At 47.5% G+C, this 57671-nt stretch carries 49 protein-coding genes and 1 tRNA gene (1 of these 50 running past the window's edge); 19 read left to right on the top strand and 31 right to left on the bottom strand.

Annotation, left to right across the window (positions count from 1 at the left end; translation table 11 throughout):
* The 4 genes in view from rocD to NDK19_RS13950 are tightly spaced (at most 33 nt apart) and all read right to left on the bottom strand, a layout consistent with a single transcriptional unit that may run on beyond the window.
* On the bottom strand, positions 1 to 739 hold the 5' portion of the coding sequence (rocD, locus tag NDK19_RS13965; protein WP_250632518.1) for an ornithine--oxo-acid transaminase. Its footprint begins 494 nt before the window's first position; the window shows 739 of its 1233 coding nt (coding positions 1-739); the start codon lies at positions 737 to 739; its stop codon lies beyond the left edge, outside the window.
* Positions 740 to 772: 33 nt separating this feature from the next.
* Positions 773 to 3142: an efflux RND transporter permease subunit gene (locus tag NDK19_RS13960; protein WP_250632517.1), complete on the bottom strand. Its 2370-nt coding sequence runs from the start codon at positions 3140 to 3142 to the stop codon at positions 773 to 775.
* Positions 3143 to 3169: 27 nt separating this feature from the next.
* Positions 3170 to 3646, bottom strand: coding sequence for a 6,7-dimethyl-8-ribityllumazine synthase (gene ribH, locus NDK19_RS13955; RefSeq protein WP_250632516.1), 477 nt, complete (start codon positions 3644 to 3646; stop codon positions 3170 to 3172).
* 33 nt (positions 3647 to 3679) lie between these two features.
* Positions 3680 to 4231, bottom strand: coding sequence for a hypothetical protein (locus NDK19_RS13950; RefSeq protein WP_250632515.1), 552 nt, complete (start codon positions 4229 to 4231; stop codon positions 3680 to 3682).
* Positions 4232 to 4311: 80 nt separating this feature from the next.
* On the opposite strand from NDK19_RS13950, the gene NDK19_RS13945 reads away from it, so the two are divergent.
* Positions 4312 to 4938 (top strand): beta/alpha barrel domain-containing protein, encoded by a 627-nt coding sequence (locus NDK19_RS13945; protein ID WP_250632514.1) that lies wholly within the window; start codon positions 4312 to 4314, stop codon positions 4936 to 4938.
* 8 nt (positions 4939 to 4946) lie between these two features.
* Here NDK19_RS13945 and NDK19_RS13940 read toward each other — a convergent pair whose 3' ends face one another.
* The 6 genes from NDK19_RS13940 to NDK19_RS13915 form a co-directional block, all read right to left on the bottom strand.
* A complete protein-coding gene (locus NDK19_RS13940; RefSeq protein WP_250632513.1) occupies positions 4947 to 6377 on the bottom strand; it encodes a hypothetical protein in 1431 nt (476 codons plus the stop codon).
* Positions 6378 to 6388: 11 nt separating this feature from the next.
* A complete protein-coding gene (locus tag NDK19_RS13935) occupies positions 6389 to 7153 on the bottom strand; it encodes a HincII family type II restriction endonuclease (protein WP_250632512.1) in 765 nt (254 codons plus the stop codon).
* Positions 7150 to 8763, bottom strand: a complete 1614-nt coding sequence (locus NDK19_RS13930; RefSeq protein ID WP_250632511.1) for an Eco57I restriction-modification methylase domain-containing protein — start codon at positions 8761 to 8763, stop codon at positions 7150 to 7152. Before NDK19_RS13930 ends, NDK19_RS13935 begins: the two co-directional genes overlap by 4 nt.
* 18 nt (positions 8764 to 8781) lie before the next feature.
* On the bottom strand, positions 8782 to 9786 hold the full coding sequence (moaA, locus tag NDK19_RS13925) for a GTP 3',8-cyclase MoaA (protein WP_250632510.1): 1005 nt from the start codon (positions 9784 to 9786) through the stop codon (positions 8782 to 8784).
* Positions 9787 to 9789: 3 nt separating this feature from the next.
* Positions 9790 to 11004, bottom strand: a complete 1215-nt coding sequence (locus NDK19_RS13920) for a tetratricopeptide repeat protein (protein WP_250632509.1) — start codon at positions 11002 to 11004, stop codon at positions 9790 to 9792.
* A 144-nt stretch (positions 11005 to 11148) separates the two neighbouring features.
* Positions 11149 to 12729 carry an HsdM family class I SAM-dependent methyltransferase gene (locus NDK19_RS13915; protein ID WP_250632508.1) on the bottom strand — a complete coding sequence of 527 codons (1581 nt, stop codon included), beginning with the start codon at positions 12727 to 12729 and terminating at the stop codon, positions 11149 to 11151.
* Positions 12730 to 12787: 58 nt separating this feature from the next.
* Between NDK19_RS13915 and NDK19_RS13910 the strand changes: the two genes are divergently transcribed.
* Positions 12788 to 13066 (top strand): hypothetical protein, encoded by a 279-nt coding sequence (locus tag NDK19_RS13910; protein WP_250632507.1) that lies wholly within the window; start codon positions 12788 to 12790, stop codon positions 13064 to 13066.
* Here the strand turns inward: NDK19_RS13910 and NDK19_RS13905 are convergent.
* The 5 genes from NDK19_RS13905 to NDK19_RS13885 all read right to left on the bottom strand — a co-directional run bounded on the left by NDK19_RS13905 (position 13044) and on the right by NDK19_RS13885 (position 17670).
* Entirely contained in the window at positions 13044 to 13739 is a 696-nt protein-coding gene (locus NDK19_RS13905) for a hypothetical protein (protein WP_250632506.1), read from the bottom strand. The two genes, NDK19_RS13910 and NDK19_RS13905, sit on opposite strands and share 23 nt — an antisense overlap.
* A gap of 87 nt (positions 13740 to 13826) precedes the next feature.
* Entirely contained in the window at positions 13827 to 14678 is an 852-nt protein-coding gene (purU, locus tag NDK19_RS13900) for a formyltetrahydrofolate deformylase (RefSeq protein WP_250632505.1), read from the bottom strand.
* 63 nt (positions 14679 to 14741) lie between these two features.
* Positions 14742 to 15065 (bottom strand): cupin domain-containing protein, encoded by a 324-nt coding sequence (locus NDK19_RS13895; protein ID WP_250632504.1) that lies wholly within the window; start codon positions 15063 to 15065, stop codon positions 14742 to 14744.
* On the bottom strand, positions 15066 to 16007 hold the full coding sequence (locus tag NDK19_RS13890; RefSeq protein WP_250632503.1) for a UDP-glucuronic acid decarboxylase family protein: 942 nt from the start codon (positions 16005 to 16007) through the stop codon (positions 15066 to 15068).
* A gap of 76 nt (positions 16008 to 16083) precedes the next feature.
* Positions 16084 to 17670, bottom strand: a complete 1587-nt coding sequence (locus NDK19_RS13885; RefSeq protein ID WP_250632502.1) for a M28 family peptidase — start codon at positions 17668 to 17670, stop codon at positions 16084 to 16086.
* Between the two features lie 220 nt (positions 17671 to 17890).
* Between NDK19_RS13885 and NDK19_RS13880 the strand changes: the two genes are divergently transcribed.
* Positions 17891 to 19951, top strand: a complete 2061-nt coding sequence (locus NDK19_RS13880) for an alpha amylase C-terminal domain-containing protein (RefSeq protein WP_250632501.1) — start codon at positions 17891 to 17893, stop codon at positions 19949 to 19951.
* Between the two features lie 53 nt (positions 19952 to 20004).
* Positions 20005 to 22527 carry a magnesium-translocating P-type ATPase gene (gene mgtA / locus NDK19_RS13875; RefSeq protein WP_250632500.1) on the top strand — a complete coding sequence of 841 codons (2523 nt, stop codon included), beginning with the start codon at positions 20005 to 20007 and terminating at the stop codon, positions 22525 to 22527.
* A 160-nt stretch (positions 22528 to 22687) separates the two neighbouring features.
* Here the strand turns inward: mgtA and miaA are convergent, their stop codons facing one another.
* A complete protein-coding gene (miaA, locus tag NDK19_RS13870; protein WP_250632499.1) occupies positions 22688 to 23590 on the bottom strand; it encodes a tRNA (adenosine(37)-N6)-dimethylallyltransferase MiaA in 903 nt (300 codons plus the stop codon).
* Positions 23591 to 23754: 164 nt separating this feature from the next.
* Between miaA and NDK19_RS13865 the strand changes: the two genes are divergently transcribed.
* On the top strand, positions 23755 to 25086 hold the full coding sequence (locus tag NDK19_RS13865) for a dihydrolipoamide acetyltransferase family protein (RefSeq protein WP_250632498.1): 1332 nt from the start codon (positions 23755 to 23757) through the stop codon (positions 25084 to 25086).
* Positions 25087 to 25485: 399 nt separating this feature from the next.
* Here the strand turns inward: NDK19_RS13865 and NDK19_RS13860 are convergent, their stop codons facing one another.
* Together NDK19_RS13860 and NDK19_RS13855 are read right to left on the bottom strand one after the other, a co-directional pair.
* Positions 25486 to 26280, bottom strand: a complete 795-nt coding sequence (locus tag NDK19_RS13860) for a DUF3800 domain-containing protein (RefSeq protein ID WP_250632497.1) — start codon at positions 26278 to 26280, stop codon at positions 25486 to 25488.
* Positions 26281 to 26471: 191 nt separating this feature from the next.
* The gene (locus NDK19_RS13855) at positions 26472 to 27014 is read right to left on the bottom strand and encodes a GNAT family N-acetyltransferase (protein ID WP_250632496.1); all 543 of its coding nucleotides are present in this window, start codon (positions 27012 to 27014) and stop codon (positions 26472 to 26474) included.
* A 17-nt stretch (positions 27015 to 27031) separates the two neighbouring features.
* On the opposite strand from NDK19_RS13855, the gene NDK19_RS13850 reads away from it, so the two are divergent.
* The 5 genes from NDK19_RS13850 to NDK19_RS13830 all read left to right on the top strand — a co-directional run bounded on the left by NDK19_RS13850 (position 27032) and on the right by NDK19_RS13830 (position 30523).
* Positions 27032 to 28582: an oligosaccharide flippase family protein gene (locus NDK19_RS13850; RefSeq protein WP_250632495.1), complete on the top strand. Its 1551-nt coding sequence runs from the start codon at positions 27032 to 27034 to the stop codon at positions 28580 to 28582.
* A 66-nt stretch (positions 28583 to 28648) separates the two neighbouring features.
* Positions 28649 to 28722 (top strand) — tRNA-Asp (locus NDK19_RS13845).
* Positions 28723 to 28816: 94 nt separating this feature from the next.
* A complete protein-coding gene (locus NDK19_RS13840; RefSeq protein WP_250632494.1) occupies positions 28817 to 29311 on the top strand; it encodes an FKBP-type peptidyl-prolyl cis-trans isomerase in 495 nt (164 codons plus the stop codon).
* Positions 29308 to 29889, top strand: coding sequence for an RdgB/HAM1 family non-canonical purine NTP pyrophosphatase (gene rdgB, locus NDK19_RS13835; protein ID WP_250632493.1), 582 nt, complete (start codon positions 29308 to 29310; stop codon positions 29887 to 29889). Before NDK19_RS13840 ends, rdgB begins: the two co-directional genes overlap by 4 nt.
* Positions 29890 to 29950: 61 nt before the next feature.
* A complete protein-coding gene (locus NDK19_RS13830) occupies positions 29951 to 30523 on the top strand; it encodes a DUF2911 domain-containing protein (protein WP_250632492.1) in 573 nt (190 codons plus the stop codon).
* A gap of 2 nt (positions 30524 to 30525) precedes the next feature.
* On the opposite strand, the gene NDK19_RS13825 is transcribed toward NDK19_RS13830, so the two are convergent.
* The 6 genes from NDK19_RS13825 to kynU form a co-directional block, all read right to left on the bottom strand.
* The gene (locus NDK19_RS13825; protein ID WP_250632491.1) at positions 30526 to 32223 is read right to left on the bottom strand and encodes a capsule assembly Wzi family protein; all 1698 of its coding nucleotides are present in this window, start codon (positions 32221 to 32223) and stop codon (positions 30526 to 30528) included.
* Between the two features lie 70 nt (positions 32224 to 32293).
* Positions 32294 to 33337: a lysylphosphatidylglycerol synthase transmembrane domain-containing protein gene (locus tag NDK19_RS13820; protein WP_250632490.1), complete on the bottom strand. Its 1044-nt coding sequence runs from the start codon at positions 33335 to 33337 to the stop codon at positions 32294 to 32296.
* Between the two features lie 28 nt (positions 33338 to 33365).
* Entirely contained in the window at positions 33366 to 34133 is a 768-nt protein-coding gene (locus NDK19_RS13815) for a segregation and condensation protein A (RefSeq protein ID WP_250632489.1), read from the bottom strand.
* A 2-nt stretch (positions 34134 to 34135) separates the two neighbouring features.
* Entirely contained in the window at positions 34136 to 36340 is a 2205-nt protein-coding gene (gene recQ / locus NDK19_RS13810; protein WP_250632488.1) for a DNA helicase RecQ, read from the bottom strand.
* A gap of 90 nt (positions 36341 to 36430) precedes the next feature.
* Positions 36431 to 36667: a 4a-hydroxytetrahydrobiopterin dehydratase gene (locus NDK19_RS13805; RefSeq protein ID WP_250632487.1), complete on the bottom strand. Its 237-nt coding sequence runs from the start codon at positions 36665 to 36667 to the stop codon at positions 36431 to 36433.
* 73 nt (positions 36668 to 36740) lie between these two features.
* The gene (gene kynU / locus NDK19_RS13800) at positions 36741 to 38063 is read right to left on the bottom strand and encodes a kynureninase (protein ID WP_250632486.1); all 1323 of its coding nucleotides are present in this window, start codon (positions 38061 to 38063) and stop codon (positions 36741 to 36743) included.
* A 159-nt stretch (positions 38064 to 38222) separates the two neighbouring features.
* Between kynU and NDK19_RS13795 the strand changes: the two genes are divergently transcribed.
* Positions 38223 to 38876 carry a response regulator transcription factor gene (locus NDK19_RS13795; RefSeq protein WP_250632485.1) on the top strand — a complete coding sequence of 218 codons (654 nt, stop codon included), beginning with the start codon at positions 38223 to 38225 and terminating at the stop codon, positions 38874 to 38876.
* Positions 38877 to 38882: 6 nt separating this feature from the next.
* Here NDK19_RS13795 and NDK19_RS13790 read toward each other — a convergent pair whose 3' ends face one another.
* Positions 38883 to 40235, bottom strand: coding sequence for an MATE family efflux transporter (locus NDK19_RS13790; RefSeq protein ID WP_250632484.1), 1353 nt, complete (start codon positions 40233 to 40235; stop codon positions 38883 to 38885).
* A 48-nt stretch (positions 40236 to 40283) separates the two neighbouring features.
* On the opposite strand from NDK19_RS13790, the gene NDK19_RS13785 reads away from it, so the two are divergent.
* The 5 genes from NDK19_RS13785 to NDK19_RS13765 all read left to right on the top strand — a co-directional run bounded on the left by NDK19_RS13785 (position 40284) and on the right by NDK19_RS13765 (position 46372).
* On the top strand, positions 40284 to 42689 hold the full coding sequence (locus NDK19_RS13785) for a TonB-dependent receptor (protein ID WP_250632483.1): 2406 nt from the start codon (positions 40284 to 40286) through the stop codon (positions 42687 to 42689).
* A 411-nt stretch (positions 42690 to 43100) separates the two neighbouring features.
* Complete coding sequence (locus NDK19_RS13780) at positions 43101 to 43511, top strand: EVE domain-containing protein (RefSeq protein ID WP_250632482.1); 411 nt, start codon at positions 43101 to 43103, stop codon at positions 43509 to 43511.
* A 5-nt stretch (positions 43512 to 43516) separates the two neighbouring features.
* Positions 43517 to 44605, top strand: a complete 1089-nt coding sequence (locus tag NDK19_RS13775) for an endonuclease/exonuclease/phosphatase family protein (protein WP_250632481.1) — start codon at positions 43517 to 43519, stop codon at positions 44603 to 44605.
* A gap of 56 nt (positions 44606 to 44661) precedes the next feature.
* Complete coding sequence (locus tag NDK19_RS13770) at positions 44662 to 45081, top strand: YbjN domain-containing protein (RefSeq protein WP_250632480.1); 420 nt, start codon at positions 44662 to 44664, stop codon at positions 45079 to 45081.
* Positions 45082 to 45094: 13 nt separating this feature from the next.
* Complete coding sequence (locus tag NDK19_RS13765; RefSeq protein WP_250632479.1) at positions 45095 to 46372, top strand: Nramp family divalent metal transporter; 1278 nt, start codon at positions 45095 to 45097, stop codon at positions 46370 to 46372.
* Between the two features lie 199 nt (positions 46373 to 46571).
* Here NDK19_RS13765 and NDK19_RS13760 read toward each other — a convergent pair whose 3' ends face one another.
* On the bottom strand, positions 46572 to 46952 hold the full coding sequence (locus tag NDK19_RS13760) for a PH domain-containing protein (protein WP_250632549.1): 381 nt from the start codon (positions 46950 to 46952) through the stop codon (positions 46572 to 46574).
* Between the two features lie 82 nt (positions 46953 to 47034).
* Here NDK19_RS13760 and NDK19_RS13755 point away from each other — a divergent pair, with 82 nt between their 5' ends.
* Positions 47035 to 47484: a hypothetical protein gene (locus NDK19_RS13755; protein WP_250632478.1), complete on the top strand. Its 450-nt coding sequence runs from the start codon at positions 47035 to 47037 to the stop codon at positions 47482 to 47484.
* A 61-nt stretch (positions 47485 to 47545) separates the two neighbouring features.
* Positions 47546 to 48781 (top strand): M43 family zinc metalloprotease, encoded by a 1236-nt coding sequence (locus NDK19_RS13750; protein ID WP_250632477.1) that lies wholly within the window; start codon positions 47546 to 47548, stop codon positions 48779 to 48781.
* A 159-nt stretch (positions 48782 to 48940) separates the two neighbouring features.
* Here NDK19_RS13750 and purH read toward each other — a convergent pair whose 3' ends face one another.
* From purH to NDK19_RS13735, 3 genes are all read right to left on the bottom strand, one after another.
* Positions 48941 to 50464, bottom strand: coding sequence for a bifunctional phosphoribosylaminoimidazolecarboxamide formyltransferase/IMP cyclohydrolase (gene purH / locus NDK19_RS13745; RefSeq protein WP_250632476.1), 1524 nt, complete (start codon positions 50462 to 50464; stop codon positions 48941 to 48943).
* Positions 50465 to 50541: 77 nt separating this feature from the next.
* Positions 50542 to 52104 (bottom strand): SPOR domain-containing protein, encoded by a 1563-nt coding sequence (locus NDK19_RS13740; protein ID WP_250632475.1) that lies wholly within the window; start codon positions 52102 to 52104, stop codon positions 50542 to 50544.
* 117 nt (positions 52105 to 52221) lie between these two features.
* On the bottom strand, positions 52222 to 53319 hold the full coding sequence (locus NDK19_RS13735) for an alkaline phosphatase (protein WP_250632474.1): 1098 nt from the start codon (positions 53317 to 53319) through the stop codon (positions 52222 to 52224).
* A gap of 133 nt (positions 53320 to 53452) precedes the next feature.
* On the opposite strand from NDK19_RS13735, the gene NDK19_RS13730 reads away from it, so the two are divergent.
* A complete protein-coding gene (locus NDK19_RS13730; RefSeq protein WP_250632473.1) occupies positions 53453 to 53872 on the top strand; it encodes a nucleoside-diphosphate kinase in 420 nt (139 codons plus the stop codon).
* A 125-nt stretch (positions 53873 to 53997) separates the two neighbouring features.
* Here NDK19_RS13730 and NDK19_RS13725 read toward each other — a convergent pair whose 3' ends face one another.
* Entirely contained in the window at positions 53998 to 56619 is a 2622-nt protein-coding gene (locus tag NDK19_RS13725; RefSeq protein WP_250632472.1) for a carboxypeptidase-like regulatory domain-containing protein, read from the bottom strand.
* Positions 56620 to 56715: 96 nt separating this feature from the next.
* Positions 56716 to 57501, bottom strand: coding sequence for a GLPGLI family protein (locus tag NDK19_RS13720; RefSeq protein WP_250632471.1), 786 nt, complete (start codon positions 57499 to 57501; stop codon positions 56716 to 56718).
* Between the last annotated feature and the right edge of the window lie 170 nt (positions 57502 to 57671).

The raw sequence follows: 57671 nt of genomic DNA, 5'->3' as shown, positions 1-57671 counted from the left end.
GGTCGCAAGCCAACAGTTTACCTGTGCGGGCAATACCGGTTTGTACTTCATCGGCAATGAACAGTACGTTCTTGGCGCGGCACAGTTCACTGACTTTTTTCAGATAACCATCTTGCGGCACAACTACGCCTGCTTCGCCCTGAATAGGCTCGAGCATTACGCCTGCTACGTTCGGGTCTTCCAAGGCTGCTTCCAGTGCAGGGATATCGTCGTATGGAATTACTTCAAAGCCGGGCATGTAAGGGCCGAAGTTGGTATAGCTTTTCGGGTCGGTGGAGCTGGAAATAGCCGCCATTGTTCGCCCCCAGAAGTTGCGCTTGGCAAAAATGATTTTTGCCTGATTGGCAGGAATACCCTTCACTTCGTATCCCCACTTGCGGCAAATTTTAATGGCAGTTTCTCCGCCTTCCACGCCTGTGTTCATTGGCAGCACGCGGTCGTACCCAAAAAATTCGGTGATGAACTGCTCATAAGGGCCGAGTTTGTCGTTGTAGAAAGCACGCGAAGTGAGTGTGAGCGTTTGCGCTTGTTCAACTAATGCCTGAATGATGCGCGGATGGCAATGCCCTTGATTAACGGCACTGTACGCAGAAAGAAAATCAAAATAGCGACGGCCTTCAACATCCCACAGGTACACCCGTTCGCCGCGGGCAAGCACTACGGGAATCGGATGGTAGTTGTGAGCACCGTAACGGTCTTCTAATGCAATCAGCTCTGAACTGGAAAGTGTGGCAAGCATAAAAATGAGTTTGTTTTTTCCAAAGTTACGGAATTAACCTTTGTCGTCTATGTATGCGTCTATTTCTTCGGCTACTTCGTCTTGGTCGGCTTGGTCTTCTTTGCCTTTGCTGAATGTATGGAGCAGGCAAGGCAGTAGCACAAGGTTGGTAACCATGGCCACAATCAAGGTGGAAGACGTGAGCGCTCCCAGTGCCTGCGTAGCGCCAAAGTCTGACCATGTAAAGATGATGAAGCCTGCAAAAAGTACAATGGAGGTGTACATCATGCTGATACCTGTTTCCTGAATGGCTATGCGAACACTTTCGGCCACGTTAAACCCTGTCAGTTTAAGCGCCTGACGATAGCGGGAAAGGTAATGTACGGCATCATCTACGGCAATGCCAAAGGCAATACTGAAAATCAATGCGGTGCTTGGCTTCAATGCGATACCAAGGAAGCCCATCATGCCTGCCGTCATCAAAATAGGCAACAGGTTGCTGGCAATCGTAATCAGCATGATGCGGATGTTTTTAAACAACATCCCTATGATAACCCCGATAAGCCCGATGGCCATAAAAAGACTTTGGCGCATGTTGGCAATCAAGTAATCGTTTCCTTTCAGGAAAAGCAGGGTCGTGCCTGTTACGTGGGCTTTCATTTCCGTACCTGCCAAAACGCTGTCTATTCGCGGCAAAATGGCGGCTTTCATGAGCGAATCGGTACGCAGCGAACCGATGTCGGCCACTTTGAGCGAAATGCGCAAGCGTTGCCCTGTTGTATCGGCAAAACTTCTGGCAAGTTCTCCGGCTTGCCCTTTTTGCCCGCGCGTGTAGCGTTCAATGGTCAGCAGTTCGCCCGATTGGGTCGGCAGTGCATAGGTTTCTTCAATTTTGACCGTTCCCAATGCCTGATTGGCAGCTTTTACGAAAGTAACCATAGAAAGCGGCGGCGAAACGTAGGGCAAGGTACGCAGCGAATCTTCCAGCAATGCTATTTTGCGCAGGCGTTTCAGGTCGCGGTTGGCTTTGGGCTTACCCGTATCTATCACAATTTCCAGCGGCATAATACCGGCAAAGTTGGCTTCAAAAAATGCCAAGTCTTTTATTACCATGCTGTCTTCGGGCAAGTCGTCCACCATGTAGGAAACTGCGCGGATACGCAGCATACCAACCACGGAGAGCGCCACCAACACCAAGCAAACAGCATATACTTTGGCGCGGTGCTTATCGGCAATGAGAATAAACAGGTCTAAAATGCGCTGCATGTTGCGGCGCTCCAAATGGCGCGTGTTACGCAGCGAAGGCGGCGGCAGATAGGAAAACACCGCCGGAATGAAAATCAGGCTGATAACAAATGTGTTGGCGATGTTGATGGCGGCTACCGTTCCAAACTCGCGCAGGATGGAGATATCAACTGTCAGCAGTACCAAAAAGCCAATGGCTGTGGTAGTGTTGGTAATCAGTGCTACAATCCCAATTTTTTTGATGATGTTTTTAAGCGCCAACTGCTGATTGTGTGTGTGGATATATTCCTGATGGTACTTGGTGAGCAAATACACGCAATTGGGTATGCCGATAACGACCAAAATAGGGGGCAACAGCCCTGTCAGCATGGTAATTTTGTAGCCCAAAATTCCCAGCGTTCCAAGCGTCCACACAACGACAATCCCGATGAGTATAACGGAAAAAAGTACCGGTGCAACCGAACGGAAAAACAGGTACATGACCACTAATGTTACGATGAGCGAAAGTATCAGGAAAATATTCAGTTCCTGCTTTACACTTTTGGCCACCACGGTTCGGATGTAGGGAATACCGCTGTAATGGGTTTGAATACCTGTTTCGGCAGAAAACTCCCCTGCCAAGCGAATCATTTCCAGCACCAACTTTTCGCGCGCCGATGTGCCCAGAATCTCGCGCTTCAATGCGGCTACTATCATCGTAGCGCCGTTGTCGTGGTTCCAGATTTGCCCTTCGTAAAACTTAATAAGTTGCGCCTGCTTCAAAAGGCTGTCCAATTCTTCCTGATTGCGCGGGGCAGGGTCAAAAATGGGCTTTACTTCAAACCGCTTGGCGGCTTCATTCTTCTGAATATCCTGCAAAGTAGGCAACGAAATCACCTGATTGATACCTTCCAGCGCCTGAATTTTAGTGGCAAGTTCCTGAAAGCGGCGAAAGTTATCGTAGCGATACAAGGCGCTATCTTTTAGGCCAATAATGAAAAGGTTGCCGTCTTCGCCGAAAGTTTGCAGAAAATCCTTGAAAAAAAGCATTTCAGGGTCATCCTGTGGCACCACCTTGACAAAATCGTAGGACATTTCAACTTTGCGCGCCTGATAGCCCATAAAGGCGGTTATCGTGAGCAGCAATACAATAAAGACAAGACGGTATTTCAGGACAATGTCCGCTATTTTTTCCCACATGCGACAGGAGTACCCCCAAGGGTTAGATTAGAAGTTTAACATTTTAATGGCTGTGGCGGCAGCTTCGTCGCCTTTGTTGCCATGTTTACCGCCCGCGCGGTCGAGCGCCTGCTCCAAGTTCAATGTGGTGATAACACCAAAAACAACAGGCTTGTTATATTTCAGCCCTACTTCGGTGATGCCATGGGCTACGGCCTGACAGATGAAATCAAAATGCGGCGTTTCGCCCTTAATCACACAGCCCAAGCAGATAACCGCATCAATATCTTTCCACTGTGCCATATACTGCGCACCAAGGCTCAACTCAAAACTGCCGGGCACATCTTTGCGGATGATGTTTTCCTCACGTACACCCGCATGCAGCAAGGTGCTGTATGCGCCGTTGTAGAGCCGTTCGGTTACTTCGCTGTTCCATTCGGCCACAACAATGGCAAACTTGCGGTCAGCAACGCCGCTCAAGTTCTTATTGGAAAATGTGCTGAGACTTTTCAGAGTAGAAGCCATAATACAGATTAGATGGATTGAAGTGATGAAAGTTTAATGAACAGTAGCTGCCAGCAAGTAGCGGGTGGTATCGGAAAAAAAGGTTTTTTGGTAGCCCTCCATCCGATAGGCCGACAACACGCCGTCTTTAAAATGCATTTGCAGATGCTTGCCGGTATGGTACAAAAGATTGGCTTGCGACAAATATGCCTCTATGTAGTCGGGGTTTTCAGGCGTACCGGAAATGACTAACAACTGCACGGGTTGCGAATTTTTTTTGGCTGTATACGTAATTTTTTCGGCAGTTTTACGCACTTCGTATTCCCCTGCCCATGCGGGCTTGTTAATGTCTGCCTCTTTGAACAATTGCAACTCCTGCGGCCAGTCTGCTGCCTGCGGCGCAAGTGTATCGGGCTTTGCATTGCCTGCCTGCAAAATTTTCAGGCTTTTGGCACGGCGCGAAGTCAGCAACTCCGCCTGTTGGTCTATTGCCGCTGCAACGGAAAAATACATAGTCTGCCTGCCCTCTTGTGAATGATTAGCCGAAGGCATACACCCTTCCGCAAGGAGCGAAAGACAAAATAAAATGGCAATTAACCGCTTCAAGGCAAGGATTTTTTTTTGCAAAATTATAGAATCCAATGCTTGGAAGAGGCAACTTTGCGGAAATTTAACTTATCAGCGGTATGGGATTGCGACTACCTGTCAAAATAAGCGGTGTAAATAACCTAAGCGATGCACGCTACTGCGCGGGCATGGGCGTACAATGGGTGGGTTTTTGCTTAGATGAGGCTGCAGCAGCTTACCTGCCGCCGGCCAAAGTAACCGAAATAGCAGGTTGGCTCGCCGGTGTAGAATTTATCGGCGAATTGGGCACTCGGGATTTACCGGAAAATATTGCTGATTATCCGCTGCACTACCTGCAAACCGATGCGCCCAAAAAACTGCACTCATTAAGCAGCTATGGCTTGCCACTCATTTTGCGCTTGACCGTTGATACGGTTGCAGACCTGCAAAATGCTGCTGCCGTAATGGCCGATTGCCAAAATTCCGCAGTGTTTTTCCTGTTAGAGGGCAACCTAAATCCCAATACTGCCGAAATACGAACAGCGCTGCACGCCATCTGCGAAAAATACCGTGTGGTACTTGGTTTGCCGTTTCAGGCTGAGGCGGTCAGTGAACAACTGGCAGCTATCCAGCCCTACGGAATCGCACTGCAAGGCGGATTTGAAATTAAGCCCGGCCTGAAAGATTTTGACGAAATCGCTGCCATTCTGGAAGTGCTGGAAGTAGAAGACGACATTTCGTATTGATTGCTTTTTCACTGTGCCTTTTTCTTTGTCTGCATCTTGTCGGCGTGTTGCAGTGCTTTTTTACTTGGTTTTCGCTTCCCTTTTTCGGTCAGCAGTTCGTTGAGTTTGATAATATCGGGGAAGTTTTCCTCGTTGAAGCCAATCATTTTACTTATTTCCTGCGGTTGAAAATCAATATCGCGCTGCGAAACTGTGATACCATTTTGGTCAAACAACAGGGTGATGCTCTGCGGAATTTGCAGGTTGAAATCTTCCCCGATGACATAAAAAGAATGTCGTTCTACTGTCAGGCGCGGCAGTTTTTCCCAGTCGGCGCTGAGAGGTTCAGGTATGCCGTCTGCATAAAGATGGCCGCCATTGGCAGCAGTCAGCCGCACATAGTCGGAATTGATTAGCCGAAATTTTTTACCAAACAAGTTAAAATTAGTGTTGCACAAAATCACATCTACGGGTTGGGTGAGTTGCGTCATCAGGCGCAGGTCGCGCACGGGCGAACGGTTATCGGCAATGAGATAGCGGCGGGCTGCCGAAGGGTATTTTTGCTCGGCAGCTATCAGTGCCTCTATATCATTTTCGGGGGTATCTACACCATTGCCGTCCTCTGCTACTTTGCGCATCATGCGATACACCTCTTCCATATCGCGGGGGTTAGCGTGGTAAATGCCGCCCGTTTTGCCTATCTTTTTACTTGCGGGAGGCGCATTGCCGCCGTCATTGAAAAATACAAAAGCAGTGGCGCTTTCCTCTTCTTTGGCAAAAAATTGTTGCAAAATCACATCTATGCCGTAGGGATACATACTACCCGTCCAATCCATCACAATAACGCTGCCTGCAAGCCGTTCATGTTCGCTGAAGAAGTCGCGGACGACTGTTTCCGTATAGTCAGGGCGGCGATAGAATCGGGAGATACGGTCGCGCAGCTGTTGCCTTTGCAGGACTGCCTCAGCCCGTTCCCATGCCAAATGCGAAGTGTCGGGTGGTTTCAGTTCCACATGAAAAACCACACCGTGGAACAATGCCGCTGCTTGTGTGCGGTTATTGGCTGCCGTTTGTCGCACGGCTCGCCACTGTACATTAGGGCGGTTCAACTTCGGAAAACGCTGCAACACCGACTTAATCCTTGCTGCAAGTAGCTCATAGTAGTTAATATCCCACTTGCGGATGTCTTTGGGATACAGGCTGAACACAATATCTACTCCCGTGATGCGGTACACCTGTTTAGGCAATTGCAAAGGCTGCCAGTTGATTGTGCCTGCCTCATAGCCAAAAACAGCATGGGGCAAAATGCCGTGCAAAGTATCACGTGGCAAGTCCACCGTCGGAAAACGCTGCAACCACCATTCGGCATGGCGACGCGGCTCTGTCAGCACGCTATCGGGAATTTGCGCTGCGGCGGATAGTTGTAAACAAACACCCCATAATAATAAAACTATTTTCATTAGCACTAATATTACAGGTATTTCTCAAAAGGTTTTACAAACCGCTCAATCATATCGGCAGCCCGTTTATTGGCCTGATTAACAAAATGTTTTAAATAAGCTCGCGCCCATTCTTCCATAGACCCTTCAAAGTTTTGCTCTAAATCGGATACATGAAATTGTATTTGCATAGCTGCTGCCCAGTTGATGTAAAGCGTATCAGGTAAGGTCTTGAACAGACAGGCAAAGTGAACATCCCGACAAACCAATTGTTCATTTTCAAGTTCCCAGTCTATTTCAATATAATTGATGGTAAAGTTATCAAACTCTTGATTGTCAATCATTTTACCACAAAATTGTGCCAACTTAAAAGCTGAAATAATATTAGGCGGCTGGGCAGATTTTGATATGTTGCGAGTTTTTACATCAATAATTTCATAAAATCCGTCTTTTACCACCAGAATATCTGCCGTGTCATTTTGTTTTTCGTCAAAAGGATTTTCAACACTCCACTTATCGGTAGCGTTTTTACCGCGGCTCAGTAAAAACATAACTGTTGGCGAATCAAATAAAGCTTGCCTTGCTTCATAACCAATTGTTGCAGGATTTTTTCTGAATAAGTCATTCAGGTATTCATATTGCCTGAATGTATTTGCAGGCAGTTGCTCTTTAATCATATGATAAACATGCTTATCAAAAGGTTCACCTGCTGCATGTCCTGCTATATTTCCCGACAGAGGTTTGGGTATAGATATACCTCTCAACTTTTCAGCTAATTCAGTGTAGCGAACTTTCATATATCCAGAAGTTGGATAAACAAATTATTAATTTCTTTCAGCAAGCCATGATTTCTTTCAGATAAAAAGTTCTGTGTAAGAGAAGTTATCTTTTCATGCAGTTGAACTTCGCGGGAATCATGCCAATTAATTTTCCTAAATGGAATACTTGCAATAGGCTTTTCTGAAAACTCTACAATATTGCCCTTGATGATTCCATTGTATTTCAGCCAGTTAAATATGGCAGGATGATTCAGATAAGCCAGAATATATTCTACGCTTTCCTGAGTAGTCGTTTTTTTGAAAATCGCCGTAACATCCTGTGTAGGAAAAACACCCTCATTGACTAATGCAAAGCGAAAGTGATTTTTGTTGGAAATACGTTCTTTGCAAGGTACAAAGATGCGTTTTTCGGGTCTATTAAACAGACTAATATTTCGCAGAAAAACCCATTCCCAATAATTGATTTTACGATTATATTGATAACGTTTTGTTAAATCAATCTTATACGGTTGTAAATGAGAATAGAAATTAGGGTAAAGCTCCTGTAATTTATCTTCCGAAGCAATATCTCCAACAAATATATACTTTGTTGTTTTGTTTGCATAGAAAGGCTTCAAATCTTTTGCCTTCACTACATGAATTGTAGCAGCCTTTTCATACTTCGTAAAATGGCACTCATCTATATGCTCACTTATTTGAAATGCTTTATCCAAGCCGCTTACCAATCCATTGCCAATATCACAAAATTCACCGATTGTATAATATACCGGTTTTTCGCTTTCAAATAAACTCAATGACAGATTCATAGGCGGCTTTCGGCAGGCAGTTTCTATCTTTTGCAGTTCGTTTTTTACTTCGTCTGTTGCCAATAGCCAACGTTCATTAATTTTAAATTGTGAAATTTCTAAATAAACAGCATCTTCAATACTATTTTTTTTCTTTAAATTTTCCAGTGTTTCCTTGGTTAGTTTTCGGTTGGCATAAAATTTTGTTACTTTAATTTTTTTGTCTTTTTTCTTTGTTTTTACAAACTTGAAAATTACAACCGATACGGTAACTTTATCAAAAATCGGGGTTTCATTAAAATGATATATTTCTTCAAAACAGCCATTTTGAATCATATAATTTCGCAGAGAAACGGAATGTGTCGTATTCATCCAATATTCAGGACAAATAAATATCAGTTGTCCGTTTTCATTCAGCAATTCAATTGATTTGAGTATGAAAATATACAGATAATCGCAGAGTGAATTAAAATATCGGTTCCAAAGCGGATTTACTGCAAGCTCTGCTTTCAGCTCTTCTTCCAAATTTTTCCATCGGATATAAGGCGGATTCCCTATAATTAAGTCAAACTTTTCGCTAATCTTTGCTGCAACAAAACTTTCATAATTGACAAAAGGAAATTCTGTAGCTAAATCCTTATCTATTTCATAAGCTGTTATATCCTGAAAGCCTTTCTCCTGTAATAATTTGAGAAAGACACCCTCACCGCATGAAGGCTCTAAAATTTTAGATGTCGGCGTTATATGCGCCATATCTATCATAAATTCGGCAACTGCTTCAGGTGTAAAATATTGTCCAAACTTATTTTTTCGGCTTTGTGCCGATAATATTTCTGCTTCCATTTTAGTTGTTATTTGATTTCATCCCCCAATGGTGGACATGGACTCGCTTACAGGCAAGTGATTGCTGCGGTTGCGTTCTGCCTCAAAGCCATCTTTGGGGCGTTGGCTGAAAGCTCGGCGCAAGGCTGCTTCTACGGGTGCATCGTCGTGCGGATATTGGCGCAGCAGGTCGCGGACGTTGAGTACGCCATCGTCATAAAGGCAGGTTTTCAGCGTACCCTGTGCCGTAATGCGGATGCGGTTGCACATGCCGCAAAAAGTACGGCTGAAAGCGGCAATAATCCCGATGTTTCCCTGAAAACCCGGAATGCGATAGTTCATAGACGTGCTGAAAGGCTCGTCAGGGATTTTCTCAATGTCGGGGAAAGCCTCTTGCAGCGTTGTCAGAATTTTGCGATGATGCCAAACCAGCACAGGGGCATGAGCGCCTTCGCCGTTGAAGGGCATTTCCTCAATGAATCGCACATCTACCGCGTGGTCGCGGGCAAAGGTCGCCAGCGGGATAATGTCTTCCGTGTTTTGCCCATCCATCACAACGGCGTTCAGCTTGGTTCGGATGCCGTGTTGCAGCAGGCTGTGCAGCGTTTCCATCACACGCGGCAGTTCATCACGGCGAGCGATGCGGGCAAATCGTGCACGGTCTAAACTGTCTATGCTCAAATTGACCGAATCAATCCCCATTTTTGCCAATGCCGGCACGTGTGGTGCGGTCAATACGCCGTTGGTAGTCAGCGTAATTTTTCGGATGCCTTCAGTCTGCGACAGGCGTTCTAAAAAAGGCATCAGGTCGCGGCGCACGAAGGGCTCACCGCCCGTGATACGCACTTTGCTGATGCCCATGCGCGCCAGCAATGCTGCAAGCCGCAGCATTTCCTCGTAGCTAAGGAGTTCTTTTTTAGGCAGATACTGAATACCGTGCTCAGGCATACAGTAGAAGCACCGCAAGTTGCAGCGGTCGGTAACAGCCAGCCTGACGTAGGTAATCGGGCGGTTGTGGTTGTCGTATAGTACAGGCGGCTGCATGGCTTATTTTACTTTGCGGTGTTTTTGCAAGTAGGCTTTGGCTTCTTTGTAGGTCGGATGTTTCTTCTCGGCATGGTCTATGATTTTTTCATAATACTTTTTTGCCTGTAAAATATTTTTTTCCGCATCTGCCATTTGCGCCAGTTCGGAAAGCGCATACAAATAGTAGCCCGCTTCGTATGCTTTAGCCTTTTCGGAAAACTCTACCGTGCGCTCATAATATTGCTTTGAACGGGCTTTGTCGCGGTAGGCAACGCGGTACAAATGCGCCAGATAGAAACTTGCATAGCGCCCGCTGACCTCCTCATAACCTGTTTCGCCGTTGTCAATTTTGTCTATGATGCTTTTGGCAACGCTTTCCAGTTCGTAGAATTGCCCGCGCTGGTAGAGCAGCCGCGCGTAGTAGCGGTGAAAATACGGATTATCGGGGAAAGTTGTATGCAGGTAGCGGGCAGTTTCAAAGGCCTTGTCGGGCATACTCTCATCGCCGTATATGCGCATAAGAAAGTTCATGGCCTCTGTTTTGGTATAGAATGCCTCTGCCACTACTTTTTCCAATTGAGCAATACCCAGTGCTTTGTCGCCCTTTTTAAAAAACCAAAGTACAGGCCTTAAAATGGGGTAATTTTCAGGCACCCAGATGGAATAATAGTTATACAACCCATCGCCAAAGAGCAGCTCGGGGCTGAGGTCATTCTGGTCGGCAGCCAGCTCCATGTATTTCAGGGCGCGTTTGCCTGCAAAAGTGGCCTTTGTCCATTGTTTGCGGTCAGAATAGAGCCTACCCTTAAATCCCCATGCACCAGCCAAAAAGAAAGCTGCTTCTATTTTCTGCTTGGGTCTGCCGTTGTCTAACAATTTTTCGCCTTTTTCTATGGCACTGTCCAAATAAGCCAGAAAACGGTCGTCGTATTGCGTATTGTCAGGATTGGGCATGATGCGCCACCATTGGCTCAAACCCATCAGAAAGTAGGGCAGCGGATGTTCGGGATAGGTACGCCGCAACCAACGGAAAATACTTTCTGCCTGCCGGAACTTGAAATTGTACATATCGTTGATGGCCTGCGTACACTCTACCTGAATGGCAATGTTGGTCAGCAGCATTTCCACACTGTCCTGATGGGGCAATTGCTGGGCACGCACACCCGTGATGGAGCATCCAAGCGATGCGCAGCATATAACCACGAGAGAAGCAAGGCGGAACAGGATACGATTCATAAAGCGGATTTTACTGCAAAAATAGGCACAACTCGGCCTTCCATTGACTAACTATTATTCTGTTGCAAAGGTTGCACCATTTGCGCTTATGTGTGGCCGGGTAAAGATAGTAGTTGAACATGCTGCACCTTACATCAACAAGAGCTAAGCACCAAAATTTAAGGCAAGTACTTTTGCTCCGCTTCCCGATAAGCCTTTATTAGGTACATTTGTTAGTTGTTCCTCACTTGATTTGTTTTCTTGGTATCCTATTATTGTAAACTCTTCCAAGGCTTTTTTATTATAGGCTTTCCAACCGCCACGAAAATCGCGGCTTGAAACTGCAATGAAATCTGCTAATCGTTGCGAATTCAGTTGCTCTAACAAAAACCCATAGTCGCCTTGATATTTGATACAATAACCCGAATAAAATGTGGTTTCTTCATTTTCTACCAAAATGAAATTGGGCTTATTATTGATTGGTGAAAATAAAATTTTCTTGCCAAAACTCGTATCTAATCCCTGACTTCTGCCGAAGGCATACCATGCTACCGGATTAGGTTTCCCATTATCTCTTTTATCCAATTCATCTTTTACACTTAAAAGATAGCTATATGCCAAAGGGTATACAGCTTTCAGAGTTTCTTCGGGTATGATTTTGTGTTTTCCATTCACTTTTTGGTAAGGAAATAAAATGTACTGATTAATTTCGTCTGCACTGCTTTTTAGTTTTGAGGCTTTGATTATGGGTTTCAAGATTGCCTTTTCTATCTTTACCAAACCTTTAAAATGTGTTTTTGCCAATACAAAATCAGAGTCATTTTCAATTTCTTCGACTGAAAAAATATAGGCTTTATCGCAAAGGGTAGTAATACCCACATGAATATTACAAATATCTTTCAATTTTACACCGTCTTGCTCTACATTTGGATTAGTGCTCAACTGCCAAATTTTTTGATTTTTGATTTCTTCAAAACTTATCTCCCTTATTTCAAATTCTTTAGGATTTTTAGCTTGTTCAAAAATAAAACTTTCATTAGATTGTCTACCAAAAATAGTAATGGCACTATACGTAGTAGCGTTGTCAAATAATTGAATATCAGCATAATTAGTGATTTTTGTTATGCTTTGTTTATTGGCAAAGTAGGCACGCATAAACTTGGCAGTTTCACTATAAAAAAATGTATTAGGTGTAATTAGTCCGCAAACTCCATTTTTTTCTAACAAAAAATTGCACAATTCATAAAAAGCAATGTAGGTATCGGTAGAACCACTTTTACAAAATTTATAAAAATTTTGTAAAAAAATTCGTTCAGCTTCTTCCAAATGCTGTATGCGAATATAGGGCGGATTGCCTATAATAAAATCAAACTTTTGCGTGTCAAACTCAATAATTTTTTTCAACGAATTGCAAACTTGAATGTTCCAATTCACTTGTATATCCAAAGGTTTTATCAATTCATTCAAATTTTCAAGGCAATACGCAATGGCTTGTTCATCAATATCCCAGCCGTAAATTTTTTCTAAGTTCTTTTGTAAATTCTCTTTTGGGGAAAGTTCAATAATTTTCTCGGCTACCACCACCAAAAAACGTCCGTCCCCACATGAGGGGTCTAAAATTGTCTTTCCTAAACTATTTGGATTATCAAAACCAATATCATTCAATATTTTTTCTACCACAAAACGGGGCGTATAAACTTGCCCTAATAGTTTTTGATTATCGTAAGTTTTAGTCAGCGAAGCCATAATTTTTTTATTATTTTTTTGTATATTGCAGCATAATTCACTTCAAAAATTAAATTTTATGCAAACTATATCCGATTTAATTCACTTTCCGACAACTTACTACAAAAGTATCCTAAGTAGAGATGTAATGTGTAAAATCATAAGTTTTATGCCTTTGGGAACTACCAAGCAAATAGCCAAAATATGTAATGTAGATGTTGAAACCGTAGAACAAACTCTAATTGGTAATAATCATGACGATTTAATTTTACAAGTAACCCTTCAGCTTTTTGAAGAAAGGTTTGAAGGATACTACGGAGAAAAACCAACGCTTATTACTTTATCTTATTTGTTTTAAGATAAGTCCTAAATGCTTGTATTTCAGTAAAGAGGTTTTCCATTGATAACTTTGCCTTTAAAAGTTCCGCAAAATTACTATCTAAAACAGAATTTGGCTCAATTTTTTTGACTTCGCAAGTAGTTTCGTTGATTTCTACCAACAAAATGCCAATAGCAAAAGGTCGGTGGGCTTGCTGTGTGTCAAATACTAAATTCACGTATTTGCTAAGGTCTTTTTGATTGATGACTTCAATTTTAAAGGGTGTTTTGTCTTTCTGCTCGTCTAATCCTTTTTTGTAGTAAGGTGTTTCATGGCGAAATACAATTACTTGTGCATAAGGTATATTTTGACGTTGAATATTAGCGGTTTCGCCCATCATACCTTCAAAATAATTGTTAGCATTTTGCTTGTAATTTGACGTTACGAACTTCAAGCCCAAACAGAAAATAGGTTTTCCGTTGTGCGTAACGGTAATATCAATATCTTTGGGATAATATTTGCCTTCTACGGTAAATTCTTTTGAGTTTTCGCCTAAATAATGCGTTTCATAGTCTTGCCCGAAAATAGTTTGTAAAGTATTTGCCAAAAACAGATGAATAGGTTTTAGTTTTTCTGTGCTTCTCGCACCGAATTTCAAGTAGTTTTCAAATGCTTGTGAAAGGGCTTTCAGAAAGTTGTTTTCGTTATACATATTTTTTTTGTTTTATTTATTCTCACAAATTCCCCCAATGTATAGTTTCTCATTCAGGTCAATCCTATGCTACCTCTCTACATATACTCACTCAAAAATCACCGTTTTGTTGTTGCGGACAAATACGCGGTCTTCAAATACTAATTTGAGGGCGCGCGCCAGCACAATTTTTTCTACATCGCGGCCTGCCCTTGCCATGTCTGCCGCCGTTTTGCTGTGGTCAACGTGGATGACATCTTGCATGATAATCGGCCCTTCGTCCAAATTGTCATTGACAAAATGTGCCGTTGCGCCTATGATTTTCACCCCGCGTTCAAAAGCCTGTTTGTAAGGATTTGCGCCAATAAAAGCAGGCAAAAACGAGTGGTGAATATTGATAATCCGATTCGGAAAACGGCGAGTAAAGGCAGGGGTCAGCACGCGCATGTACTTTGCCAACACCAAAAACTCAGGGTTGAATGGCTCAATGGCTGCCAAAACTGCCTCTTCGTGCGCTTCGCGGGATAGCCCCTCATGCGACACACAGATAAACGGAATACCAAATTTTTCTACCAGCGGGCGCAGGTGTTCGTGGTTGGCAATTACTGCCTGCACGTTCATGTGTAAATCCTGATACATATTGCGCACTAATAGGTCGCTGAGGCAGTGATGCTCTTTGGTTGCCAGCAATACCACCCGCTTGGCGTGGACGCTTTCCAACCGGATATTGGCTTCATCGGGCAGGATACCGCGCAGACCATAAGCTACTTTTTCGGCATTCAGTTCACCCGAAAATTCGGTACGCATATAAAAATGCCCTGTTGTGCGCTCCACAAACTCGTCGTTGCGCAAAATATTGAGGTGGTGATGGTACAAAACGCCTGTGATTTTGTGCACCAAACCTTGTTGGTCGGGGCAGTCTATCAGCAATACATGGCTTTGAAAGTTACTGGCTTGCATAGGTTGATGATGTCTGTAAAATAGACCTGACAGGTTTCCCCAACCTGTCAGGTCTCATCTGTTTTATTGGTAATCCTCTCTTCGCGGACAAAATACGTCTAAGATTTTGCAAGGTTGCCCTGTTGCTCTGCCCGAATGAGGTACATTACCGGATATCACTACCACCTCCCCTGCTTTCAGCACGCGGGTTTCGCCGCCGATGGTCATTTCAAATTCGCCTTCCAGCATATTAACGGTTTGCTCATGCGGGTGCGAATGAAGGGGCAGTACGCTGTCGCCTACAATTTCCCAATAGGCAAGGGTGGCGTGTTCGGTGTGAATCATGCGCCCCCAAAAGCCGGGTATAAACTCTTTGGCAGGCAGGGCAGCTATGCTGTATGCATTCATCTATCGTTGTTGGATTTTATTTTTGAAATACTCGTAAGTGATTTTCAAACCTTCTGCTCTGCCCACTTTGGGCTCCCATCCTAGAAACTGCCTTGCCTTGTCAATGTTCGGGCGGCGCTGTTTGGGGTCGTCCTGCGGCAGTGGTTTATAAACAATCTTTTGGTTAGTTCCTGTCAGCGCAATAATCTCTTCGGCAAACTGCCTGATGCTGATTTCATTGGGGTTGCCGATGTTCACGGGCAGGTGATAGTCGCTCATTAGCAGGCGGTAGATGCCTTCAATCAAATCGTCCACATAGCAGAACGAACGAGTCTGGCTGCCGTCGCCGAAAACGGTGATGTCTTCGCCGCGAAGTGCTTGGCTCATAAACGCAGGCAAAGCGCGACCGTCATCTAACCTCATGCGCGGCCCGTAGGTATTGAAAATGCGAACAATGCGCGTATCTACGCCGTGGAAATTATGATAGGCCATCGTAATGGCTTCCATGAAGCGCTTGGCCTCATCGTAAACACCGCGCGGCCCGATGGGATTCACATTGCCCCAGTACTCTTCGGGTTGTGGGTGCACGTCGGGGTCGCCGTAAATTTCGGAGGTAGAAGCTACCAGAATGCGAGCGCCTTTGTCCTTGGCAAGCCCCAGCAGGTTCATTGTGCCGATAGACCCTACTTTCATGGTCTGAATCGGCATTTTGAGATAGTCAATCGGGCTTGCAGGAGAAGCAAAATGGAGGATGTAGCGCAAGTCGCCGGGTATGTGGACAAACTTGGTTACGTCGTGATGATAATATTCAAAATTTTTGAGCGGAAACAGGTGTGCAATGTTGTCTAAGTTACCCGTCAGCAGATTATCCATGCCGATGACATGGTAGCCTTCTTTGATGAAGCGGTCGCACAAATGCGAACCCAGAAACCCGGCTGCACCGGTGATGAGGACTTTTTCCATGAATTGTAGTTTAGTTTTAATTGACCATACATGCAGAGGCGCGTCGTGTTACGCCTCTGCATGGTAAAAAATTCTGCTATTGTTTTTTATCTACTACCAAACGCTCCTCCCGATTGGCAATTTCCCATGCCGTGGAGAAAATATAGCGTGTAATTTTCTCCAATTTACCGAAGTGGATTTTTTCCACATCATCGGTTGGCTGGTGATAGTCCGCATGAACACCGTTGAAGTAGAACATGGACGGAATGCCGTGCTTGGCAAAGTTATAGTGGTCGGAACGGAAGTAGAACCGATTGGGGTCGTTCGGGTCGTTGTAAGTATAGTCTAACTTCAGGTCAGAGAAGTATTTTTTGTTTACCTCTTCGCCAATATTGTGCAGGTCGGTAGAGAGGCGGTCAGACCCGATGACATAGACATAGTTAGGATTGTCTTTGTACTTATCGTCCATGCGGCCAATCATGTCAATGTTCAAGTCGGCAACTGTATTGGCAAGCGGGAAAATCGGGTTTTGGTCGGCGTAGTACTGCGAACCCAGCAGCCCTTTTTCTTCTGCCGTTACGAGTAGGAACAGCACACTGCGGCGAGGTGCATTACCGTCGGCTTTGGCTTTGGCAAAGGCTTCTGCCATTTCCATCACGGCAACTACTCCCGAGCCATCGTCGTCTGCACCGTTCATTATTTTGCCGTTTTGGATGCCTACGTGGTCGTAATGGGCAGAAAGTATGATGACTTCGTCTTTTTTATCGGTGCCTTCTACAAAGCCCAGCACATTGTTGCAGAAAATCTGCGTTTGTACTTTTTTGATATCGGCTTTGAGTTTGGTCTTCATCGTTCCGGCAAGGGATTGATTTTGTGCCGCCTTCATGCGGGTTTCAAAATCTGCCTGATTGGCACCTACCAATGCGGCAACTCCCGACATCGGTACAATCATATCGCCGGCCATACGCGCAGGACGCGGGGCAGCACCTGCCAAACCAAGGCTGCCGCGTTCGGCAGAGGCTTTCATCATACCGGCATAGCGGTTGAAGGTTTCATCAGGAATGGCAATCAGCACGTACTTTGCGCCTTTGTTGCGCAGCAGTTCCATGCGGGCGTTCATGTTCCATTTTTCGGAAGGTTTGTCCGTTCCCGAAATCAGGTATTTGCCTTCGGCATTGCGCGGTTCATCGTTCAAAATGACGACGGCTTTGTCTTTTACGTCCAACTTCGTATTGCGGAAATCCGAATATGCCTCATCGTCAATGCCGTAGCCGCCGAATACGATGTCGGTTTTGGCCTTGCCTGTTGCAATGCCGCTGTTAATGAAAATATAGTCTTTGAAGGGTTCCAGATTTTTGCCCTTAATGCTAAGCGTAGTTTCAAAGCGCGTAGTTTGCAGCGGCACGGGTTGCAGAAAACTGTTGGCGGCGTTGCTTGCCACAGGCCCTGTAAGTCCCCATTCTTTGAAATGTTTCACCACATAATCCGCTGCCAGTCGGATACCCTTAGAGCCGGTGTCGCGCCCTTCCAATTCATCGGAGGCAATGTAGGTCAGGTGTTTTTTCAGGTCATCCTGCGTAATGGTGGCGCTGTAAGTTTGTACGCTTTGCGCCCAAGCAAACAGGCTCAGTCCCTGAAAAGCAATCAACAGGGACAACAGCCGAAAGCGATTGTGTTTAATCATGATGTCGGAATTTAAGTAATAGCGTTCTTACAAATGTAGCACATTTTGTACCGCCTTCATGCGGTTGGGGGGAAGAACATTCTTTGCAGGTACAGGCAACGGGTGTGTAACCGTAGGAAACCACACATGCTTGCACATTAATGTTCCAACACTTTGCATTTACCCCATAAAATTCTCCTTTTTTTGTATGTTAGCTACCCATGACGAACCGCACCTTCTTATGAAAACAGCTACCCGTAAATATTTGCGCATTGTACAGCAGGATTCGTGGCTTGCACCTTTTAACCGCCACTTGACCGAGCGTTTTATGCGTTTCCACGAGCTTCTCTTCCGATTGGAGGAGGTTTACGGCAGTTTGTATGACTTTGCCGGAGCGCATGAGCAATTAGGCATCACCTATGATGCAACTGCCAAAGGTTGGTACTATCGCGAATGGGCACCGGCAGCAGAGGCACTTTTCCTGATTGGCGATTTTAACAACTGGAATCGCACATCGCACCCGCTAAAAAAGAAAGAACCGGACGGCATTTGGGAAATATTTTTGGATGATGCCACTTACGCAGAGCAATGGAAGCATGGCAGCTTGTTCAAAGTGCTGGTGAAGTCGGCGATAGGAGAAGTGGAACGGATTCCGGCATATATCCGCCGCGTGGTGCAGGATGAAACCACCAAAGATTTTGCCGCACAGGTTTGGCATCCGCCTGTTCAGCAAAGCAGCAACGATGAAAGTACAGCCGCCCCCAAAGCGTCCGTAGAGCAATTGGCAAGCGATATCAAAGCGGGAAAAACGCCTTTGCTTATCTACGAAGCACACGTAGGGATGGCGCAGGAGCGCGAAGGCTTGGGTACTTACCGCGAGTTTGCCGATTTTATTCTGCCGCGTATCCAAAAAGCCGGATACAATGCCATTCAGTTGATGGCTGTGGCCGAACATCCTTACTATGGCTCGTTTGGCTACCATGTGTCCAGTTTTTTTGCCCCCTCTTCGCGTTTCGGAACGCCCGAAGATTTGAAATACCTCATAGAAAAAGCGCACGAGGCCGGCCTTCTGGTCATTATGGATTTGGTACACTCTCATGCCGTAAAAAATATTCTGGAAGGGCTGAATTTTTGGGATGGCACGGAGTATCAGTATTTCCATGCGGGTGGGCGCGGCGAGCACCCCGACTGGGACTCCAAACTGTTCAATTACGGCAAATGGGAAGTGCTGCAATTTCTGCTGTCCAATGTGCGCTATTGGCTCGAGGAGTTCGATTTTGACGGCTTCCGCTTTGACGGCGTAACCTCTATGCTCTACGTTCACCACGGGCACGTAGCTTTCAACAGCTATGCCGATTATTTCACCGAAGCGGTGGACAAAGACGCGGTTACTTATTTGCAATTGGCCAACTACCTGACCCACCACATCAAACCTTGGGCAATCACCATTGCCGAAGACGTAAGCGGAATGCCCGGGCTGGGTTTCCCCATTGAAGGCGGCGGCATTGGCTTTGACTATCGGCTGGGTATGGGCATCCCCGACTACTGGATTAAACTGCTCAAAGACCAAACCGACGAGCAGTGGGACGTTGTGCAGATGTATTATACTATGCTCAACCGCCGCAAAGACGAGCGTACCGTTGCCTATTGCGAATCGCACGACCAAGCATTAGTGGGCGATAAAACCATTGCCTTCCGCCTGATGGACAAGGAGATGTATTTCAGCATGGCCAAAAATATACCCAGTTTGGCAGTGGACAGAGGCATTGCCTTGCACAAAATGATTCGGATGTTTACCATTGCTTTGGGCGGCGAAGGCTACCTGAATTTTATGGGGAACGAGTTCGGACATCCCGAGTGGATTGATTTCCCGCGCGAAGGCAACAATTGGAGCTACAAATACGCCCGCCGCCAGTGGAGCCTCGCCGATAACGGGCTGCTTCGCTACGAATACCTGCTGGCTTTTGACCGCGCCATGATTGCACTCGTAACGCGGTACAATCTGCTGCAACCCGGTTTGCAAACGCACCTGCTCAACGAAGACCGCACCAACCAAACCATTTGTTTTGAAAAAGGCGGGGTGATTTTCGTGTTCAATTTCCACCCGACGGCTTCCGTTCCCGACTACAAATTCTGGGTGCCGCGGCATGGCAAATACCGCATCGTGCTGACCTCCGACGAACACGAATTCGGCGGCCACGAGCGGATAGACCTTGCAACAGAGTTTTTTACCGATGACAAGCAGTTTATTTCCATCTACAACACCCAGCGCACGGTGCAGATATTTGAGCGCATAGGCTGATGACTTTTCAAAATACAATGCCCGTAAGCAGCAACCGAAAACAGTAGCAATTGATGCCGACAACAACGCGCCCGTTTTGGAATGATGATATCAGCTATTGGCTCCGGCAACTCAATAGCTCTGCCGAAGGCCTTTCACAAAAAGCTGCCGACCAAAGGCTGGCCGAAACAGGCATACGGGTAAAAGGCAAATCGGCCTTTCACAAAGACCTGTTGCTTTTTATCAGTCAGTTTAAAAGCCCGCTAATGTTGCTGCTCATCGGAGCAATTGTCATCTCTGCCTTTCTGGGCGATATGTCCGATGTGTTCATCATTCTGTTCATTGTTGTTTCGTCGGGGCTGCTGAGTTTCTTTCAGGAACGGAATGCAGGCAAAATTGTTGAAAAACTGCAATTGCTGATTTCTATCAAAGCAACCGTTCTGCGCGATGGCATACCGCAGGAAATTCATGCCGAACGAGTTGTGCCCGGTGATGTGCTTCTTCTCAAAGCGGGGGACATGCTGCCTGCCGACTGCCTGATTATGGAGTCCAACGAATTACACGCCAACGAATCCGCCTTAACCGGCGAGTCTTATCCGGTAAGGAAAGAGGCCGGTATCATAGAAAAACAGGCAGTGCTTGCCAAACGCACCAACTGCCTTTGGGAAGGAACCAGCATTATCAGCGGCAGTGCCAAAGCCTTAGTTATTCAAACCGGCGATAATACCATATTTGGCAATATGGCTTTGCGTTCGTCGGCCTCCGTAGAAACCGCTTTTGAAAAAGGCATCAAAGATTTTGGTTTCCTGCTGATGAAAATCACGCTGGTTTTATCGGTTTTCATTCTGGTTATCAACGTAATCAACCAAAAGCCTATTATTGACTCCGCACTTTTTGCACTGGCGCTGGCCGTAGGCATGGCACCGGAGTTACTGCCCGCCGTTACGACCATTGCCATGAGTGCAGGCGCAAAAAGGCTGCTGGAAAAAAAGGTGATTGTAAAAAAACTCAATTCCATCCAAAACCTCGGCGAAGTTAATTTGCTCTGTACCGACAAAACAGGAACAATTACCGAAGGTGTCATCAGGGTAGAAAGCATCATTAACGGGGAAGGTCAGAAAAGTGAATTTGTCCGAAAACTGGCTTTTTGGAATGCCTTTTTTGAAACCGGTTATGCCAACCCGATAGACAATGCGCTCAGGCAGATGGATGGTTTTACTGATGAGCACGTCAATAAAATTGGCGAAATTCCTTATGATTTCATCCGCAAAAGACTGAGCGTTGCCGTGAGAACCGAACAAGAGCACCTGCTGATTAGTAAAGGGGCTTTCCGACAAATCATCAGCATTTGTTCCAAAATCAGGTTAAACAGCGACGAAATAGCCGATATTGCACTCCACCAACAGGCATTGGAAGCGCAATTCGCCCAGTATGGAACAGAAGGTCTTCGCGCTATTGCGATATGCTATAAAACCATAGCTACCGATACGGCTACTATTTCAAAGGAACAGGAAACAGACATGATTTTTGCAGGCTTCATTTTGTTGAATGACCCTGTTAAATCGGGGATTGCCAAAACAATAGACGGCCTGAACCAACTGCATGTACAATTAAAGATTATCACAGGCGACAACAAAAACGTGGCAGCATCCATCGCCAAAAAAATCGGCATCAGCAGCCCGAAAGTTATCACAGGTGCAGAAATGCTCAGCACCAGCCCCGAAGCATTGGCACATCTTGCAAAAGACACGCACGTATTTGCCGAAGTAGAACCACAGCAAAAAGAGCGCATCATATGGGCTTTGAAGCAGCATTACACGGTTGCCTACATGGGCGACGGTATCAACGATGTGTCCGCCATTAATGCGGCAGATGTGGGTATATCGGTAGATAACGCCGTAGATGTAGCCAAAGAAGCCGCCGATTTTGTGCTGATGGAAAATAACCTGACCGTACTTACCGATGGCATCAGAGAAGGGCGAAAAACTTTTGCCAATACGCTCAAATACATCTATATCAATACAGGCTCTACTTTTGGCAACATGTGCAGTGTGGCCGCTGCCTCGCTGATTTTGCCGTTTTTGCCGATGCTTCCCAAGCAAATACTGCTGATTAATTTTATCTCCGACTTCCCCTTTCTTGCCATAAGTACCGACAATGTGGATGAAGAACAGATTATCAAGCCGGGCAAATGGAATTTAAAACTCATTCGCGACTACATGGTCTTGTTCGGTTTGCACAGTTCATTGTTTGACTTGATTACTTTTTTAACACTATACTTTCATTTGCGGGCAAATGAGTCGGAGTTCCAAACCGGTTGGTTTGTGGAGTCCACACTGACGGAATTATTTATCCTATTCATCATCCGCACTCACAAAAGTTTTTTGCAAAGCACACCGGGCAAATTGCTGCTTATTTTGAGTGCTGTTTCGCTTGTGCTAACCATTGTTATGCCCTACATGCCTTTTGCCCAAGATATTGGCATGATTCCTTTGCCTATGCCCGTGCTTGGGGCTATGCTATTGATAGTAGCTGCCTATGTGGCAACGGCTGACCTCTTAAAACTTTGGTTTTTCAAGAAATACCATCAGCCATAGCACGACTGCTATTTAAGTGCCTGATTTAAAATAACTTACAAAAGTTCGCTTGGCAAATCTTGCGCTTTTGCACTTTTTGTTTGCAGGGTTGAGCATTTGAGCAAGTTAAACCGTATTGCACAAGCAAACGGCCTGTTGCGAATGATGCGTTTTTGCTGATTTATTTTGCTTGCGTGTTGATATACTGAACCATGCCTGCAATATCATCAGGGGCAAACCATTGCACAGGCTCGCGCCTGAACCAAGTCAGTTGGCGTTTGGCATAGTTGCGCGTGTGTTGCTGAATCAGTGCTACCGCTTCTGCAAGTGTTGTTTTTCCATCCAAATAATCAAAAGTTTCGGTGTAGCCAACGGTTTGCAATGCGTTGCAGTGCCTGTAAGGCAACAATGCGCGAACTTCTTCTTCCAGTCCCTGCTCCATCATCAGCTCCACGCGGCGGTTGATGCGCTCGTAGAGTTGCTCGCGCGGCAGGTCTAAACCTATCCAAACCGAACGGAAAGGCCGTTCGGTCGGCTGTTTTTTGCGAAAGGAAGAATAAGGCTGCCCTGTGGCATAGATAATTTCCATTGCCCGCTTCACCCGTGCGGGGTTGGCTTTGTCCACCTCGTTGTAATAGGTTGCGTCGTAGTGTTGCAGTTCTTCCAACAAAAAAGGCAAGCCTTTTTCCTGCAATAATGCATCGGTGCGCTCGCGGATTTCGGCAGGCACGGCAGGCATGTTATCAATGCCGAAGCAAAGCGTGCGCAAGTACAGCCCCGAACCGCCTACGGCAATGGCAAAATCTTTTTTGGCAAAAATCTCATCCAGAATTTGCAGCGCATCGCGTTCAAACGCTCCGGCATTGTAGGGCTGCCAAACTTCCAGATGCCCGACCAAATGGTGCGGTGCAGCAGCCAACTCTTCGGGCGTAGGTTTGGCAGTGCCAATAGACATCTGACGGTAGAACTGCCGCGCATCGGCTGAAATTATTTCCGTGTCAAAATGTTTGGCCAGCGCAATGGCAGCGGCGGTTTTGCCCGATGCCGTCGGCCCGCCTATCACAATCAGCGTTTTGCGACTCATGTATGCGGCTGTTTTTTTACTGCAAAGAACGCAATGTTTTGCCGCAAAGAGTACAAAAACAGGGATGATGTACTTTCTCTTAGCTAAACCTGCTGTTCAAGTCATTATACACTATCTTTGCCACGACTTTTGAACAGGCAACATCCACACAACACATATTCATTATGGCGCTGATAGAAATGGTTATGCCCAAAATGGGCGAAAGCGTAATGGAAGGCACAATCCTCAACTGGCTCAAAAAGCCCGGCGACCGCATCGCACAAGACGAAGCGGTATTGGAGGTAGCAACCGACAAAGTAGATACCGAAATCCCTTCTACCCATGCGGGTATATTGAAGGAAATTCTGGCCGAAGTAGGTCAGGTAGTACAAATCGGCAAACCGATTGCCCTGATTGAAACCGAAGAGGATGCCCCTAACGCTCCCGTAAGCCAACCTGCACAAACAACGGCTGCCCCCACGCAGACAGCAGCACCTGCCGTAACGGCAGTAGCATCCTCTCAGGTTGAGGAAGTTGCCGCTCCGTCCGGTCGTTTCTACTCCCCGCTGGTGCTGAACATGGCACGTGCCGAAAATATTTCCATGCAAGAGTTAGACCGCATCCCCGGCACGGGAAAAGACGGCAGAGTAACCAAAAACGATATGTTGGCTTATTTGGAACAGCGCAAACAACAGCCTGCCGTTGCCGCTGCACCTGTTGCGCAGCCTGTCAAAGAACAAGAAAAACCTGTTACTACGCCCCAAGAGCGTCCGTTAGAACAAGTAAAACCTGCGACCTCCGTAAGCGGCAACGTGGAAATTATTGAAATGGACAGAATGCGCAAGATGATTGCCCAGCGCATGGTGGATTCTAAGCGCATTTCGCCACACGTTACCTCTTTTGTGGAAGCCGATGTTACCAACATTGTCAATTGGCGCAATGCCCACGTGCGTGCATTCAAAGAGCGCGAAGGGCAAACCCTGACCTATACCCCGATTTTCCTCTGGGCAGTAGCCAAAGCCCTGCGCGACTTCCCGATGATTAACTCATCTATTGACGGCGACAACATCATTGTGAAGAAAGATATCAACATCGGTATGGCGGTAGCCCTACCCAGCGGCAACCTGATTGTGCCCGTCATTAAAAATGCCGACCAACTCAATCTGCGCGGCATGGCTTACCGCGTGAACGATTTGGCAAAACGCGCCCGCGAAAACAAACTCACCCCCGACGATTTGAGCGGCGGCACTTACACGGTTTCTAACATCGGTTCGTTTGGCAATATGCTCGGCACCCCGATTATCATGCAGCCGCAAGTAGCTATCCTTTCGGTAGGTGCAATTGTGAAAAAACCTGCCGTGATTGAAACCGAGCAGGGCGATTTCATCGGTATCCGCCATATGATGTTCCTGTCGCACTCCTACGACCACCGCATTATAGACGGGGCATTAGGCGGTATGTTCGTGCGCCGCGTAGCAGACTATTTAGAGAAGTTCGACGTCAAAACCGAATTGTAACAATGTGTTCACTTGCCGTTTACCGACTGTTTTTTGCAGTTCACCCCCAAAAAACGGCAGCTAACCGAATCTGAAAATTTGGTATTTGAATAAAAAATACTTTTGTATCAGCTAAAAGGCTTGAACGCTTTTCCGCAGTTCGCCCGAAAGTGATTGAAAATTATAGTTTTGGTTAGAAATGATGAGGACTAAAAGAGGCATTGGCTCAATGCCTCTTTTGTTTTTTTAATGAATCATCTCGTCAGCGGTTTTCAAAACCCATCCGCTCACGGGGCTTTCAGCGGCTGGTAGGGATTGGAATTGTTTTTGCCGTTTTGTATATTTGTAGCATGTTAGTCGGCTGCACTTGAAATACGGGTTCATTCCGGCGAAGGGTATCCTTCTCAGGGTGTCAGAGGGCTAACTTATTTTATTGGCTGATGTCAGCGGATTTTTGGGCGTGTAGTAGTTGCCCCCCTTTTCATATTTGGTACTGTCGTATAAATCTACAACCAACGAAATTTTTTCAAGCACATAGTCATAGTAACGCATTTCGCCTTTTTCAAATACTCGTTGAATTGCCCAACACAAGTAATCCGCAACAGCTAATAGGGGTTCATGCCTGAATTTGTGTACCGTAAAGTTAACTTTTGTTGTTTTTGCCTTGTCGGGAAATTTTTTCTTGTGTCGTTCTTCGGCTTTTTGCAAACCTTTTTCCAAGTTGGCATGGTGGGTACTGCTGCCCCTTTCAGCGATATTGAGTACTAAACGTCCTTGTTTTTGCAATTTGTCTTTCAGCAAATGAGACAGCAAATCGGCATAAAATTCCGCTTCTTTCCCGTTGTGCTTTTTTTCAAATAGGCTAACGATTTTTCGGGCTGCAACTGCCTGAAAACTAATGTCCAATTGCAAGATGTAATCAAAAAAATCTTTTCGGATTTCGGGAATATCGTCTTTAGCATGAAAATAAAAGCCACCTTGTTGCACTCTTTTGATGACGCTTGGTACGCTTTGGTAATAGCGGCTTTGCTCAATCTGTTGTTGCAGTATAATGATTTCTTGCCGTACTTTTTGTAAATCCTGCTTAATATGAAGCATTCCCAAAATAAACACCTTGCTTACGCCTTCCTGACCGATAATCGGGATTTTGCCTTTGCCAAAAAACGTAGTATCGCCTGCTTCGTCAAGAAATCGGTGGTAATGATATGTTCCCATGTATAACCAAAATTAGCATAAAAATATCATCGTCGGCGGGTCTCTCAAGCCAACAGGTATACATATTTTTGTAATTGTGCAAAATGAAGTGTTAATTTTGTTGAAAGCATTGTTCGCGTCCAAGACGGCTAACAGGCTTCTATACCATCCCTAACTGAGCGGGTTTTCATAAAGTCATTTTAATTACCCACTTAGCTAACTCCCCACCCCCACCTCATCACATAATCGCAGGTGATGCTCTTGCCCATCACGAATTGGTCGTTGCCGCAAATGGTGAAGCCGCACTTTTCATAAAAGCGAATGGCACGTTTGTTTTCCGTCCAAGTTGCCAGCCACATGCCACTTGCTCCTTTGGCGGTGATGAACTCTTTGAGTTCGTCCATCAGGATGGCGGCAATGCCCGAACCAATGAAGTCGGGCATGAGGTAAAACCGCTGTAATTTCCACCAGTTACCGCCTTCGGGCAGCGATTCGTGCCGTTTGTCGGCAATCAGCTTGGCATAGCCCGCAACTTCGCCCTGCACGGTTTCCATGATGAAAAAATAATTATCCGCATCGGCAAGCTCGGCGGCTACCTGCGCTTCATTGAAGGCTTTTTCCAAATAGTCCGCCATGTCTGCCGCATCGCTCGTGTCGGCAAAGGCATGGTAAAACGAAGTGCGCCCTGCATGAGCCAACAAGGCGGCATCTTCGGCATCGGCACGGCGAATATGAATCAGGGCAATGGTTTGCATGTGCGATTGCTGTATTTTTGGCTCAAATTACAATTGCATTGGGACTTCTGAAAAAACTCGGTTCTCAAACCGCTATTTACGGCATCAGCAGCATCGTCGGGCGGGCGGTGAACAGCGTACTGATGGTGCCTTTCCATACCGCCGTTTTCACCGACCCGGGCGAATACGGTATCAATTCGGTTTTTTATGCCTATGCCGCATTTTTTAATGTCGTTTATACGTTCGGCATGGAAACCGCTTTTTTTCGCTTTGCTACTCGCGAACGGCAGCAGTTGCAAAGCTATTTCAACCAATCGGTTACGGCGGTTGCAGCGGTTGCTTTCCTCGGTTCGGGGCTGCTTTGGCTTTTTGCCGACGAAGCGGCAGCACTGATTCAGTACCCCGATTTGGGGCTGTACGTGCGCCTTTTCGCCCTGCTTTTTGCCATTGATGCGCTGGTAGCCATTCCCTTTGCCCGCTTGCGGTTAGAAGGTCGCCCCGTACTGTTTGCCTCGCTCAAATTGGGCAGTATTTTCCTCTACGTGGGGCTGAACTTTTTCTTCCTCTACGTTTGCCGCAAGGCTGCCGCAGGGGAAAGTTTCCTGTTCATGCAAGATTTTGCGCAATTGATTTTTAAACCCGAATACGCGGTGGGCTACATCTTCCTTGCCAACCTGATTGCCAATGCGGCGCAGTTGCCAGCTTTTGCTTTCGTATTCAAAGGTTTTCGCCTGCAATGGCAGTGGCAAACTTTAAAGCCCATGTTGCGCTATGCCTATCCGCTGCTGTTCATGGGGCTGGCGGGCATCGTAAACGAAGTCATAGACCGACAAATGCTCAAATGGCTGCTGCCCGAAGGCTTCTATGCAGGCATCACTACCGACGGGGCTATCGGCATTTACAGTGCCTGTTTCAAGTTCGGCGTTTTTATTACGCTGGCGGTGCAGGCGTTCCGCTATGCCGCCGAACCGTTCTTTTTCGCACAGGCTGCCGATAAAAACTCGCCTGAACTCTTCGCCCGCGTGATGCACTACTTCATCCTTGCCTGCTTGCTGATGTACGTAGGCATCGGGGCAAATATTGATTGGGTGCAATACCTGTTGCTGGGCAGTGCGGCTTACAGGGAAGGTTTGGCAGTTGTGCCTGTACTTTTGCTGGCCAACTGTCTATTGGGCGTTTACTATAACCTGACGGTTTGGTTCAAAATTACCGACCGCACCTACTACGGCACATGGTTTGCCATTCTGGGGGCTGCCGTTACCGTTGCGGGCAACTACCTGCTCATTCCCCTGATGGGCTACATGGGCGCAGCACTGATGCACCTGATTTGCTATGCCGCGATGAGTGCTGCCTGCCTTTACTACGGGCAAAAGTTTTACCCCATTCCCTACCGTTGGAAACCTGCCCTACTCTACACCGCCGCAGGAACAGCAGTTGTTTACAGTGTACAAGCAATTGATTTACAAAGTTTTGTCATGAATCAATTGCTTAACATCGCACTCTCGGCAGCCTTCACAGGTCTGATTTTCATACGTGAAATTCGTCCGCTGATGAATCGTGGGAAGGCAGTCTCTGAAAAAAATCTGTAATTTTTTAGGAAAGGGTATTGCAGGAATGAATGTGGTGTTCTACTTTTGTGGTGTCAAAAGGACAACGGAGTGGTAGTTCAGCCGGTTAGAATGCCTGCCTGTCACGCAGGAGGTCGCGGGTTCGAGTCCCGTCCATTCCGCAAAACGCTTGCATAGCTTATGCAAGCGTTTTTTGCTTTATGGCGAATCGGGTTTTTCGGTATAAATTTGCCCATTCTGTTATTGATAAGAATCATGCAAAACATTGTTCGTTTCACACTCTTTCTGGGATTGGTTATCATTCTGGGCGCATGTAAGAAGCAAAGTACACTGAATGCAGAGGCACAGCGCGAGCGGGAGGCACGCATTATTACTGACTGGCTGGCAGAAAACAGAATTACCAATTTTCAGCGCACGGCTTCCGGTTTGGTTTACATTCCGCAGATTGTAGGTGTGGGTGAAAGAGCACGCTCCGGCGATTCTGTTACGGTGCATTATACCGGCAACGTACTTTACGGCAAAGTATTTGACAGCAGCCGTTTCCGCAATCAGCCTTTTGGTGTGCGCATTGGGCGCACGCAAGTAATTGCAGGTTGGACGGAAGGTTTGCAACTGATGCGTGCAGGCGAGCGCGGCACACTGATTATCCCTTCCAATCTGGCCTATGGTTCGCGCAGTCTGGGAGAAATTCCGCCCAATGCCATTTTGCAATTTGATATTGAGGTACTTAACCTAACGCGTCAGCAATGATACAAGAGCTTTGCTTTGCCACGCGCAACGCACATAAACGCGAAGAAATTGCCGCTCAATTAGGCGGCAATTTTCGCTTATTGACACTGGACGAAATCGGTTGCACCGAAGAAATCCCCGAACCGGAAGCAACCATTGAAGGAAACGCCGCCTACAAAGCCCGCTACGTATGGGAACATTACCGCATCCCCTGCTTTGCCGACGACAGCGGCTTGGAAGTAGCAGCACTGAACGGCGCACCGGGCGTACATTCGGCCTATTATGCGGGGGCTTCGCGCGATTTTAAAGCCAACTACGAATTGGTACTGCAACAACTGCAAGGCATCACCGACCGCCGGGCGCAGTTCAAAACCGTTATTGCTCTTGTGCAGTCCGATGGCAGCCTGCACACCTTTACGGGCATCATTACGGGCAACATCACCGATGCGCCGCGGGGCAGCAACGGCTTCGGCTATGACCCCATCTTCCAACCCGACGGCTACCACCTAACCTTCGGTGAAATGCCCGTCGCCCTGAAAACGCAAATCAGCCACCGCGCCCGCGCCATGCAGCAATTGCTGGATTTTCTGAAACAATAGAGCGGCAAATTCAGTAAATTTGGTTATGAGAAAAACTACCCTTTCAACCTGCCTTTTCACTTTGATACTCTTTTTTGCGGCTTGCAGTTCGCAGGAAAACAAGCGCGAACCCAAGGTCATTTCCTTCAAGATAGAAAACAAAGACCCAATAGCAAACCCTTACGAAAAAGATACCATCAAAGGCAGCCCGCAACGCGAAGCATCGGGGCGAATTGGTGAAACAGTCGTAGCCGTTCGCTATCATTCGCCTGCCGTTCGGGGGCGCATCATCTGGGGCGGACTTGTGCCGTACCATCAGGTTTGGGTAACGGGGGCGCACAATGCCACGGCCATTAACTTTGAACGTGCCATGAAAATCAACGGGCAGTTGGTAAAAGCAGGCACTTATGCCATTTTCACTATCCCCGCACCCGACGAATGGACAGTGATTCTCAACGAGCGTTGGAATCAGCACCTGACCGATGAGTACAAAACCGAGGAAGACGTGCTTCGCTTCAAAGTCAAGCCAACTGTTATGCCCGATACCATCCAGCGGCTAACTTATGAAGTAAAACCCCTTGCACCCGGTAAGGGTGAGGTAGCCGTCAAATGGGAAACGCTGCGCATTGCCTTCCCGATTGAAGAAGCGCGATAGCATTAAAACTCGTGCAGGCGCTGTGCAATATTGAGGCGTATGGCCAGCGAAGTAAAACTGATATTGCTGTTGCGTGCCGCATCGTCGCTTTGCAGGCGGCGAATCACTTGTTTAAAATCAATAAACAGGTTGTGTTTGAGTTGATAAGAAGCGGTAAAATCGCCAAAGAGCAGCGTGGTAGCGATACCCTGCCCTATTTTATTGCCGTATTCCTGTTGGCGTGTGGTATTGTCTAACAGAATATTGCTGCCCCAGTTTTCGCCCGCGCCGTCCAATCCTTGCTTAGCATATATCATTTTACCCGTAAGCATCAGGCGCGGAATAGGCTGATAACGAGCAATCCCGATAAACTCGCGGAAGTTAGCCCCCAGCGGATGCGCCAACGCCTGATTGAAGTGGGCATGGTTAGACAGCGATTCATCAATAAAGTGAGAGTAGGTATAAGGACGCACAGCGTTGTACTCGGCCTGCAAATCCAGATTTTTGATGCCCAGCGCATCAATGTATTTGATACCTGCCTGTAAGCCGTTTTTATTGCCCCACCAGCCGTTGCCTGCGCGCACTTCGGAGAGTTTAAACTCATCCAGCACAAACTGTCCATAGAGTTGGAATTGTTTCAGGAAATTCCAGCGCCAGTCAAAACCGATGATGGAGTTATCCGCACTGCCGACCTGTTGCTCTACCCACCGGTAGAAAATGATGGGGTTGAGGTAGGAGAGGTCAAAAGTATCGTTCTTGTAGCCGTCGCGTCGCCCGTAAACCACCGACTCAAACAGGCCGACATTCAGGTTGTCGGTGATGTTGATGCCCAGATGGTGAAACACGGCGTATTTTTTCGGATACACGCGATTAGTGCCTACGGCATCTGCCGTAAGTTGCATGTAGGAATTGGTGTAATTGACTTTCCAGATACGTGTATTGAATTTGGCGAACAGTGCATTAGCGGCAAAATCGGAAAGAATGAGCGAACGGTATCCGTTGCCATAGAATTGCTTGTCGTGCCCCATTTGGAACGACATGATGTTTTTCAGGATATCAAAACTGACATAGCCGCGGGCAGTGAGTACGGCAACGCCGGTATTATCCAGCACGCCCGATTCGGTGCGGGTTTTCCAAAAACCTTCACCCGGAACAGCGTTGTTTCTGCCGATGTAGTCCATCACATAATTAGGGAATAACATGATGTTATCGGCCAGATAGGTGTAAAAACCTACGCGATTGGCAATTAATCCGCGCATTTCCGCACCACGGGTGTTAAGAAAAGGACGATTTTCCGAACCAGTAGCCACGCCCATACCTACATGCAGTACAGGGTTGATATGTAGGTTAAAATCTTTGACATCTACGCGGTAAAGGTCGGGCGTGTATTTGTAAAAAGTACCCAGCACGGGGCGCTTGCTTTTGTCATTGACCGAATCTGCCCATTCGGAGTTGTCGTTGAGCAAGTAGGAAATGTTGAATCGGTCAATTTTATTGAGTGTGAATCGGTTTTCTTTCAGGATGCTGTCGGCAAGGGCTGCCACGCCGCGCCGCTCCAACAGTTTGATGGACAGCATCAGGTTTTCGGAGAACTTGCCTCGCTTAATTTCATAGCGTTCTACCAAATGCTGGTAGTCTTGGTTGTAAGGTACAAGAGTGCTTTGTGCCATTGCCGCTGCGGGCAGGGCAAGCAGCAAACTAACGATAAGACGTTTCATCATGGTATGAAGTATCTGGATAAAAACGTAGCATACTTTTCAGGGTTGTAGGACAGTTTATGCCCTGCATCGGCTATCTTGCCAGCACCCGACGAAGCCAGCGCGGTAAAATAACCACACCAACAAAAAGGTATGGGTAGTAGGTATAGAGTCGCCAGAAAAGTGCCAGCGCTACACCAAAGCCGCCGATGTATTGCCCAAAGAAAAAGTCAAATGATAGTTCTGCCGTGCCGCTGCTGCCCGGCGTAGGCGAAATGAGCATAATTACCCACATAACGATATGGCGGGCAAATACGAGCAGATGATTTTCCCAAGTCAGGCTTGCGAATGCTGCCAGCAGGCAGTTTACCATCAGGTAGCGCGCCGACCATACGAAAATGGTTGATACAATGGCATTAGCCCAATAGCGCACATCTTTGCCTTTCATTTCTTCGGAAGCAATAATTACTTCATCGCCGATTTCTTTGGCCGAACGGCGAAAGCGCCGCAGGAAACCGAAAGAGGTAATGCGGGTAATCAGCCAGCGGAAGCCGTGTGGTTTAAAAAACAGCCCCCAAGCAAAAAATGAGGTGTAAATAGCAATCAGTGCATAGCTAATCCAGAAAGTAGCGCGCAGACCTGAGCCAAACAACCCGATGCCGCCTTCCGCTGCTACGGGGAACACATCGCCTTGTGAAAGCAGCAATGCAATGGGTGCAGCCAAAATGAAGAAAGAGTTATCTAACAGCGCAGTGAGCATTACATAGGCCAGCGACTTGCCGAACTTGATGCCTTCACGATTGATGATAAACACGGCAACGGCCGTTCCTCCTACTGCCGATGGCGTTACGGCAGAGGCAAACTCCCACAAAAGAACCGTGTAGATGCTCGATTTCCAGCTTAACTCTTGATTGGTCAGGTAGCGAATCCGCCAGACATAGCCCGCATCGCGGATGAAAAGCACCAACACTGCCACTAAAATCCACACAATATTTGCCTCCTGTATATGCGTGCGCACGGCGTTGATGTCCACATTGGTAATGAACATGTAAATTGCCACGCCCAAACCAATAAGAATGGGTAAAATAACTTTGGAAGGGTTAATGGATTTGAGGATTTTTTCCTGGTCTTGTTGCATAAGGGGCTTGCGATTGTTGCTACGCAGTTTAAACAACCCGCTCCGGTTCGGGGTTGATAATCATAAAATCGTTGTAACCTTCACCCAAGCGGATGCCGATTTCTCCGGCTTGGAGCAGTTCCAAGATAGCCAAAAAATTAAAAATGACGACCACTTTTTGCGGCTGTCGCTCTATCAGTTCCGTAAAGGTAAGATAACGCGCTTCTTTTATCCACAATCGCACCACTTCTTTTTGCCCTTCCACCGTGTAGGGGTAAGGCACAATCCGATGTACGGGTTTTTGTTGTTCCAGTGTAAACCGACGCATTACTTTTTCATAAACGCGCAGCAGTTTGTATAGGTCTATGTTTTGTAGTTCGGCTTCTACGCCCTGCGATTCGGCAATTTCCAGCAACTCGGCGGCAAGGTTGCCGCGCGGTTCCATGGCCAAGCGTTCTTCTTCGCGTTGTGCGAACTCGCCGACAACCGACTTGTACTTTTTGTATTCCAACAGGTGGCGGACGAGTTCCTCGCGAGGGTCTATTTCCTGCCCTTTTTCGTCGAGCTCGGGGCGCGGCAACAGCATTTTGGCCTTGATGCGCATCAGCGTAGCGGCTACTACCATAAAATCGCCTGCCACATCCATGTTAATCTGCTCTAATTGGTGCAGATAGTCCAGAAAGTCTGCCGTAATTTTGGCTATCGGGATATCGTAAATATCCAACTCATCCCGCTCTATGAAAAACAAAAGCAGGTCAAACGGCCCTTCAAAAAGGGGCAATCGGATAGAGAAAGTATCGCTTTGGACAGGTTGCAAGGCTACATCGCTAACTCCGATAAGAATTTGATTCGCATTAGGCGCAGTTCCTCTTCGGTAAATTCATCGTCAAGCGCTTGTAGTGCCACCTTGATGTTGTCGGTTTCAGCATGGAGGAAGTAGTCATAAATAGCTTCTTGGGCATCCTCTTCCAGCATTTGGTCTATATAGTAGTCCAAATTGAGTTTAGTTCCCGAGTAGCAGATGTGTTCTATTTCCTCTATCACCTCGGCAAGGCTGAGATTTTTGGCTTCCGCAATTTCTTCCAAATCTACCTTACGGTCTATTTGCTGGATGATGAAAATCTTGGTTTTGGACTTATTCACCGTTGATTTGACAACCACATCGGCGGCGGTTGTAATATCGTTTTCCGCTACGTAGTTGGCAATCATGTCTACGAACGGCTTGCCGAATTTCTGCGCTTTGCTTAATCCTACGCCGTTTACCTGTGCCAGTTCTTGGATAGTAGTGGGGTAGGTAGTTGCCATTTCTTCCAGCGAAGGCTCTTGAAAAATGACATAGGGCGGCAGATTTTTCTGTCTGGCTACCTTTCTGCGCAGGTTGCGCAGCATTTCGTAGAGGGTTTCGTCATACGCACCACCGTGTGCGGCATTTTCCGAATCATCGGCAATCAGTTCTGTTTCTGCGCCGGTGTAGTCGTGGTCTTTGGTGAAAGTTACCGGTGTGGGGCGCTCCATGAAGGCATAGCCCTTTTCGCTGATTTTGAAGCTGAGGAGATTCTCTAAGTCTTTGTCTAAATAGCCGTAGAGCATTGCCTGACGGATAATGCTTTTCCACTCCTGTTCGGTAAGTGCTTCGCCTTTCTTGAATACGGGCAGTTTTTCGTGTCCGTAGCTAAGCACATATTGTTCGGTTGTGCCGCGAAGGATGTTAATCAAATGGTCTGCACCAAAGCGCTGCCCTGTTTCATGTACGGTTTGCAGTAGTAGCAACAACCATTCTTTGGCTTCAAACGATTTTTCTTTGGGCAAGTTGCAGTTGTCGCAGCCACCGCCTTCTTTACACAGGTTGTCGTTGTAAACCTCGCCAAAGTAGTGCAGCAGTTGCCTGCGGCGACAAACGGAGCTTTCGGCATAGGCAGCCATTTCGCTGAGCAGCAACTTGGCGTTTTCGCGCTCGGTTACGCTTTTGTCTTTATTGAACTTTTCTAATTTGGTGATGTCTTCGGGGCTGTAGAACATCAGGCAGAAACCTTCCAAACCATCGCGTCCGGCGCGTCCGGTTTCCTGATAGTAGCCTTCCAGTGACTTGGGCGTATCGTAGTGAACTACAAATCGCACATCGGGTTTGTCTATACCCATGCCAAAGGCAATGGTTGCCACTACCACGTCCACATCCTCATTCAAAAAGGCATCTTGATTTTTGATGCGCACGTCGGCATCCAATCCTGCATGGTAGGGCAGCGCCTTAATGTCGTTTACGGTCAGCAGTTCGGCTATTTCTTCTACCTTTTTGCGGCTCAGGCAATACACAATGCCCGATTTGCCTTTATGGTTCTTAATGAAGCGAATCAGTTGCTTTTGTGCGTCTATTTTGGGACGCACTTCATAGTGCAGGTTGGTGCGGTTGAAAGAAGACTTGAAAATATCGGCTTCCTCCATGTGCAGGTTTTTCTGAATGTCTGCCTGAACTTTGGGGGTAGCGGTGGCAGTGAGCGCAATAATGGGGAAGTTGCCAATCTGGTCTACGATGGTTTTAATGCGGCGGTACTCCGGACGGAAGTCGTGCCCCCATTCCGAGATACAGTGCGCCTCATCTACTGCCACAAACGATATTTTTGCGTCTTTCAAAAAGGCGATATTATCGTCCTTAGTGAGCGATTCGGGAGCAACATACAGGAGTTTGACCTGCCCGTTGAGTGTTTCTTTCTTTACCCGGTTCAGTTCCGACTTGGTCAGTGTGGAATTGAGGAACTGTGCATTGACTCCAAAGGCATTGAGCTGGTCTACCTGATTTTTCATCAGGGCTATCAGTGGTGAAATAACGATGGCGGTGCCGGGCATCACAATGGCCGGCAGTTGGTAGCACAGCGATTTGCCCGCACCTGTGGGCATAATCACAAAGGTGTTTTTGCCACTCATCAGGTTGCGGATGATGGCTTCCTGATTACCCCTGAACTGGCTGTACCCGAATACCTCTTTAAGGGCGCTTCTAAGTTCGTCTTGTAATTGTTCTGTCTGCACCATACGGCTCACAAAAGTTAGAAGTTATGCGTTATGAGTAGCAAGCGTAGGGCTTGCCGCTTCCCTTTTCACACACTCAGAACAGTCAAAAAATTATGTAAGTAAAGCATCAATTGCTTGTGCCAAGTCTCTGTCTTTTGGGGTTACTGTGTTGCCGGCATCATGTGTGCTCAGGCTGATTTCCACCCGATTGTACACATTGTACCAATTGGGGTGGTGGTTCATTTTTTCGGCAATGAGCGCCACTTTTGCCATAAAGCCGAAAGCTTCCACGAAATCCTTAAAAAGGAACGTTTTCTGCAACTGATTATTTTCTTCTTTCCAACTCATGGTTTGCGGAATTGCATAGGTAAAATTAAACCAAAAAAAACTGAAATCGGAAATGCAGAATATTTTTTCCTGCTCAGATTGCTTGTGCAGGTACGGTATCTGATGTAATAATTTTTGCTAAAATAGAAGTAAACTGCCACACTTCTTCAAACGTGTTATAGAGTGGCGCAGGTGCTACCCGAATAACGTCCGGTTCGCGCCAATCGCAAACAACTCCCGCTTCAATCAGCTTTTGGAAGGTTTTTTTGCCGTCTTTGGCTATTATTAACGACAATTGACAGCCACGATGCCGAGGGTCGGCAGGGGTAATGATGCGCACGGATTCTTCACCGGCTTGCTCATTTATCTGTTGTAATAAATACGCAAGAAATGCGGTGAGCTTCATGCTTTTTTGGCGCAACTTATCCATACCTGCGCGGTCAAATATTTCCAGCGATGCGCGATGGGCGGCAAATGGCAGTATTTGCCCGCAACTCAGTTGCCATCCGTCGGCACCATACATGGGTTGAAAGCCTTTTTGCATGAGAAAGCGGGTTTCTTCGCGGTAGCCCCACCAGCCGGCAAATCGCGGAAGGTCGGGGCTGTTGGCGTGCCGTTCGTGTACGAACACGCCCGAAGTGCCGCCCGGCCCTGAGTTGAGGTATTTGTAGGTACACCAAACGGCGAAATCGGCCCCCCACTCATGCAGGCGCAGCGGCACGTTGCCGGCGGCATGTGCCAAGTCAAAGCCAACCATTGCGCCTGCCTGTTTGGCAGCCGCCGCAATGCGGCCTAATTCAAATGCCTGCCCGGTATAGTAGTGGATGCCGCCAAACATCACCAATGCAAGGCTGTCGGCATGTTCGCGGATGGTTTGTTCAATATCTTCGGTGCGCAGCGTGCTTTCTCCTTGGCGTGGGGCAATTTCAACAATGGCAGCGGCAGGGTCAAACCCGTGAAATTTGACCTGACTTTCTACGGCATATTGGTCGGAAGGGAATGCGCCTGCTTCCATGATGATTTTGTAGCGCTGTGCCGTCGGGCGGTAGAATGAAACCAGCATCAGGTGCAAATTGACCGTCAGCGTATTCATAATCACTACTTCGTGCGGCAAAGCGCCCACCAAACGGGCGGTTGCATCTTTCATGGTGTGCTGGTAGTGAAACCATGAGGGATTGCCTTCAAAATGCCCTTCTACGGCCAAACTTGCCCAGCGTTGCATTTCTTCGCCTACGTAGCGCGCGGCGGCTTTGGGTTGCAAACCAAGCGAGTTGCCGCAAAAGTAAATTTTGGGTGTGCCGTCTGCTTTTTGCGGCAGTATGAATTCGTCGCGGAATGGCCGAAGCTCGTCTTCTCTGTCCAACTGTCGGGCAAACGCGAGCGTATTTTCAAACAGATATTGCATAGGAGTTGCCATAAAAGTACCTTAAAAATACACCCTTCTATTGAATTGAGGTACAATGCGTGTATTTTCGCTGACTTTAACTATATTCAGGGCTTAAAACCTTGTGGTTGCGATAGCCCGAACATAGGAACAAGATAAAACTTACCCCCTTTTTACCTTACCTTCAACCGTATGATTAAAATTGCTTTGGTAGATGACCACCAGATTATCCGCGATGGGATTAAAAAACTGCTGGCTGATGAGGAGGATATTGCCGTTGTCGCTGAAGCTTCCAGTGTGAAAGAGGCCTTGCAAATATTGGAACGGCACGCCGTAGATTTGCTCATTACCGATATATCCATGCCCAATGGTTCGGGATTTGATTTGATTAAAGCAATTGCTTCGCACAGCCATCTGAAAGTTTTGATACTGAGTATGCATACGGAAGAAGCCTATGTGCGTAAAGCTGTGGAAATGGGTGTTTCCGGTTATCTAACCAAGGATATTTCCCGAGTGGAGTTGATTCGTGCCATCCATGCGGTGTATGAAGGCGAGACCTATTTCAGCGATGCCATCAGCCGCGTGATGATGCATACCATGATTAAGAAAGCACGCCGCGCAGGCGACTTTGACAAACCTTCGGAGCAAAAACTTACGGCGCGCGAAAAGGAAATCATCCGCCACATTTTGGATGGTTTAAGCAGCCCTGAAATTGCAGAAAAACTGTTCATCAGCCACCGAACGGTAGAGAATCACCGCGCCAACATTATGAACAAACTCAAAGTCCGCAATACCATTGAATTGGTGCGCAAGGTGCTGGAAATGGACTTTTGGGAGAAGGTATAAGTTAGCCTACAAAGTAATCCGTTTGCCTTTGTTGAAGAATCGGAAGCCCAGAAAAACAGCGGCAAAGGTTAGCGCCAATGCCAAACCGAGCCATACGCCGCTTACGCCCATGTTAAAATGGAAGCCCAATACATAGCCGACAGGTAAGCCCATTACCCAATAGGCAATCAAGGCAATGATAGTGGGGGCTTTTACGTCCTGAATACCGCGCAGAATACCCATACCTACTACCTGTGCGCCGTCGGAAATCTGGAAAACGGCAGCATAAATCAGCAGTTGTGCCGAAACACTCATCATCAGTGCTGCATCGGGGTCGTTGGCTTGCACATAGAAAGAGGGCAGCCAATGGCGCAGCAAGGCGATGGAAACAGCACAGATGCTCATAAAAGCAATAACCAAATGATAAGAAGCAGCGCCTGCCTGTAACATAGAGGCGCGGTCTTTCTGCCCGAACTCTTGTGCAATGCGGATAGCACCCGCCGCCGAAATGCCGCTGGCTATCATGAATGTAACCGTAGCGATATTGAGCGCAATCTGATGCGCAGCTAACTGCGTAGCACCGAGCCAACCGACCATAATAGTGGCAAAAGCAAAAGCACTAACCTCAAAAACCGACTGAAAACCGACCGGAATACCCAATTTCAAGAGTTTAACCGCATAGTAGCGCTCATAGGCAACGGTGCGTATTTGGTGCACATAGTCATGAAATTTGGGCAGGGTAAAAAAGCGCCAAGCAATGACAACGGCTGCGAAAATGCGCGCCAGCAGCGAAGCAATACCGCCCCCCATAATACCCATTTCGGGGAATCCCCACTTGCCGAAAATCAGCAAATAGTTCAGCAAGATATTCAGTGCCGCTGCGCCAAAGTTGATGTACATGGATTCTTTGGTATCACCCAGCCCGTCCATGAACTGCTTGAAAATCTGAAAAATCATCATAAAAATCAGGCTGACGGCCAGTACCTGCAAGTAGGGCACAGCCAGTTCAACCACTTCTTTGCTCTGCCCGAAATAGTCGGCGAAAGCACCTATGAAAAATACCGCGCCACAAAAAAATACGCCCATCAGTGGATAAACTGTCAGAGAGTGGCGCAACCATGTGCGACATTCCGTAATATTGCCCGACGACTGTGCGGTTGCCACCAGCGGTGTAATAACCCAGGTGCTTGCCAGCCCGAACATCATCACAATAGAAAACAATGCGTTGGCAAAAGTTGCCGCCGCCAGTGCCAGGCTGCTGAAATTACCAATCATGGTATTGTCGGCAACTGTAATGAGAATGTGCGAAATTTGCCCTAATACAATCGGATAAGCTAATTGAAGCGTTTGCTTGTAATAGGGCAGATAGCGTTGCAGCATGGCGGTTGTGTAAAATTGAAGGTACAAAGTTACAATGCAGTAAACACTATGAAAAAGTATTATCTCTTGCTCTTGCTGTGCGGCAGTTTGGCAGCACAGGCGCAAACCGTTACCGTTACCGACAAAGCGGAGGAAAAACCTATTTCCAATGTGCTGATTATCAATCAGAAAAAAGATAAACAAGCTGTAACCGACAGCAAAGGGAAAGCCGATTTATCCGATTTTGCCGATACAGATACGCTGCTGATTCGCCATGCGGGCTATATGGAGCAACGTTACCTCAAATCGCAACTGGCAGCGGCAGGCAGTGTATGGCTGACCGAGAAAGTCATCAATCTGGAAGAGATAGTTTTCTCCGCCAATAAGTTTGCCGAAGCCCGCACCGATTTGCCCAACAAAATTGAAACGGTGGATGCGCGGCGGATTGCTTTTTACAACCCGCAAAATACGGGCGATTTGCTGCGCCAAACGGGGCATGTGTTCGTGCAAACCAGCCAAATGGGCGGCAGCAGTCCCGTGCTGCGCGGCTTTGAGGCAAGCCGCGTGTTGCTCGTGGTGGACGGCGTGCGCATGAACAACGCCATTTATCGCTCGGGGCATTTGCAAAACGTCATCACCTTAGACCCCAACGTGCTGGAAAAAGCCGAAGTGGTGTTTGGCCCCGGCTCGGTGATTTACGGCAGCGATGCCCTCGGCGGGGTGATGCACTTTTTTACGCGCAACCCCGAATTTTCCGCCGACGGCAAGTTTCGGACAAGCGGTTCGGCGTTTACGCGGGTTTCTTCTGCCAACAGCGAATGGACGGGCAACGCCATCGTCAATTTGGCAGCGGGCAAGTGGGCTTCACTGACAAGCATTACCCACAAACACTTCGGCGAACAACGCGCCGGCTCGGTTTATCCGCGCGGCTATGAGAACATCTGGGCGCGTCCTGTTTTTCCGGCCTTTATCAACGGCAGAGACACTGCCTTAGTCAATTCCAACCCCAACCTGCAAAGATGGTCAGGCTATTCGCAGTTGGATTTACTGCAAAAAATTGCCTTCCAGCCCCATGAGGACAATCGTTTCATGCTGAACGTGCAGTATTCAACCACCTCCGATTTGCCTCGCACCGACCGCTACGGCGAATATGACAACCGCGGGCTGCCCCGCTGGGCAGTTTGGGACTACGGCCCCCAAAAGCGCCTGCTGGCATCGCTTCGCGCCGACTTTTTGGGCGAAACCGAATTTTATGACAAAGCCAGCGTGATTTTGGCATGGCAAAACATTTTTGAAAGCCGCATCACGCGTCGGTTTGGGGCAGCCAACCGCACCCACCGCGAAGAAACGGTCAATGTGTTTTCCGTCAATGCCGATATGATTAAAGATATAGGCGACCGCAACGAAATCAGATACGGCTTAGAAATGGCGCATAATGATGTGCAATCGGTCGCCTACAACATCAACGTGCGCAATCAGGCACGAACACCTGCCAGCACGCGCTACCCCGACGGCGGCAGCCAAACGCAAAGTTTTGCCCTCTACCTGACCCACGCATGGGAGATGGGTAAGAGTCGGCAGGTTGTCTTTTCGCAAGGACTTCGCTATCAGTACATTACGCTCAATGCACGATTTGTTGAGCGCTCGTTTTATCCTTTTCCGTTTGACCGCGCCGAACAGCGCAACAATGCCTTCACGGGCAATATGGGCTTGGCATGGAACGCCAACAGCGGCTGGCGGTTGAGTGCCTTGCTCTCATCGGGCTTCCGTTCGCCCAATGTAGACGATTTGGGCAAAATTTTTGACTCTACGCCCGGTAACGTCATCCTGCCCAATCCGAATATCAAACCCGAATACGTTTACAATGCCGAAATGACGGTATCTAAAAATGTGCAGGACAGAGTTTTTGCCGAAGTAACGGGTTTCCATAGCTGGTTTACCAACGCATTAGTGGTGCGCAATTCGCAATTTAACGGGCAAGATTCCGTGATGTATGACAACCGCAAAAGCCGGGTGCAAATGCTCACCAATGCAAACCGTGCGGTGGTGTACGGCGTGCAGGCAACCCTGAAAGCGCAGTTAGCCGATTGGTTGGCTTTCCAGTCTAATCTGACATGGACTCGCGGACGCGTAACCAGCGAAGGCGTACCGCTTGACCATATCCCACCGCTCTACGGGCAAACTTCCCTGACGGCAACACGCAAAAAACTGCGTGCCGAATTTTGGGCACAGTACAACGGCTGGAAACGTCGCGCCGATTTCAGCCCCAGCGGCGAAGACAACTTGCAATATGCCACCCCCGACGGAATGCCCGCATGGCTGACACTCAACCTGCGCACGGCATACCAACTCAACCGTTGGCTGCAACTGCAAGGCGGCATAGACAACATCACCGACCGCCATTATCGCATTTTTGCCTCGGGCATCAGCGCGCCGGGCAGAAACTTCTACGCCACTCTGCGCGTGGTATTTTGATGAATGAATCACTGTCGGCGGCAAACCATCCCTACCGATGGCTGAAAGCCCCGTGAGCAGATGGGTAGTAAAAACCGCCGACAGAGTCTTACGATTGCTGACGGGGTTTGGGCGGCGATAGAAAAGCAATCCCTATCGGTGGCTGAAAGCCCTGTGAGCAGATGAGTTTGCATACATGCAGGCAATGTTAGACTTGACGGAAGATTTTAAAACAGCCGAAAAATTTTGCAACCATTTGAGCAAAGAAAACAATTTTGAATAACAGCTTGACTATTTTGAGTTGGCAGGCTTTGAAGTGTGCGCTAATATTGAGGATTATTTTTAAAAATTTAAATAAGCGCTACACATCATTACACCCCGCAAGGAAACAATCATTTTAAAAATCTGCGCAAATGAAGTAGTTTTGAAACTATGAATTACTGGCTTGTTAAATCCGACCCCGAAACTTATTCATGGGCGGACTTCACCCGCGACCGCCGCACCTTCTGGGACGGGGTGCGCAATTTTCAGGCACGCAATAACCTGAAAGCCATGCAGGAAGGCGACTTGGCGCTTTTCTATCACAGCAATACCAACCCGGGGGTAGTCGGCATTGCCAAAGTGGTGCGCACTGCCTATCAAGACCCTACCACCACAGACCCCAACTGGGTTGTAGTAGATTTAGAGTGGTACAGCGAATTTCCCCGATTAGTCAGTCTGGCAGCCATCAAAGCCGAACCGCAACTTGCCAACATCGGCCTTATTAAACAGTCGCGCTTATCAGTAATGCCTGTTACGGCAGCAGAGTTTGACCTGATTGTAGCCATGGGACATCCGTCGTAAACCATATGACCATACGCTCGCTGCTGCGGATATTGTTCCTCTATGCCAACCGCATATTACTGGTTTTCAGCCTGTTTTGTTATGCTGCGCCCTTGGTTTCGCCCGAAACCTTTTGGCCGGCAGGCTTTTTGGCGCTGGCTATTCCCGTTTGCGTAACGGGGCATATCGTACTGTTGATTGTGTGGTTGGCGCTCCGCAAACTCCGCATGGCAGCCTATCCTGCACTGGGGCTGCTGGCAGCTTTCCCCTATTGGGGCGCTACCTTTGCCCTGAACCTACCCAACGATACACCGCCCGATTTTGAACTGTTGAGTTATAACGTGCGCCTGTTCAATGCCTACGACCGCGCCGAACACAGCGCTCAGGCAAAAGCCATTGTGCAATGGGTCATGCGCGACTCTTCGGACATTAAATGCTTTCAGGAATACTACCAATTAGATACTTCCTCGCTTTTCAATATGCCGCAGCGAATAGGCAAGCGCGCCGGCTATCAGTACTATTTCAGCCCCTGCTGCCTGAACGATTTGGGAGGCAAAATGGGGCTTGCCATCTACTCCCGCTTCCCAATTGTTAATAAAGGCTTTATTGACCTGAAAGGGCGCTATCCCTACGGGGCTATTTTTGCCGATATCGCCATCCGAAAGGATACCGTGCGTGTTTATAACATCCACCTGCAATCCATGAGCATTAAGGAGCACGCACTTTTCCAAACCGGCAGCGATACGGAAAAAATCAAACAGATTTCCAAAGACGTTTTCCAAAGGCTTCGCTGGGGCTTGGTGCAGCGCAGTATGCAAATACAAATCATTATGCAGCACATCGCAACTTCGCCTTATCGGGTGATTCTCTGCGGAGATTTGAACGATGTACCGTACAGCCATACTTATTATCGGTTCAGTCGCATACTCAATAACGCCTTTGAAAAGGCAGCGGCAGGTTTCGGTTTTACCTACAATGGTAAACTTTTCTTTCTAAGAATTGACAATCAATTCTACGGTGATGGTTTGGAAGCGGTGCGGCTGCGAACCATCAGAGAAGCCGACTATTCCGACCATTTCCCGCTGAAAGCAGGCTACCGCATTTCACAGCGCTGATTTTCGTCGCATATCCCAAATATTTGTTTTCTTTACCTTCGGCTAACCAAAATCGTATGCTTGATTTGTCTAATTACTACCGAATTGTGGAAAGTGCCATTGAGGCGCTGGGCGTGAACCCTGCCGAAACACGCACACAAAAAGCCGGACAATGGGACTTGCGCAAGGGTTCTGCAAGTGTTTGGATTAACATATTTCTCTCGCGCGAACGCGATGACTACGGCTATTTGCAAATCATGTCGCCCCTGATGAAAGTACCGCAGGGAGATAAGCGCAGCGACTTTTTTGAAGAGCTGCTCCACCTGAACCATCAACTTTACAGTGCCGCATTCTCTATGCACGACGGTTGGCTCTATCTGCGCAGTATCCGCGAATTGGAAGGATTGAGCATGGAAGAAGCACTTGCCATGCTCACGCGTATAGGTGTATATGCAGACGAATATGATGATTATTTGAAGAAAAAATACGCGGCATAAGCATCCTCTTCCCATGAAGTATATCAGCAGCAGCGCCGGAAATATCCTGTTTTGGTCGGTGATTTCGGCAGCCTTCATAGGGCCGGGCACTGTTACTACGGCAGCCTCTGCGGGTGCTTCCTATGGGCTTTCGCTGCTTTGGGGACTGTTGTTTGCCACGCTTGCCTGCATCGTTTTGCAGGAAAAGGCAGCCCGCCTCACACTGGCAGGGGAAAAAAATCTCGGACAAATATTACTGCATCAATTTGGCGGTTTTTTCATGGCAAGGTTAGTTGCCGTGGCTATCGTAATGGGCTGTGCTGCCTATCAGGCAGGAAATATTTTGGGGGCAGTATCGGGCTTGCAGTTGCTCTGGGATATCCCCTCTCCTGTAGCTGCTCTGCTGGTGGCTGCTGCGGGCAGTCTCTTCCTGTGGCAGGGCACTCCGCAGACAGTGGCCAAAAGCATGGGCGTTGCCGTTGCTCTTATGGGGCTGATGTTTGGCCGTCTGGCATGGAAAACCTCACACGGCATCGGCGAGTGGCTGCAAGGTTTGTTTGTTCCGCAATTGCCCGAAGGAAGCCTGCTGCTGCTCACGGGGCTGCTTGGAACGACCATAGTTCCCTACAATCTCTTTCTGGCTTCGGGTATCGGGCAAGGGCAAAGCATCGCTGAAATGCGACGGGGCATATCTGTCGCCGTATTGCTGGGCGGCGCAGTATCCGTAACGATTCTGGCAGCAGGTACTTTCCTGAAAGAACCTTTTCAGTTTGCGGCCTTTGCCAATGCCATTCGCACCAATACAGGCACAGCGGGCGTATGGTTATTTGCCACAGGTTTGTTTGCGGCAGGGTTCAGTTCCTCCGTTACAGCACCGCTGGCTGCTGCCGTTACCATACAAAGCACAAGCAAAAACACTTTTTCACCCAACAGTTTTCGCCTGATATGGGGGGGAGTGATGCTATTCGGGTTGATTTTCGGATTGTTAGGCATCAAACCCGTACCCGTAATTCTGGCCGCGCAGGTGGCAAACGGCATGTTGTTGCCTTTTATGGCTGCAATTTTATTGCTGGCAGTAAACAATTCGCGACTGCTGCCCAAAGCCCACTGCAACGGCGTTTGGGGCAACTTAGCCGGCAGCGGGGTACTGTGGGTATGTACTTTGCTGGGTATGCAAAACCTTGTGAAGGCTGCGCAAACAATCTTTTTGTGGGAAATTGCCCCTGACAAGTCGTGGATGCTGTCGGCGGCTGTGAGCAGCTTGTCGGTGGCCGTGGTAGCATGGCAAATCAGGCGGCATCGCAACGACTGAGCATTTATGAAGTGCATATGTCAAGTTGCTAACCACATGAACAAAAAGGTCTTGTATGTGCGTAGTCAAGCTATACACAAACCCTGAGGGGTCTTGTAAACTTTTTGGATATAAACACCTGTTTTTCAGGAATTTATATTTTTCATCCTCCCCTTGCGCTTTTGTATAACATCAACTGATGTAGTGCGTTTAAATCTGCTCATCTCAGCACATAATGCGCAAGCACCTTCTGCACATCATATACATTCACACTTTTGTTAAAGTTTTTGCTGATGCTGGGCTGCTGTTCGCCTGAAATCCAAATTTTCAGTTCGGCTTCCAAGTCAAAAGTACCGGCAGTTTCTACGCTGAAACGGGTAATGCTTTTGTAAGCAATTGATAAATATTCTGCTTTACTGCCCGTAAGCCCTTGTTTGTCGGCAAGTATCAGCCGTTTGTTGGTAAATATGATGGTATCGCGAATAATTTTAAATCCGATTTCCACCGTTTCGCCCTCAATCAACAGCGGAGCAAGTTCTTCCTGTAACTTATCAGGGGATATTGCGGAGGCATTGCCCAAAAGGCTTGAGAAAAGTTTCATCATTTGACAAGTTTTAACAGCCCAATTTACCAAAAAAAGCGCGCATTTGGCTAAATTTGTTTGCTATACAAAACACATATTTATGAAAAAAATTCTGCTCATTGCCCTTGTAGGCATCGCATCTCTTGGAATAACTGCCTGCGGTAACAAGTCTGCTGACGAACAAACGCAAACCACTACGGAAACAACTACTCTGCAATTGGCGTGGAAAATTGAAAACTTGGGAATGGATTCAATGGGCTATGCGCCCGTGAGCCGTCTTACCTTGCTCATCAACGGCAAAGAAGAACCGTTAGGCGATTTAAACCAGCCGCTTGCAGAAATTGCCGCCGAGCAGTTTACCGAACAAGGCATTCCTGCTGATGCTACCATCGCCTGTGGAGGTTTCTGGGGTGGCGCAACCACTAATTACTATGCAGTTGTTATGGGTGATGAGGTTGTCGTATTCTCGGGTGGCCCGAACGAAAACGAAGAAACCGCCGACCAACAGCCATTTATCTACGAAATTTTTAAAACCATCAAATGGCGCTGACATGCGGCAATTTTTGTTTATCTGCTCTCTCTGCTTTCTCTCACTACTAACTCAACACCTTTTGGCACAGAATGAACAGCGTTGCGGCACTTCAACCGAAGGCGCCGATTATTTTATGCGCTATCAGCATTTGTTGAAGCAATCGCTGTCCGTCAATAATGGACGCACCGAGAATGCAATCCTGCAAATTCCGCTAATTTTTCATGTCATTCATTATGGTGAACCTGTGGGGCAGGGTTGTAATATCGCTGCCGAACAGATTTTTTCGCAAATAGAAGTACTCAACGAAGACTTCCGCCGCAAAAATGCCGATGCAAGCCGCACTTTGCCCATCTTTCAGTCCGTTGCAGCCGATGCAGGGATAGAATTTTATCCGGCAGCCACCGACCCCGCGGGGAATTTACTGCCCGAACCGGGGATTCACCGCGTACAATTGCCGCGCCCTAATAACGGTCGGCTCAGTATCGGATTGATTGATACGGTCATCAAACCTGCTACCATATGGGAGCCGACTCGCTACCTGAACGTTTGGGTAGTAGAAAACATCGGGGTGGGAATTTTGGGCTATGCACAATATCCCGAACTTTCGGAACTGGGCGGCATTGCCGAAATATTGGCGTTTCCCGAAAGGGACGGTGTTGTTGTCCGCTACGACAGGCTGGGGTCTATCGTAAAAGCCCCTTGGGCGCTGCCGCTGCGCGAACAGCCGATACCGCGCCGCTATGACCGCGGACGCACGCTCACGCACGAGATTGGGCATTTTCTGGGACTGCTGCATCCTTTTCAGAACAGTTGCGACGAAACCAACGACTACTGCGACGATACTCCCCGCACGCCGGTAGCTTCGTTTGCCTGCCCTGAAAATGCTTTTGGCTGCGATTGGCCTGCGATGTATCAAAATTTCATGGAGTTTACCGACGATGCCTGCATGAACCTGTTCACTGCCTGTCAAGTGGCACGTATGCGGCAGGTGCTGGCCATCAGCCCGCGCCGCCGCGAGTTGCTCAGCAGCAATGTGAGCAAGGGCGATGTTGAGGCCTTTCTGCAAAAGGTCAATTTGGCGGAACAGGTGCGCATTTTCCCCAATCCCGTTACGGATGTGATTCGGGTAGAAAGTCCGCATCCGCTGTTGGGCTGCCGCTACGAAATCTGCAACCTGTTGGGGCAGGTCATTACTTCGGGTGAAATAGAATCGCCGCAAAATGAAATCCGACCGCTGCCACCCGCTGCGGGTATTTATACTCTGCGGCTGTTTACACCGCAAGGTACAGTTGTTCGGAAAATTTATTGGCAGTAAAAACTGATTGAGGCAGGTGGTGAAGAGTTACGGCGATTTCTTAATACACAAAACCCGACAGGCTTTGGAAACCTGTCGGGTTTAATTCATGTATGATGAATGTATAGATGCGATTAATCACAAATCCGATGTAGAGACGCGATTAATCGCGTCTTACTATCAATGCAGAAAATGGCGCACCCCTGTAAATACCATTGCCATATCGTGCGCATCGCAGAAGGCGATAGAGTCGGCATCTTTGATAGAGCCCCCCGGTTGAATCACGGCGCGGATACCTGCCTCATGCGCAATTTCCACACAATCGGGGAATGGAAAGAAGGCATCGGAGGCCATTACTGCCTTGCTCAAATCAAATCCGAAATGCTTGGCTTTTTCAATGGCTTGGCGCAAAGCATCTACGCGCGAGGTCTGCCCGACACCGCTGGCAAACAATTGCCCGTCCTGCGCCAAAACGATGGTATTACTTTTGGCATGTTTGACTAATTTATTGGCAAAAAGCAAGGCTTTTACTTCTTCGGCGGTCGGTTCGCGCTTAGTAACGGTTTTCAGGTCGGCTGCTGTTTCGGTTTTTGCGTCGCGGTCTTGTGCAATAATGCCGTTGAGCAAGGTTTTTATCTGCAAATCGGGCAGGGTGGTTATTTTTTGCTGCAAAAGAATGCGGTTTTTCTTGGTTTTCAGCACCGGCAGTGCCGATTCGTAGAACAGCGGGGCAATCAGTACCTCAAAAAACAGGGTATCCAATTCTTTGGCAGTAGCCAAATCAATGGGCTTGTTCGTTACCAGTACACCGCCAAAAGCCGATACAGGGTCTGCCTGCAAGGCTTTCAGGTAAGCATCGCGCACGTTGCCTGCCGTGGCCGCACCGCAAGCGTTGGTGTGTTTCAGAATAGCAAAAGCAGGTTCATCGCCAAATTCGGCAATCAGTTTGACGGCAGCGTCTATATCCACCAAGTTGTTGTAAGACAGTTCTTTGCCGTTCAGTTGGTCAAACATCGCATCCAAATTGCCAAAGAAATAGCCTTTTTGGTGCGGATTTTCGCCGTAGCGCAATGTACGCCCTTGGCGAAGGCTTTGCTTGAAAACAGGCAGTTCTTCGGTGCGGTTGAAATAGTTAAAAATAGCGGTATCGTAGTGCGAACTCATGTCAAAAGCCTTGGCAGCATAGTGGCGGCGCTGGGCAAGCGTGGTTGTGCCGTTTTGCTCCGAAAGCATTTGGTACACGTCTTTGTATTGTTCACGCGAAGAAACAATCAGTACATCGCTGAAATTTTTGGCAGCCGCACGAATCAAAGAAATGCCGCCAATGTCAATTTTTTCAATAATATCCGCCTCAGCAGCACCCGAAGCAACGGTTTCCTCAAAGGGATACAAATCTACAATGACCATGTCAATGGCGGGAATTTCGTATTGCGCCGCCTGCGCGCGGTCATCGGCAAAGTCGCGGCGATGCAGGATGCCGCCAAACACTTTGGGGTGCAGGGTTTTTACGCGCCCGCCAAAAATGGAAGGATAGCCCGTGAGGTCTTCCACCGCCGTAACAGGCAGTTTCAGGCTTTCAATAAATTGCTGCGTGCCTCCGGTGGAGTATAATTGCACGCCGTGTTGGTGCAACAGGCGCAACAACGGCTCTAGATGGTCTTTGTAATAAACTGAAACAAGGGCGGAACTGATTTTCTTTTGCATGACAAAGATGGGAGAATTGCGCCGCAAAGTTGGGAAAAAATTGCGAGGTTTGGGCGTTATTCTTCCCTCCTTGCCTTTTACTTTGGAGCAGTTACCGCATTTTTATCATGCAACCATTGCGCAATGTCTTTATAGGGTATGGAAAGCGTAATGCCGCCTTCTATCACGCTCCACGGCTTATGGTCGCGAAAAAATGAAATGCCCGTTGCAGTAAAATAGTAGTTTACGAGCATATCTTCCACGCTTGCATTCACATCGGTAAGCGAAGGGCGCAACTGTGCGTAGCGTTCGCCGAGCCGTTTGCGCAACAGGGTTCGCAGCATTTTGTCGGCGCCCGGGCGCAACTGGTTGGCCAGCGTGAGTTCCTGACCGGTGCGCATATCCCACGAGCGGAATGTAATTTTATTCTCCGTTTGGCTGTTCACCCGCTCGTACAGCATCCGCACACTGAAAATGTGGCGGTCGTTTTCCAGAATCTTGGTTTCGTAAGTTTCTGATAGCCAGCTATATTTCGGATAAACAGCACTCACCAAACGCACATTCCCGTTTAATTGCTTTTCTACTATCGCACCTACGCCGGCAGGGTCGGTATAGCCTTTAATTTGCGCAAGACCGGCATTGATGCGCTGCTCGGCCACTTTGCTTGCCAAATCTTTGGTGTAGGGGTATTCCAAGTAAATATCTGCGCCAATCTGGTCGCCCTGTTGGTCTTTTACTTTTTTGCGGTAAAAGCTCATCACCTCCCATCTGGCCGAACCTGCGTCGTAAGATTCGGTCAGGCTCATGCTGACTGTTTTGCCGGATTCTTTATCCCTGAAACTGAAATTCAGCGTTTGCGGGATGCTGCGACTATTGGATACAAAGGTTACGGGATTGTCTAAGCCGCCATGATAACTGAAACGCTTGTGCTGCCCTGTTTCGGGGTCGTTGTAGTGGCCGCTGACCGACTGGCCGCCCATGTAAACATGCACTACCACATCCCATTTGCCATTCAGTTTTCCCTTCATGCGCTTGTAGAGGCTGGCCGTCTGGAAGGACTCTTCGCCCATATCGCCTGCCGAAGCACTGATGTCGCGTTTCATCACCATTGGGCTGACTTCGGTGATAAATGCACGGCTGTAGCCATATTCTCTGATGGTTTTCAGCACTGCACTCGCCGAGTCGCGTTTGGCAAATGCCCCCAGCCGCAACTTGATGAAGCCGTCTTCCTGCAACTCGTAAAGTGCGCCCAAATGCTTCAGCTCGCTTGTATTGGGCAACGAGTTTCGGTCTATGTAAACCCCTACCTGAATGGTGTATAAAATATTTCTGCCGGAAGCCGCAATGATATTTTCCATCGGTGAGCGCGACGGCTCATCCAACTGAAAAGTAAAAGCATCTTTGAATCCTCGCCTGTGTACGATTTGTAAAATACTATCGGCCATAACTCGGCGCGGGTAATCCCCCAAGCGTATGCGTGTCCCTTTGGGGTGCGTATCCTGCAAGAGGGAGCCTAAATCTTGCAGCGACTGAAACCGCGTTGTGTTCGGATTTTGAAAAACCCCTAACTGTATGGCAAATCTGCGTGTTTGCGCCAAAGAGTCATGCACTGCCCCAATCAGACCAAAGGCGAGGATGATACCGAAAAAAAGTCGTTTCATAACTGATGTAGTGAAGGGGATAAAAGCAAGCAACTTGTCAGTTATCAAAAATGCAAAAAGAGTTTCAAACTTTTTGCGAAGTCTGAAACTCTTTTCTGCAACGACGGGATTTATTGGTTATTTGGCTTTAAAGCGGTACGCATCCAACATTTTTTTGAAAATATCGGTGTTCAGTTGAACGCCCGTAAATGCCTCTGCACCCGGCCCGTAGGCAAATACAGGCACCATTACGGCCGTATGGTCTTTAATGATAAACTTACCGCCAACTTTACCTTCGGCAATGTTGCCTTCGGTGAGTGCCAAGCCGCCCGTTTCGTGGTCTGCCGTTACGATAACCAGCGTGTTGCCGTCTTTTTTGGCAAAATCCAGCGCAATGCCTACCGCTTTGTCAAAGTCAATGGTTTCCTGAACGTTGTACTCAAAGTCGTTGTCATGGCCTGCCCAGTCAATTTGTGAGCCTTCCACCATTAGGAAAAACCCTTTTTTGTTTTGTGAAAGGATATTGAGGGCGGTTTGTGTGCCTTTGGGCAGCAAGTCGCCGCGCCCTGCCGTAATTTTGGCAGGATGCCCGTGTGCCATCAGTGCTACGAGTTTGCCGCTTTTGTAGCTGCTTAAATCTGCCGTGGAGTCTGCAAACTGATAGCCTGCTTTTTTGAGCTCCTCAATCAGGTTGCGGCCGTCTTTGCGATTGGCAAAAAACTTGTAACCGCCGCCAATTACCACATCGGGTTGCGTTTTGAGCAAGTCGGCAGCAATATCTTCATCCAGCGCACGCGAGGCCTGATGTGCATAGAAATCGGCAGGTGTAGCATGTGTAACCGCACATGAAACTACAATGCCCGTTGCCAATCCGTTTTGTTTAGCTATTTCCAAAATAGTCGGCAACGGCTGTTTGTTCATATCTACCCCAATTGCGCCGTTGTAGGTGCGCTTGCCGGTAGAAAGCGCCGTTCCGCCTGCTCCCGAATCGGTAATGTAGTGGCTTTCCGACTGCGTCAGGGAGAAACCCGTTACAGGGAAGGTCATCATGTTGAGCTGCCCCTTTTGTGCCGTGTAGGCGGCAAATACTTGCGATGAGCCCATGCCGTCCCCAATCATCAAAATGATGTTTTTGGCTTTGGGCAATTTACCGGGGCGTTGTTGTGCATGTGATGCTGTGCTGATGGTCAAGGCAAACAGCAATGCCCAGCAGCCGTACAATCTGAATTTTTGCATGAATCCTTCAATATAAGTGAAAAATCAACTCCTACAAAGTTATGCCTTATCGGGGCAATTCAATTGCTTTTCGCAAGGGGAGCGGCTACCTTTGCGCCAAATTTCACACAGACATAACATAAAGATTCTAAAAATGGCAACCAATCGCACATTTACCATGATTAAGCCTGATGCCTATCAGGCAGGCAACAGCGGCGCTATTATCAAGATGATAGAAGAAGCAGGTTTCCGCATTGTGGCGGCTAAACTGACCCGTCTGACACCTGAGCGCGCAGGCGAATTTTATGCCGTACACAAAGAGCGTCCTTTCTACAAAGACCTGTGCAGCTACATGTCATCAGGCCCCATCATTGCCATGATTTTGGAAAAAGACAACGCCGTAGCTGATTTCCGCAAACTGATTGGCGCAACCAACCCTGCCAATGCAGAGCCGGGCACTATCCGCAAATTGTTTGCAAAATCTATTGAGGCCAATGCTATCCACGGCTCCGACTCTGACGAAAACGCAGCCATTGAAGGCGCTTTCTTCTTCTCCGGCATGGAGCAATTCTAATTATACAAAAGCGCAAGTGATTTGCAAACGTTTTTTTAGTGTAAACTTTTGAAAACCAAATATTTAAACCTGACAGGGCTTAGTGCTCCGTCAGGTTTTTGCATAATTATACTACTCGCGTTCACTTAAAAACCAAACTTAAAGCCGCCCAGCAAATAGCCGCTCAGGATGGCGCGCTCGGAAACTGTAATGCTGTTGTTGGTAAATACGGCCGCAACTATCTGATTTTTACCCATATTGGCAATATTATTACCACTGATGAACCATTCGTGGCGCTTGCCTTTCGGCGTATAACGCAGCGATGGATTGATGAAGAAAATTTCATTGGCATTAATCTGTGCGTCCTGATAGCGGTATTCCAGCATCAGTTCCCAGACTAACTGCCCATACTTCCCCCGAAACTTTGTGTAGGGCTGCCAGCTGCGGAAAGTATTGAGGCGGTCTGAAAAAGCATAATACGACCGCGTCATGCTGAAACCTAAACCAAATTCCGCCTGAAAAACAGGCTCTTTGAAAACGGTATACATACTACTCCGATAGTTCAGCATACGGGTAGAAAAACGTGAAGGATTGCTACCCTCAAAATTATCGCCTTCGCGGTGTAGCACCACGATGTTATTCTTAATACCCAAAGGCAGGCGGCGAAACTTGTGGTCATAGTTGGCAAATGCCTGAATCGCCTCCGAAAACGGCGCAAACAAGGTGCGGAGTACCACCGTATTGCGGTCTATGGATTCCGACACATTGATAATTTCATTAACAGCGCGTGTGTACATCACATTGGCAAAAAGCATACTGCCTTTCAGCATGTTCATGCGGCGCCAACTGAAAGTAAGATTCTCGCTGCGCGTAGGAGTGCTGCCAACTATTTCGCCGTTTTGTTTCAATGTTCGGTAATCCCTGATGAACGGGTGCGTGAGCAGTTGCTCTACGGCAGCATAACGATAATTCACCTTCCACTGCAAAGAAAGCTGACTTTCGCCGACTTGTTTGGAAAGTTCTATGTCCGGTTCAAACAACCAGCGACTGTTGTTGGTAGTAGCCGCTGTTGCCGCGCCCGCATCTAACCGATGGTCAAGGTAGAGCGCCTGCGCCGTAAATTTGAGTTCCGCCACGCGCCCCATTGCCTGCATGGTTTGTATGCCGCCCTTGTAGAGGCTGTTGGCAAGGCGCAAATTATTGCGCGGTTCATTTTCAGCAAGCTGCCAACGATTTTCCAACTGCTGATTTTTATGCTCAAAGCCTGCAAAAAAACTTACAAAATGCCGTGTATTCTGCTTCCTGCTCAGTTCGCTGCGCAATGAGTAGAACTGGTCGCGGGTTTGCAGCGGTTGCTCTAAGCTGAAATCCTCTGTGGGAAACGACAGCCCCAAAAAAGGTGCGGCACTGCGGATAGCCAGTAATTGGTCATTGGTAGCGTAGTGCTGCAAGGCGCGACTTTTCCATATCCAGCGCGGGCTGAGCCTGCGGATATACGTAGCCTGCTGCCCAATGCTGAAATTGCGGTTGCGCAGGCGGGTTTGTACATCCAGCGCCCCCTCGGCGCGGTTATTGACCAACGATTCCTCCATGCGATCGCCCGAAGGATTGTAAGTAAAGCTGTATTTGAGGTAATTATCATCATTCGGCTCGTGGGTGAGGTTGAACATAACCGAGCCAAACAACACGGCAGTGCGGTTGCGAAACTGCTCGTTGAACGAAATATTATTGCCGATAAAATTTTCAGTACGGCTGTTTCGGTCAGTTTGCCCGATGCGGTTGACGTAGCCGTAGATGTCTAACTTGGTTTTTTTGTTGTACCTGCGTGCAAAATTCAGCGCCGAAAACTGGCTGTTTTTGGTTTCCAGATTCGTATTGCTCAGCAAAAAACGCGGTGAACTAATCTGAGAAGTTGTCGGCTGCAACGCATCATTGGTCTGCGACTCTATCACATTGAGAATGCCGCCGCGCATTTCGTAGTAGTCCTGCTGCGTGATAGGCAACTCACCCGTATTGTTAAAATCGCTGATGAGTGCTTTGTTGCCGCCCGAACCAAACATAAACAAATTGCTATGCGCCGTGTAGCGATTGCCCGCCCCCGCGCTCAGGTTGCCCGTAGGTCTGCCTTTGAACTCGTCTTTCAGCAGCACGTTCATCACAACGCCATTGTTTGAATTGTCTAAGTTGCTTTCCTTGTACTTGGTGTGCAGTTCCACTTCCTTCACCATATCGGCAGAAAGGTTCTGCGTTGCCATCTGGTGCTTATTGCCAAAAAAATCATTGTTTTCTACCATGATTTTCCTGATAGGCTTGCCCTGATACGATACCTTGCCGTCTTCATCTACCGAAATGCCGGGCAGTTTTTTCAGTGCCTCGCCAAGATTTTTTTCTGTGCCGTCGCGCACTGCATCTATGTTATAGAAAATCGTATCGCCCCTAATTTTAAAGGTAGAAGGCGGATAGCCGGGGATGATGATTTCTTTGAGCACTCTGGCCTTATCGGTGCTTAACTCTATAAAAAACTCATTTTTTTGCTCGCTTAGGTCAATGTATTTCTCTTCGGGCAGGTAGCCCATAGCCGTTACCTTGAGCAAGTAGCGCCCCGGCTCCTGCGGCTTGAGGCGAAACTTACCTTCCTGATCGGCTATGGCAAAGGCAAGCACCGCCGTAGTCTCCGGTTGCAGCAACTGCACATTGGCGCGGGCAACGGGCTGACGTGTGGCCATATCTATCGCCTGCCCCGTTAGCGGAACCTGCGCAAAAAGCATTGCAGGGAGTGTAAGCAGGATGCTTATACAAAAAAAGACTCTTTGCCACATGAGTTAAGTTTCGTTTACAGCGCCAGAATAAAATTCCTGCCTTTTCTAATTCTTACTAGATGAATTTGGGATGGTTTTCATAATTTCTTTCTTCAAAGATTCTTCATCAATAGAAGGTTTTGTACCCATCATTCGCTGTAACAACTCCTCTGCTTTGATAAGCTCACCTTCAGTAGGCTGCTTGATGATTTGCTCCCTGATAAAGCTGATTTTATTAGCCTCAATCGTTAAGTAAGGACTTTCAATTTTTAATATCAATCCGGGTAAGCCATGATATTCAGCCGGACCATTTGAAATAGGAATGGCATCAGTGAACCATGCTTCTATAGTAATCCCTTTTTTAGTCACATAAAATGCCTTGCGACAATTCATTCCTTCTATTACGGCTACCTCGTTTAATATCGTCCAGTTTTTATCGCTTATCTGCTCTTCTATACGAAATGGAGCATTTGGCGTTTTATGAACAACTACCATTATGTTTGTATCAAATGATTTGAAAATTTTACGCAGTACTTTATTGTAGACTAAGGTTCTAGGCAATGCGGATCGCTGACCATCCTCTTTATTTAGAGGCTCTTTCTGAGTGTTCTGATCAGGTGGTTTAATTGCACTGCCCGATGTAGATCCGGTATCTTCATAAATGGATACATATTTACCTGCAATCAATACTCCGGGGGTAAACTGCTTAATCTTTATTAGCTCAGGTGGAGTATTTACCATCAAATGGTCTTTCATCCGTTGCATGTATTGAACTTCTACCCAGCGTTCAGCAGGTTGAGCAATGGCTAAAGAAAACAGGAATTGCAGTAAAACGAATGATAATAATTTCATATAGTTAATTTGATTGTGTATTAAAAATATGGATTATTTAAGGATAATAATTAGACCTTTTGGTTGGTGATTATCAGTGAATTACCTAATTTTACTTGGTGATTCTTTCAAATTTATATAACTATGGCAAGTATTTTTCACACGTTGCACGTCGCATCTTAAAAGTGACA

It is taken from the genome of Rhodoflexus caldus (assembly GCF_021206925.1).
Lineage (GTDB): Bacteria > Bacteroidota > Bacteroidia > Cytophagales > Thermoflexibacteraceae > Rhodoflexus > Rhodoflexus caldus.
This window is presented reverse-complemented; position numbering and strand designations above follow the sequence as displayed.

Bases quoted from the DNA above. Each gene is read 5' to 3' on its own strand.
- NDK19_RS13895 (WP_250632504.1), bottom strand. From the start codon at position 15,065: ATGAATGCATACAGCATAGCTGCCCTGCCTGCCAAAGAGTTTATACCC.
- NDK19_RS13935 (WP_250632512.1), bottom strand. From the start codon at position 7,153: ATGAAAGTTCGCTACACTGAATTAGCTGAAAAGTTGAGAGGTATATCT.
- purH (WP_250632476.1), bottom strand. From the start codon at position 50,464: ATGCAAAAGAAAATCAGTTCCGCCCTTGTTTCAGTTTATTACAAAGAC.
- NDK19_RS13890 (WP_250632503.1), bottom strand. From the start codon at position 16,007: ATGGAAAAAGTCCTCATCACCGGTGCAGCCGGGTTTCTGGGTTCGCAT.
- NDK19_RS13915 (WP_250632508.1), bottom strand. From the start codon at position 12,729: ATGGCTTCGCTGACTAAAACTTACGATAATCAAAAACTATTAGGGCAA.
- NDK19_RS13930 (WP_250632511.1), bottom strand. From the start codon at position 8,763: ATGGAAGCAGAAATATTATCGGCACAAAGCCGAAAAAATAAGTTTGGA.
- rdgB (WP_250632493.1), top strand. From the start codon at position 29,308: ATGATACAAGAGCTTTGCTTTGCCACGCGCAACGCACATAAACGCGAA.
- NDK19_RS13920 (WP_250632509.1), bottom strand. From the start codon at position 11,004: ATGAATCGTATCCTGTTCCGCCTTGCTTCTCTCGTGGTTATATGCTGC.
- NDK19_RS13780 (WP_250632482.1), top strand. From the start codon at position 43,101: ATGAATTACTGGCTTGTTAAATCCGACCCCGAAACTTATTCATGGGCG.
- NDK19_RS13865 (WP_250632498.1), top strand. From the start codon at position 23,755: ATGGCGCTGATAGAAATGGTTATGCCCAAAATGGGCGAAAGCGTAATG.
- NDK19_RS13860 (WP_250632497.1), bottom strand. From the start codon at position 26,280: ATGGGAACATATCATTACCACCGATTTCTTGACGAAGCAGGCGATACT.
- NDK19_RS13735 (WP_250632474.1), bottom strand. From the start codon at position 53,319: ATGCAAAAATTCAGATTGTACGGCTGCTGGGCATTGCTGTTTGCCTTG.
- NDK19_RS13805 (WP_250632487.1), bottom strand. From the start codon at position 36,667: ATGAGTTGGAAAGAAGAAAATAATCAGTTGCAGAAAACGTTCCTTTTT.
- NDK19_RS13840 (WP_250632494.1), top strand. From the start codon at position 28,817: ATGCAAAACATTGTTCGTTTCACACTCTTTCTGGGATTGGTTATCATT.
- purU (WP_250632505.1), bottom strand. From the start codon at position 14,678: ATGCAAGCCAGTAACTTTCAAAGCCATGTATTGCTGATAGACTGCCCC.
- NDK19_RS13940 (WP_250632513.1), bottom strand. From the start codon at position 6,377: ATGAAAATAGTTTTATTATTATGGGGTGTTTGTTTACAACTATCCGCC.
- ribH (WP_250632516.1), bottom strand. From the start codon at position 3,646: ATGGCTTCTACTCTGAAAAGTCTCAGCACATTTTCCAATAAGAACTTG.
- NDK19_RS13820 (WP_250632490.1), bottom strand. From the start codon at position 33,337: ATGCAACAAGACCAGGAAAAAATCCTCAAATCCATTAACCCTTCCAAA.
- NDK19_RS13825 (WP_250632491.1), bottom strand. From the start codon at position 32,223: ATGATGAAACGTCTTATCGTTAGTTTGCTGCTTGCCCTGCCCGCAGCG.
- NDK19_RS13740 (WP_250632475.1), bottom strand. From the start codon at position 52,104: ATGAAACGACTTTTTTTCGGTATCATCCTCGCCTTTGGTCTGATTGGG.
- NDK19_RS13960 (WP_250632517.1), bottom strand. From the start codon at position 3,142: ATGTGGGAAAAAATAGCGGACATTGTCCTGAAATACCGTCTTGTCTTT.
- NDK19_RS13765 (WP_250632479.1), top strand. From the start codon at position 45,095: ATGAAGTATATCAGCAGCAGCGCCGGAAATATCCTGTTTTGGTCGGTG.
- NDK19_RS13885 (WP_250632502.1), bottom strand. From the start codon at position 17,670: ATGATTAAACACAATCGCTTTCGGCTGTTGTCCCTGTTGATTGCTTTT.
- mgtA (WP_250632500.1), top strand. From the start codon at position 20,005: ATGCCGACAACAACGCGCCCGTTTTGGAATGATGATATCAGCTATTGG.
- NDK19_RS13905 (WP_250632506.1), bottom strand. From the start codon at position 13,739: ATGTATAACGAAAACAACTTTCTGAAAGCCCTTTCACAAGCATTTGAA.
- NDK19_RS13855 (WP_250632496.1), bottom strand. From the start codon at position 27,014: ATGCAAACCATTGCCCTGATTCATATTCGCCGTGCCGATGCCGAAGAT.
- miaA (WP_250632499.1), bottom strand. From the start codon at position 23,590: ATGAGTCGCAAAACGCTGATTGTGATAGGCGGGCCGACGGCATCGGGC.
- moaA (WP_250632510.1), bottom strand. From the start codon at position 9,786: ATGCAGCCGCCTGTACTATACGACAACCACAACCGCCCGATTACCTAC.
- NDK19_RS13725 (WP_250632472.1), bottom strand. From the start codon at position 56,619: ATGCTTTTTGCGCAGGTTCCGCTAACGGGGCAGGCGATAGATATGGCC.
- NDK19_RS13945 (WP_250632514.1), top strand. From the start codon at position 4,312: ATGGGATTGCGACTACCTGTCAAAATAAGCGGTGTAAATAACCTAAGC.
- NDK19_RS13770 (WP_250632480.1), top strand. From the start codon at position 44,662: ATGCTTGATTTGTCTAATTACTACCGAATTGTGGAAAGTGCCATTGAG.
- kynU (WP_250632486.1), bottom strand. From the start codon at position 38,063: ATGGCAACTCCTATGCAATATCTGTTTGAAAATACGCTCGCGTTTGCC.
- NDK19_RS13785 (WP_250632483.1), top strand. From the start codon at position 40,284: ATGAAAAAGTATTATCTCTTGCTCTTGCTGTGCGGCAGTTTGGCAGCA.
- NDK19_RS13760 (WP_250632549.1), bottom strand. From the start codon at position 46,952: ATGAAACTTTTCTCAAGCCTTTTGGGCAATGCCTCCGCAATATCCCCT.
- NDK19_RS13755 (WP_250632478.1), top strand. From the start codon at position 47,035: ATGAAAAAAATTCTGCTCATTGCCCTTGTAGGCATCGCATCTCTTGGA.
- NDK19_RS13775 (WP_250632481.1), top strand. From the start codon at position 43,517: ATGACCATACGCTCGCTGCTGCGGATATTGTTCCTCTATGCCAACCGC.
- NDK19_RS13910 (WP_250632507.1), top strand. From the start codon at position 12,788: ATGCAAACTATATCCGATTTAATTCACTTTCCGACAACTTACTACAAA.
- NDK19_RS13880 (WP_250632501.1), top strand. From the start codon at position 17,891: ATGAAAACAGCTACCCGTAAATATTTGCGCATTGTACAGCAGGATTCG.
- NDK19_RS13790 (WP_250632484.1), bottom strand. From the start codon at position 40,235: ATGCTGCAACGCTATCTGCCCTATTACAAGCAAACGCTTCAATTAGCT.
- recQ (WP_250632488.1), bottom strand. From the start codon at position 36,340: ATGGTGCAGACAGAACAATTACAAGACGAACTTAGAAGCGCCCTTAAA.
- NDK19_RS13730 (WP_250632473.1), top strand. From the start codon at position 53,453: ATGGCAACCAATCGCACATTTACCATGATTAAGCCTGATGCCTATCAG.
- NDK19_RS13720 (WP_250632471.1), bottom strand. From the start codon at position 57,501: ATGAAATTATTATCATTCGTTTTACTGCAATTCCTGTTTTCTTTAGCC.
- NDK19_RS13795 (WP_250632485.1), top strand. From the start codon at position 38,223: ATGATTAAAATTGCTTTGGTAGATGACCACCAGATTATCCGCGATGGG.